This window comes from Collinsella aerofaciens ATCC 25986 (assembly GCF_964259375.1).
In the GTDB taxonomy this organism is placed as follows: domain Bacteria; phylum Actinomycetota; class Coriobacteriia; order Coriobacteriales; family Coriobacteriaceae; genus Collinsella; species Collinsella aerofaciens_BO.
In genome coordinates this window covers 1-44,226 of the sequence record NZ_CAXVJM010000004.1, presented here as the reverse complement: position 1 = coordinate 44,226, position 44,226 = coordinate 1, and the positions used below count along the sequence as shown (strand labels likewise).

Sequence of the window (44,226 nt, the reverse complement as noted above, 5' to 3'; positions counted from 1 at the left end):
TCCGCTTGCGGGTTATTAATTTACGCGAGTTGTCCTAAAGACGCAAGTACTTTTTTCAAAAAAGTTGCTCAAAGCAAGTTCATGCAGGTAAATAGCGCCAAGCCAAGACCCTAAGCACACGATTCCAATGCCGAGCTAAACAGCTTCACCATCCGAACACGTGTGCCGGCGCCATCTGTACGACGGGCAACTTCCACATTATCGACGAGCATACGCATAAGCTTGATACCGCGTCCGCGTTCCTCGGATGTTACCGGTTCGCTCGCCCCATCGATAGAATAGCCAGCGCCCCGATCAAGCACCTCGAGCACAACACGGTCCCCATAGGCCTGAACCGTCAGGATGCAGCCAACACCGCCCGCATGGTCATATGCGTTACCCAATGCCTCACCCAACGCCAATGCGACGTCATAGCGCTCATCACGCCTCAGGGGAAGCGATTCGAGAAGCTCGGCCACACGATGCCGATAATACGGGAGATTCTCGATGCCTCGCTGCACTTCGACGCTCTTGCTCCATCGCGGCAACTCCCCCACCGGAATGGCGGGAATCGACTCCCGCGCCGGGCCCGCGACATGAAGGATGTCAACAAGTCGGGCAATTTCCAAAAAGCGAACGACCTCATCGGAGGCGTTAACGAGCGAAAGCAGCCCCTCATGCCTCATAAGCTCTCTAGCACGTGTAAGCAAAAACGCCAAACCCGTCGAGTCGATAAAGCCCACGGTCTGGCAATTGATGACAACACGACGCACGCCCCGGTCGATCAAATTATCCAACCGTCGGCGCAGTGCGGGCACCGAGGCGATGTCGATATCGCCCGGTGGCGTCAAAACCGCTATGTCATTCCACTCATTCATACGACCATGGTTCCCCAAAAGAGCTCGCTCGATGCACACGTATCTGCAACCGCGCAGATTTCGCCCGTCAGGCGTCGTGACCTACGATCGACCCCGTAAAAACTCAAGGGAAACCAGCGCGATGTCATCGTCCAGCGCCGACTCGGTAAAGCGGTCAAGCTCGCCCAAGACCTTGCCGCAGATTCCCGATACGCCCTCACCCGAGACAGAGAGCAGAAGGTCGCGAAGGCGTTGTTCGCCAAAGAAAGCACCCGAGCGATCACGTGCTTCGATTGTTCCGTCGGTATACATAAATAGCATGTCACCAGGAGCGAATGTAAACACGCCCGTCTCGTAGACCATGCTCTCAAAGGCACCGATCACGCCCGATTGGCACCCAAGGAGCTCCACTTCTCCCCCGCAGGTCTCGCCGCCGCCACGCGGCGTCGACGACAGCCTAATGACCATAGTGGGAGGATGTCCCGCAGAGCAATAAGTAGCGCGGCCCGCTTTAAGATCGATCTTGGCGATAAACGCCGTCACAAACGTCTCGACCCTCGAAAAGCCCATGAGCATGCTATTGAGCGAGCGTGCCATACGGGCAGGCCCCGCACCCTCCCAGGCATAGGCCGTCAGCGCCGTCTTGACGAGTGCGGACATGGATGCCGCCTCGATGCCCTTGCCGGACACATCGCCCAGGATCATGACGGCGCAGTCGTCGGGAAGACGGATGAGCGTATAGAAGTCACCGCCGACCAACGCAGAATTCGTTGCCGATAGGTATACCGAATCGGTTGCAATGCCCGGAACGTCACCAAGCGAATTTCTCATGCCAATCTGAAGCGTCTGAGCGATATGACGCTCCTCGCGTTTTTGAGACTCGCCTTCATAGATCAGTTCAAAGTCATGCGCCAGATGCACCAGGTAGTCGTATTCAAGGTCGTCAATTGGTTCTTGGCTGCCATCGCGGAGTAGCAAAGCGCGCCTCGTCGGCCCCTTGGCGATATCAGCGGGAACAATCGCATCGTTGCTTCGTTTGCCATCCGCTTCCGAGTGGTAGCGCCCCGCTTCGATGCCGGAGTCGACATAAAGCCCCTGACACGGTAGGCCGTGGGCCCTCAACCATGAACCCATAGACGTGGATTCGTCCACACGTGTAAGGCGCACGTGCTTGAGGTCGTCAGCGCTCGTCCCGCCCAACACCGATGTCTCAAACCCGTCGGGGGCTGCCCCCAGGCGCGCTGCTGGCGCCGTGACAGAAAAGAAGAGTGACTCCGGATCGTCCGGCAGCGCCACACGACTGCCGCCCTCAAAATCGATGACATAGGTTTCGAGGCCCGCATCATACTCCACGGGGCAGAAATGACAATTGAGCACCGTGCAGATTTCCGTCGACACCGCTCGCGAGGCGGCAACGGGATCATCGAGATAGGTAAACAGTTCGTCGCGCAGCAAATTGAGCGAGCGGCCGAGCTCCGCCGTGCGGCGCGAACGTAAGCTCGACGCCATGCCGACCAGCTGAATAGACAGGTAATCGCAGATGACCTCGAGCACGTTCACGTCATAGGCAAGTGGCGCCTGGGGGCGTTTCCAGCCAACTTCCAACACGCCAAGGACCTGCGTGCCGTAAAACACGGGAAGACAGATCTCGCTGCGATACGGGGGCATATCCTGCACGCGCAGCAAGTGCTTGGAACGATTGTCCAAATCCATGAACATACCCGAAGCAACCCGGTCGCCCTCAAGGTCCTGCTGAATCGACAGGCGACAGGCACGCGACTCGCGAAGCACGTAGGTCGGAATGCCCGCGCCGTACGGCATAAACTCGGGCAGATAGCTATCCTCAAGCTCCCTAGAAACACCGCGGAGCTTAAAGCCGCCGCTCTCGGAAAAATAGATAGCCGCACCGGAGGCATCGAGCGTTCCAACGAGCTGATTCAAAACGGTATCGAGCAAGCTGGGGAGCTCATCGGAGCCCACGGTACTCATAATGACCGAAAGGGTACCCGAAAGGCGTTTATTCGCCACCCTAAGCTCCGATAGCGCACGTTTGAGCTGACGATCGTGGGAATACTGCTCTTCGATGCTGTGAAGCGCCACCAGGACACGCGGTGCACGACGTCCAAAGATACGCGGAGGCGTAACGGAACCCGCGCGAACCAAGACGGGAATAAAAGATCCGTCGCTCAGTTTGAGCATCAGCTCGCTCTCGGAGCCATCGGTCTCAAACGGCAGACGATGTTCGGTCGCGCGCTCAAAGGCAGACGAGTACAGAACGTCTTTGACATCACCGCCGATGACGTCAGCGCGATCCTCGCACATCAGGTCGAGCAAACGGTTATTCACATGCAGAATGGTTCCGTCGAGCTCACAGATGATGACAGCATCGCTCGTGATCTCGACCAGTTGGGCAACGTCTGCCCACTCGTTGCGCTCAAGCGTTTCCATCGTGGACCTCACCGTCTATCGGTAACAAAAAAGCCTCCGAAGAGGCTTCTCAAATGCGATGGTGTCGGAGGCGGGACTTGAACCCGCATGACCAAAAAGCGGTCACTAGCACCTCAAGCTAGCGCGTCTGCCAATTCCGCCACTCCGACATGCTATGTTGTTGATTCGCGGTTCGTTTTGTTGGACCCGCGCGTTCAACGAGGAAGATAATAACCTATGATTCGAGAACTGTGCAAGCACTTTTTTGAAAAAAGTTTACGAATTTGTAAATGAGCAGGTAGATCTATATGTCCGGTCCCGAATCGGTGTTGCCTCCCGGCGCGTCCTCGGGCATGAGCGATATTTTGCTACGCACTTCGTGCTGCAAAATATCGCTCCCCCTGCGGAATGCGCCGGGAGGCAACACCGATTCGGGACCTGCAAATACGTACTTCAGGCACAGTTCTCAAACATGTTCTGAGGGCTGATACAAATTTAGCGGCTCGGCTTTGCCGAGCCCTTATATAAGGAGGCCGGAGCTAAAGCTCCGGCCTCGCTATCTTTCCCATTAGATTAAGTGAGCGATCAAGGAATCGCCCCCCCCTGCAGCGGTAACGCAGGGCCCGTGCTGGACTTAGTTTTCAGAACATTCCGCAGACCAGGAAACCCCCTTATCCGCAGCTCCGAAGGAGCAGGATAAGGGGGTTTCCATGGTCGAGGACGTTCTGAAAACTAAGTCCAGCACGGGCCCGGACGAAAACAACCGACTACAGGTCGATGTGCGATTCCTTAATCGGGAACGGCTCGGCGAAGTGGCACGCGCAGCAGTGGCCCGGGGCAACTTCCTTAAACTCAGGAAGCTTCTCGGAGCAGATACCCTGAGCGATCGGGCAGCGCGTGTGGAAACGGCAGCCGGTCGGCGGATCCAGCGGTGACGGCGGATCGCCGGCGAGGATGATGCGCTTGCGGGTCTTCTGGATATCAGGATCGGGCACCGGCACGGCAGACAGCAGCGACTGCGTGTACGGGTGGTGCGGCTCACTGTAGAGCGTCTTCCAGTCCGAAACCTCGACCATCTTGCCCAGGTACATAACGGCAACGCGATCGGAGATGTGCTGCACGACGGACAGGTCGTGGGCGATAAACAGATATGCGGTACCGAACTTGTCCTGGAGCTCCTTAAGAAGGTTCAGAACCTGGGCCTGAATGGATACGTCAAGTGCAGAGACAGGCTCGTCGCAGATAATCAGCTTGGGCTTCAGAGCGAACGCGCGGGCGATGCCGACACGCTGGCGCTGGCCGCCCGAGAACTCGTGCGGATAACGGTTGATGTGCTCGGGATTCAGACCGACGACGTCCAGCAGCTCGCGGACGCGCTCGATACGCTCCTCCTTGGTACCCACGCCATGAATGGTCATGGGCTCGGAGACGATCTCGCCGATGGTCATACGGGGATTGAGCGAAGCATAGGGATCCTGGAAGATGAACTGCATCTCGCGACGCATGTCCTTGATCTCATGCTTGCTCATCTCGGCAACGTCTTTACCCTGGAAGAACACCTTACCGGCGGTCGGCTTGGTCAGGCGCATGATGGTGCGACCCGTCGTGGACTTACCGCAACCAGACTCACCAACCAGACCAAAGGTCTCGCCCGGATAAATCTCGAACGAAATGTCATTTACTGCAGAGACAACACGCTTGGAGAAGCGCTTGGCGAACATGCCGGACTCAGCGGGGAACTCCTTAGAGAGGTGCTCGACCTTCAGCAGCGGAGTACGCTCGTTGGTATCTGCCATTACGCCTCGCCTCCCTTCTTGGAATCCTTGCGCGTACGGGACGTCTCAGGAGCGTTCTTGAGGAACTCGGGGTCACCGGAGTAGTGGCACGCAGAGTAATGACCAGACTCGGTGACAACGCGCTCGGGGCGCTGCTTGCGGCACTTGTCCGTCGCATAGGGACAACGAGGAGAGAAGACGCAGCCCTCAGGCAGGTTCATGAGCGAAGGCGGGTTGCCGTGAATCGGCGTAAGCGGCTTCTTCTCTTCGATGGCCTGCTCCGGGATGGAGCGGATAAGGCCCCAGGTGTAGGGGTGGCGACTCTCGTAGAAGATTTCCTCAGCAGTACCGAACTCGACGGGACGGCCGGCGTACATAACCATGATCTTATCAGCCATATCGGCAACGACGCCCAGGTCATGGGTAATCATGATGATGGCGTTGCCGTTCTTCTCCTGCATTTCCTGCATGAGCTCGATAATCTGAGCCTGAATGGTAACGTCCAGAGCCGTCGTGGGCTCGTCGGCAATCAGGATATCGGGATCGCAGGCAAGAGCCATAGCGATCATGACGCGCTGACGCATACCGCCGGAGAACTGGTGCGGATACTCATTGACGCGCTTCTCGGGCTCGGGGATACCCACGAGGTCCAAAAGCTCGGTAGCGCGCTTGAGCGCCTCCTGCTTGGAGTAGCCACGGTGCAGACGAAGGCCCTCGCCCACCTGCTTGCCGATCTTATAGACCGGGTTCAAGGAGGTCATAGGATCCTGGAAGATCATCGCGATGTCGTTGCCGCGAATGTGCTGCATCTCCTCCTCGGTCATCTCGAGGATAGAACGACCGCGATAGCGAACGTCGCCGCCCTCGATCTTTCCCGGAGGCATCGAGATAAGACCCATGATGGTCATGGCGGTCACGGACTTACCGGAGCCGGACTCACCGACGACGCCCAGGGTCTCGCCGCGATCGAGCGTGTAGGAGACACCGTCGACAGCGCGAACAACGCCGTCCTCGGTGTGGAAATACATCTTAAGGTCATCGACCTCGAGCAGATGCTGGCCCTCGGGAACAGGCTGGTCCTTCAGGTCCACATAGTTCTTGTTCTTCTTCATCCTTATGCGTCCTTCATCTTGACGTCGAGGGCGTCGCGCAGACCGTCACCCAGCAGGGTGAAGGCGAGCACCGTCGAGAGAATTGCCAGACCGGGCATGATCATCATCCAGGGAGCGGTCAGAAGATACTGCTGACCGTCCTGAATCATGGAGCCCCACGAAGGCGTAGGCGGAATAACGCCCATGCCGAGGAAGGACAGAGCGGACTCGGTCAGAATGGCGCCACCAATGTTCATGGTCGCGTAGACCACGATGGAGGCGACGGAGTTCGGGAAGATGTGACGCACGACGATACGAGCATCAGATGCACCCATCGCGCGCGCGGCGTCAACATAGTCGTTTTCCTTGACCGTCAAGATTGCAGAGCGGAAGACGCGCGCAATCGAAGGCCAACCGAGAATACCGATGGCGATAAAGACGTTCTGAAGACCACGGCCGATAACGGCGATCATGGCGACAACGAACAGCACGTACGGGAACGCCAGGAAGATATCCGCACAGCGCATGATGATCGTATCCCAGATGCCGCCATAGAAACCGGCCAGAGCGCCCATGACCAGACCGATCAGCGTGGAGATGGCGGTGGCCATAATGCCGACGGACAGCGAAACGCGTGCGCCGTAGATAACGCGGACGAGAATGTCACGGCCAAGGGCGTCGGTGCCAAACGGGTGCTCTGCACACGGAGCCAGCAGCGACGTCTCGGCCATGGTGGTCGAGTCGGAAGCCGTCGGCGAACCGAGCCAGGGCTTCGCCCACAGATCGGCAGTCAGCGCAACCAAAACGACGATGATGATCCAGCAGACACCGATAACGGCGAGCTTGTTCTTACGAAGACGCTTAAAAGCGTCGCCCCACAGCGTGCGGGACTTGGCGGGAGCAGATGCGGCCTTGGTGGCGGTAGCCTGCTCCTGAGACTGAGAATCAGTTTCCTGCATGAGACGTACCTCCCTTAGGCCTTATCCGACGGACCGCCAAGGCGGATGCGCGGGTCGAGGAATGCATAGCTAATGTCGACGAGCAGGTTGATCACCATGACGACGACGACAATGAGCGTAACGCCGCCCATAACGATGGGCCAGTCACGCATGCTAATGGCGCGATAGACCTCATAGCCGATACCGGGCCAGTTAAAGACCGTCTCGGTCAGGATGGCGCCCGAAAGCATGCCACCAAAGTCGACACCAATATAGGTAACGACGGGGATGAGTGCATTCTTAAGCGCATGCTTGACGATGATCGCGCGATTGGAGAGACCCTTCGCCTTTGCCGTACGGATGTAATCCTGGTTCATGACGTCAAGCAGCTGCGAGCGCATAATGCGGGCAGCATAAGCGGTCGAAACCGAAGCCAGCGTAATGGTCGGAAGCACATAGTGCATCCAATCCTGATACTGAGAGCTGGAACCGCCGGCACCCGAGATCGGCATGGAGATTGCACCGCCCGTGGCGTCCTTGAGGATGACGCCAAAGAACAGCTGCAGCAACATACCGAGCCAGAAGGCCGGGACCGCAACGAGGATCGACGTGGTGAGCGTTACCAAAATATCCCAGAAGGAATAACGCTTTACCGCCGAAATGATACCCGCACCGATACCCATAATTGCCTCGAGCACGATGGCGCACGCGGCAAGTTTGACCGTATACGGATACTTCTGGGCAAAGATATCCGTAACCGGCAGCTTGCGCTGATACGAATTGCCCAGATCGCCATGAAGCAGGCCGTTCATGTAATACAAGTAACGGTCCACGAGCGACGTTTGAACGGGGTCGCCGTTCTCGTCAAGGATCGCGTTGCCGTCCTCGTCCGTCTGGACCAGGTGATAGCGAACGCGAAGCTGAAGCTCCACCTCGGGGGACAGAGCCTTGTCTCCACCGATCAGCTTGATCGGATCTCCCGGCACGATATTCTGGAGGGCGAACAGAATCAGCGTAACGCCCAAAAACACCGGGATGAACTGAAGCACACGTTTAACGATGTACTTACCCATACCACTCCCCTATCTAGGGATTAACCTAAATGGGATGCCGATCGCCAGACCGGCATCCCAAAATTACCATCAGCCAGTTTACCCCAGGTTAGGGAGAACTGTATGTTTCCCATGAGGTCTACGTAAATACTTGACCCTCACGGAAGCTGCAAACTCTTAGGCGAGCTCAGCGGTACCCAGATCGGCGTGCTTCTGCGGATCGACATAGAGGTGCTTGATGCGATCGGAGCCGGCGATGGTGTGCGTGTAGAACATAATCGGGATGACCGGGCAGTCGGCAGCGACCATTGCATCGGCCTCCTGCATCTTAGCGACGCGCTCCTCGTCGTCAACAATAGTACGAGCCTCGTCGACCTTGGCGTCGAACTCGGGGTTGTTGTAACCGGAGCGGTTGTCGCCACCGAGGGAGTCGGAGTGGAACAGCGGATACAGGAAGTTGTCCATGATCGGGTAGTCGGCAATCCAACCCAGACGACCGAACTGATAGTTAAAGTTCTGATACTGCTCGAGCAGGGCAGACCACTCAGGGGTATCGGAGACAGCGGTAACGCCAACCTTGGCGAGGTCGCCGATGATGGACTCCATGATCTCCTTGTGACCGCCGTCCTGGTTGTAGGACAGGGTCACGCTAATGCCACGATCCCCGTTAGCGCCAGCGGGAGCAACCTTGTCGAGGTACTCGTTAGCCTTGTCGACATCGTAGGCGCAGAACTCCCATGCGCCCTCCTTGTAGCCATCGATGCCCGGAGGAACAATGCCGTCGGCAGGGGTACGGGTACCCTTGAAGATGGTCTTGCAGATGGCCTCACGGTTAATGGCCAGGGAGATGCCCCTACGCAGGTCGGCGTTGTTGAACGGCTCGGCCGTGGTGTTGCAGGTCAGATAGTACGTGGAAGGCTCGGCGCCGAGCAGCATGCGCTCGCCGTCACCCATGGTGTAGCCGTCCTTGGACACGCCGCGATCCTTCTTGGCGGCATCGATCTGAGCGACGGGAACGTCGCAGACATCGAGGTTACCGGCCTGGAACTCCTTGTAAGCGGTCTCCATGTCCTTGATGACCTGGAAGTGGATGCCATCGATCTTGGCCTTGTCGCCATAGTAATCGTCGAACTTCTTGACGTTGATCTCCTGGCCATCCTCCCACTTGCCGTCCATCATGAACGGGCCGTTACCGACCGGGGCAAGATAGAAGCTCTTGACATCGGACTCGGCGCACTCGGGAACCGGGGCCAGAGCCGGATGAGAGGCGACGAAGGGGAAGTCAGCGTAAGCGGAAGACAGCTTGACGACGAGGGTCTCATCGTCGGGGCAAGTAACACCGCTGAGCTCGGTAGCGTTACCGGCAAGCAGGTCGTCATAACCCTCGACCATGGAAAGGTGATAGGAGACCTCGGAAGGACCGTACTCGGTAGCGATGGCCGACTTGGTGTTGACCAGACGCTCCCAACCGAGCTTGAAGGACTTGGAGGTAACGTCGTCACCGTTGTGGAACTTGGCCTTCTTGATCTTGAAGGTAAACTCGGTGGCGTCGTCGTTGGACTCAAAGGACTCGCAAGCCAGCGGAACGATCTCGCCCTTCTCGGCGTCGTAAGAGGTCAGAGCGTCAAAGAGCTGGTACTCGACCTGAGTGCCCTGGTCCTCCTGGACATTGTAGGGGTCGATGCAGACCGGGTTGTTGATGTAGAAGTTCAGCGTCGAACCGGACTCAGAACCGGAAGCGTCGCCACCCTTCTTGCCACATGCGGCAAGAAAAGCCATGGAGCTCGCAGCAAGGGTGCCGCCAACAAAGGCGCGACGACCCATAACGGGCTGGTGGAACATAGAATCAGCCATGCCATCCTCCTTATGAGATAGGACAAAGAAATGTTCAGTCGGACACATGTCGAAACAATCCGATCCGAACCATCAAAACGCCGCCCGCTGCTATGGCTGGTTATGCACAACGGACCAACGTTTTGCAATACAGTAGCGCATTTTATACACAATTTGGGGCTAATTCCGGTTAACGGTCGAGAATTTCTTTAGTTGGGCGAAGTATGTGGGGATATTTTGACTCTGTTACAAATATGTAAACAAAAAGGGTCCCGCACTTACGGGACCCTTTTTGAATATTTATGCGGCTCGTGCTTAGTAGCCGACGATGCCCTGCGGGAAGAAGAACATGCACAGCACGACGCACACGGCAAACACGACAGCCATGATGACGGTCAGGCGGTCGAGGTTCTGCTCCATGACGCCCGTGGCAGAGCTGGAGTTATACAGCGAGCTAGCGATCATATCCGAAACGCCGGTGCCCTTACCGGAATGCATCAGGACGAGAATCGTCAGCGCCACGGCAGAGACAGCCCAAACGACAAACAGAAGAATCTGGAACGGACCCATAGATAAGCTCCTTAATAGAACAATTCAAACTCCAGTACTGTACCACAACCCCCAACGCCCCCCCACCCGCCATTTGGGGACGGGGCAGAAATGGCAGAAACACCAAAAGGGGGTTGTCCGATTGTGGACAACCCCCTTACTAGAAAACGGTACTTGTTTTCTCTTATGCCTCGGTGGCGAGCACGCGGCCCGTCATCTCGGCGGAAGGCTCAATACCAGCCATGGTGAGCATGGTCGGAGCGATATCGGAAAGACGGCCGTCCTCGATACCGGTGAGCTGTGCCTTATCATCAACGATGATGAACGGCACGCGGTTGGTGGTGTGGGCCGTAAACGGATGCTTGGAACCGTCGGAAGCAACGTCAAACATGTGATCGGCGTTGCCATGGTCGGCGGTAATCAGCGCAAAGCCGCCCTTAGCGAGAATCGCCGGGACAACCTTGGACAGAGCATCGTCAACAGCCTCGACGGCCTTAACGGCGGCGTCGAAGACACCAGTGTGACCAACCATGTCGCAGTTCGCGAAGTTCACGATGTAGAAATCAGCGCGATCCTCGTTAATAGCGGCGACGAGCTTCTCGGTAACCTCGGGAGCGCTCATCTCGGGCTGCAGATCGTAGGTAGCGACCTTGGGGGAAGCGACGAGCACGCGCTCCTCGCCCTCCTTGGGCTCCTCGATGCCGCCGTTGAGGAAGAACGTCACGTGGGCGTACTTCTCGGTCTCGGCGGTGTGCAGCTGCTTCAGGCCATTGGCGGCGATAACGTCGGCCAGGACGTTCTCGGGGAACGTCTTGGGGAAGGCGACCTCGACGTCAAACGTCGGATCGTACTCGGTCATCGTCACAAAGTGCGAAAGCTTAATCTGCTCGCGCTCAAAGCCGTCGAACTCCTTGTCCGTGAACACGCGGGTCATCTGACGAGCGCGATCGGGACGGAAGTTGAAGAAGATGGCCGCGTCGCCCTCGTGGATGCCCTCGTTGTGGGCAGCGAAGGGCTCGACGAACTCGTCGCCGCGCGGATCCTTCTCGTAGTAGGCCTTGATACCGGCAACGGGGTCGGTATCGGCATCGGACGCGTTGACCATGACGTCGTAGGCGCGCTGGATGCGCTCCCAACGATTATCGCGGTCCATGGCCCAATAACGGCCCGAGACGGTGGCAACGCGAGCGTCGCAACCGGTCTCCTCGGAGATCTTGGCCAGGAAGGCGCAGAACTCACTCATGTAGCCGGCACCGGACTGCGGGTCAACGTCGCGGCCATCCATGAAGGCGTGGACGCGAACGGTCTTGACGCCATGCTCGGCAGCCATCTTGACCAGAGCCTCGACGTGGTTCATGTGAGAATGAACACCGCCAGGGCTCATAAGGCCCATGAGGTGGAGAGTCTTGCCGTCAGCCTTGACGTCGTCCATAGCCTTGACGAAGACCTCGTTCTTGGCGATGGAGCCATCCTTGATGGCGTTGTTGATGCGCGAAAGCTCCTGGAACACGATGCGGCCGGCACCGATGTTGAGGTGACCCACCTCGGAGTTGCCCATCTGGCCGTCGGGAAGGCCCACGTCCTCGCCCGAAGCACCGAGCGTGGTGTGAGGATACTTCTCGTACAGGCTATCAAGGAAGGGCGTCTTGGCAGCGGCGACGGCGTTCTCGCCATCGGCCGGAGCAAGGCCGCAGCCATCCATGATGATCAGGAGTGCAGGAAGATGACGCTGTGCCATATGTCCTACTCGCCTGCCTTGACGACCATAGAGGCGAAGTCGGCAGCCTTGAGCGAAGCGCCGCCCACGAGGGCGCCGTCAACGTCGGGCTTGGCGACGAGCTCGGCGATGTTGCCGGGCTTGGCAGAGCCACCATAGAGAACGCGGATGCCATTAGCGAGCTCCTCGCCGAACATCTCCTTGAGGGTCTCACGGATAGCGCCGCAGACCTCCTGAGCGTCCTCGGCGGTAGCGGTCTTGCCGGTGCCGATGGCCCAGATAGGCTCGTAGGCCACGACGACCTGCTTGGGGCAGGTGATCTCAAGACCAGCAAGGCCAGCCTTGACCTGGTTCACGACGTGCTCGACATAGGTGCCAGCCTCGCGGACCTCAAGGGACTCGCCGCAGCAGAAGACGGGAACAAGACCTGCGGCAACGAGGGCCTTGGCCTTCATGTTCTGATCCTCGTCGGTCTCGTGGAAGTAGTCGCGACGCTCAGAGTGACCGATGATGCAGTAGGTGCAGCCAGCGGACTTGAGCATGTCGCAAGAGGACTCACCGGTGAAGGCACCCTTGGCCTCCCAGTACACGTTCTGTGCACCGAGGGCGATGGGGGCAGCCTGAATGCGGTCATGAACCGTGGTGATGTCGATGGTCGGAGGGCAGACGAGCACCTCGACGCCAGCCGGAACCTCGGGCAGAGCCTGAGCCAGCTCGTCGGCGAGCTTGGCGGCCTCGGCGACGTCGTTGTTCATCTTCCAGTTACCAGCGATAAGAAGGGTGCGATTAGGCATCGAGAAGCGCCTCCACTCCGGGCAGGGCCTTACCCTCGACGAGCTCCATGGAAGCGCCACCACCGGTGGAGATCCAGCTCATCTTGTCGGCCAGGTTGAACTTGTTGACAGCTGCGACGGAGTCGCCACCGCCGATAATCGAGGTGCAATCGGCCTCGGCGACAGCCTCGGCGATAGCCTGGGTGCCGTGAGCGAAGTTGTCGAACTCGAAGACGCCCATGGGGCCATTCCAGAACACGGTCTTGGCGCCCTTGACAGCCTCGGCGTAGAGCTCCTCGGTCTTAGGACCGATGTCCATGCCCTCACGATCGTCGGGGATAGCGTCGGAAGCGACAACCTCGGGGACAGCGTCCTCGCCAAAGTGATCGGCAACGCGGTTGTCGATGGGGAGCAGGATCTTGACGCCCTTCTCCTCGGCCTTCTTAAGCATCTCGCCGGCGCGCTCGACCCAGTCCTCTTCCTTGAGGGACTGACCGACGGACAGGCCCTGAGCCAGGAAGAAGGTGTAGGCCATGCCGCCACCGATGATCAGGGTGTCAGCGGAGTCGATGAGGTGATCGAGAACGCCGATCTTGGAGGAAACCTTGGAACCGCCGACGATGGCGACGAAGGGGCGCTCGGGCTCGGCGAAGATGCCGGTCAGCGTGTCGACCTCCTTCTCGAGCAGGAAGCCAGCGACGGCAGGCAGGTAAGCGGCGGGGCCCACGACGGAACCCTGGGCGCGGTGAGCGGTGCCGAAGGCATCGAGAACGAAGACGTCACCATAGGAAGCGAGCTTCTTGGCGATCTCGGGATCGTTCTTCTTCTCACGCTTATCGAAGCGGACGTTCTCGAGAACGAGAACCTTGCCCGGCTCGACGGCGGCGACAGCCTCGGCAGCCTTCTCGCCGTAAGTGTCGGCGACAAAGGCAACGTCGAGACCAGAGAGCTCGGCGAGCTTCTTGGCGACAGGCTCAAGGGAGAGCTCAGGCTGGAAGCCAGTGCCCTCGGGACGGCCGAGGTGGCTCATGAGGATGACGCGAGCGTTGTGCTCAACGAGATAGTTGATGGTGGGCAGGGCAGCCTTGATACGGGTGGTGTCGCCAACGACGCCATCCTTGATAGGCACGTTGAAGTCAACGCGGACGAGAACGCGCTTGCCGTCGACATCGATGTCGCGGACGGTCTTCTTGGTAAAGGCCATGTTTGCTTCTACCTTTCGTACGTGTCTGCCTCCCATTACGGCAGACGATTTCCTATAAAAAGGGCGCGACCCTAGGGTGTAAGCCCTATAAGGCCGCGCCCTTCTTTAGACGCTCAACGAGCTATTCGCTAAAAGCTAAATTAAGCAACGAACTTCTCGAAGTACTTGATGGTGCGGACCATCTGAGAGGTGTAAGAGTTCTCGTTGTCGTACCAAGAGGTGACCTGAACGAGGGTCTGGCCGTTGCCGAGGTCAGAGCACATGGTCTGAGTGGCGTCGAAGATGGAGCCGTGGGTCTCGCCGATGATGTCGGTGGAGACGATGTCGTCCTCGTTGTAACCGAAGGTCTCGGAGATGGTGGCAGCGTAGGCCTTCATAGCGGCGTTAACCTCGTCGACGGTGACCTTCTTGTCAACGACAGCGTAGAGGTTGGTGATGGAGCCGGTCGGCGTCGGGACGCGCTGGGCGGCACCGATGAGCTTACCGTTGAGCTCGGGGAGAACCAGGCCGATAGCCTTGGCAGCACCGGTGGTGTTGGGGACGATGTTGACGGCGCAGGCGCGGCTACGACGCTTGTTGCCCTTGCGCTGCGGGCCGTCGAGCGGCATCTGGTCGCCAGTCCAGGCGTGAATGGTGGTCATGATGCCGGACACGATGGGAGCGAAGTCGTTCAGACCCTTGGCCATCGGGGCGAGGCAGTTGGTGGTGCAGGAAGCAGCGGAGATGATGTTGTCCTCAGCGGTCAGCGTCTCATGGTTGACGTTGTACACGATGGTGGGCAGATCGCTGCCGGCCGGAGCGGAGATGACGACCTTCTTGGCGCCAGCGTTGATGTGGGCCTGAGCCTTAGCCTTGCTGGTGTAGAAGCCGGTGCACTCGAGAACGACGTCGACGTCGAGGTCGCCCCAAGGCAGGTTGTTGGCGTCGGCCTCCTTGTAGATCTTGATCTCCTTGCCGTCAACGGTGATGGAATCCTCGCCAGCAACGACCTCGTGATCGCGAGCGTAGTTGCCCTGCGTGGAGTCGTACTTCAGCAGGTAAGCGAGCATATCGGGAGAGGTGAGGTCGTTGATAGCGACGATCTCGGAGCCCTCATGACCGAACATCTGACGGAAAGCCAGACGACCGATGCGACCGAAGCCGTTAATAGCAACCTTTACTGCCATTGTGTCTCCTTTCGTAAGGCCCCCGCGAGCTACAGCGCCCGCCGTTGAGGCCCACAAACTAACCACTCGCCTAATATACCTTTTTTTTGACTTGAATTTCACGAGAATGCTCGAAATTGAAAATCAAATTTACGTTAAAACGTTTTAAAGAGTAAAACAGCAGTTCAATCCCTATATAAGCAGTTTCGCTCAACTACCTGTTTGCTTCAATGAGCTTTTCAAGCCTCAAAACTCGATGGTAGAGGGCCGACTTCGACAAGGGAGGGTCAGCCATCTCCCCCAGATCGCGCAGCGACAGATCGGGATAGCGCTCGCGCAGGTCGCAAAAGACTGCCAAGGCGTCCGGAAGCGTGTCGCGCAAACCCCGCTGTTCGAGCTCATCGATCAACGCAAGCTGATGCTGGGCGGCACCCGCACTTCTGGTCTGATTGGCCAGTTCGGCATTCACGCGACGGTTTACGTCGTTCTTAACCAATTTGACCGCGCGCGCTTCCTCGATCTCGGCAACGCTGCGCTTGGCGCCAATCAGCTTTAGGAGCTGCTCGATCTCCTCGGCGCTCTTAATGTAGACAGCAAAGGATCCGCGCCGCGCGTTAACGCGCGCATGGACCCCAATCTGCTCCAATAAATCGCAAAGTCCCCGGGCATACTGCTCGCCCTGCACCGCGATCTCCAAATGAAAGTCGCCGCGGGGATCGGCCACGAAACCGCCGGCGATGAGCGCGCCGCGGATGTAGGCAAGCCTGCAGCAGGGACGGGCAACGATGTGCCGGGGAACACCGGCGACGAGCCCTCCCCTGCGGTCGAGAATGCCCAGCAGCACCAGAGCCTTGTCCAGGTCGGGTTGATCGGGCAGGGTAATGAGATAGTTACGGACCTTATGCAAGACCGATTTACGAACGGTGAATTCCGTTTTGAGCTTAAGGATGCGATGCGTCAGCGTGATCATCGTGCGCGCGACGGCACCCGTCTCGGTCGCGACCGTCAAACGATACCGCCCGGAGCCGGCCAGCGAAAGTGTACCGCTCACACGCGTCAGGGCGGCAAGCGTCGACAAATCGCAGTATTCACATTCGGGTTCGCAGCGCGCGAGCTCGTCACGCACCTCGGCGGTAAACGACATGCAGGCCTATGCTTTCGTGTTGGCGCGCGACAGGTCGCGATGGGAAATGCTCACATGATATTGGGCACCTTCTAAATAACGTGCCGTGGCCTCGGCGATGGCAACGCTGCGGTGTTGACCGCCCGTGCAGCCGATGGCAATAGAAAGCTGTGGCTTGCCCTCCGCGATATAGCCAGGCATGACCGTATCGAGCAGCTGCGTCCAGGCCTTCCAGAACTCCTGGGTCTTGGGATGGTCCAGAACAAAGTCGGAGACTTTCTTATCGAGACCGGTCATGGTGCGCATCTCGGGATCGTAGAACGGATTGGGCAGGAAGCGGACGTCGATCATAATGTCCGCCTCGACGGGCATGCCGTGCTTAAAGCCAAACGAGAACACGTGAACGTCCATGAGCTGCTGGTCGGACAGCTCGGAGAACGCCATGCGCAATTTGTTGCGCAGGGCAGAGGTGCGCAGGCGGCTCGTGTCGATGATCATATCGGCTCGATCGCGCACGCCCTGCAGCTGCAGGCGCTCGCGCTGAATCGCATCGGCCGTAGTCTCCCCCGGCTTGGCAATGGGGTGGCGGCGGCGGTTTTCGCTATAACGACGGATCAGCACCTCGTCAGAGGCCTCGAGAAACACGATGTCACAGCTCATCTCGCGCTCCTCGAGCGCGGCAACGGCATCGAGCAGCTCATCGAACAAGCCCTGGCTGCGCAGGTCGCAGGTGACGGCAAGATGCCTGCCCACGCCCGTATTGATGCCGACGAGTTCGGCAAGCTGGGCGATCAGACGCGGAGGCAAGTTGTCGATGCAAAAGTAGCCCATGTCCTCGAACACATGCATGGCCTGCGTTCGGCCCGATCCGGACATTCCGGTGATGATGACGATATCGGGGATGCGCTCCGAGCGCTCCGCCGCATCCATGGCATCTCCCTTTTGCATGTGTGCCTCCTAAAACAAGCGCGGGACCCGGCCAGCGGATCCCGCGCGATCAATTGCCTTTATTGAGTATACCGCCCCAAGCGGATACGAGGCCTGTCTTACGCCTCAAGCGCAGCCTTGAACCAACTTGTAATACTCGTGGGGTGCGTGATGGCGGTGCCGACGACAACGGCCCAGGCGCCCGCATCAATCGCGGCGCGGGCCTCCTCGGGCGTGTGCACGCGGCCCTCGCAGATGATGGGAAGACCGGGGAATTCCTCGGTCGCCTGACGCAGGAGCGGCAGATCGGGGCCATCGGCCATGGTGCAGTCGATGGCGGCGACACCATGAGAAAGCGTAGTGGATACCAGGTCAAAGCCCATATCAACCGCACGGCGAATGTCCTCGATGGTGGCACAGTCGGCCATCAGGAGCACGCCCTCCTCGTGCAGCGGACGGAAGGTGTCCTCGACGGTCTTGCCATCGGGACGTGGGCGATCAGTGGCATCAATTGCCACGATGTCGGCACCGGCGGCAACGCAGGCGCGAGCGTGACGCAGCGTCGGCGTGATGTAGACGCCCTCGTGACCATCCTTCCACAAGCCGATGACGGGGACCTCGCAGCGGCCCTTAATGGCGGCAATGTCGGCAAGGCCCTGGCAGCGAATGGCGGCGGCGCCGCCGAGCTCGCAAGCGCGAGACATTTGAGCCATGGTCTCGGGCGTGCGAAGCGGCTCGCCCATATACGCCTGAACGCTCACGACGAGCTTGCCCTTCAGGGATTGAATCAAAGGATCGACGGTCATGTTCGACTCAACCTTTCTAAAAACAGCCTTCTGAGACACCGCACCTTGACGTTCAAACCGTCGCTCACGTACCGAAGTACGCTTCGCTCCTCTTTCACGTCAATCCGCGGCACCTCAGAAGGCGCACTTGGTAGTTATGTTTACTTCAAAGATGCAAGAAGGTGTTCGGCGGCACCGATGAGCGGAGCATCGCCCTCCAGAGAACCGATGAGGATCGGCGTGTCCTGAAGCGGATCGAGCGCCTGGCTGGCATAGCCCTCGTGCACCGAATCCTTCCACGTCTGTGAACGCCAATCGGGACCTTGGTGAATCACGCCGCCCGAGAGCACGATGACCTCAGGGTCCAGGATGTTAGCGAGCGAGCCCAAGCTGGCACCCAGCGCAAAGCCGGCGTCATGGATGACCTCGGTCGCCTTTGCGTCGCCCGCACGGCACAGGTCGTTCACATCGCGACCGACCGAAGGACGGCTGGGGTCGACGCGACCAAAGCGCTCATCGTACATACGACCAATGGAAGTGCCCGAAGCAACCGACTCTAGATGGCCGGAACGCCCGCAGGCGCAAGGAATGCCGGCGGCAGCCGAGCACTCGATGTGGCCCATATGGCCGGCAGCACCATGGAAGCCCTGCATCACGCGGCCGTTCTCGACATATGCGCCGCCGATGCCCGTGCCGATGCCCAAACACAAGACGGAGAACTTGCCCTTGCCGACGCCCCAGTGGGCCTCGCCCAGAGCATGAGCCTGCACGTCGCCCACAACGGCAACGGGAAGACCAAGGTCCTCGCGCAGACGCGGCCCCAACTGAACGCCGGACCAGCCGGGCATGATCTCGTTGGCATACGCGATAGCGCCCGTCTTGGGATCGACGACGCCGGCGGCACCGATACCGACACCGAGGACCTCGACATCGGGATTCGCCTCAAGAGCGGCCTTGATGGACGCCTCGATACGCTGGAAGACGGCCTCGCCGCCCTCCTGGGCCTCGGTAGGAACCTCGGCCTCAAAAACGGGATGGGGCACGCTGCCGTCAGCCGGGTACTCCATAATGGCGGTCGCGATCTTAGTTCCGCCGATATCGACAGAGCAGACGTACTTGTTCTCCATGTCGTTCTCCTTAGGAGATAAAAACAACTACAGGAAATGAAGGCGGTGTTATCGCCGCAGCATGATAAAGGTTTCCCAGGTGCCCGAGGTTGGGGTGAAAGTGGTGGGGCGTTGACCTAATGGGTCACGCCCGACCACTTGAGCCCCAAGATCGGGTGCCTGGGGAAGCTTTACAGGAGACCGTTGTCCTGGAGGACCTTCTTAATCGCCTCGACGTTCTCGCCGGTCATGGCCTTCACCGGGCGCGGCATGGTCGGGCTGTCGAAGATACCCATGAGGTTCATAGCGGTCTTGAAGGCGCCGACGCCACCGGCATAGCCCTGGACGCCCGAGGTGACATCCCAGATGTGCGAAATCTCATTGAGGCGATCCTGCTCGGCCTTGACGGTAGCCCAGTCGCCGGCCTGAGCGGCCTTCCACTGACGCACGTAGCCCTCGGGCTCAACGTTGGCGAGACCCGGGACGGAACCGTCGGCGCCGCCGAGGTAAGCACCGTCGACGACGACCTCGTGACCGGTGAGGATGCTCATCGGGTGGCCGTTCTTCTCGTTCTCCTGAACGAGGTAGCGGAACGAGATGTCATCGCCCGAGGAATCCTTGACGCCGGCCAGGACGCCCTCGGCGCCGAGCTTAGCAAGGAGCTTCCAGGGGAGCTTGGTGTGGACGCACACGGGGATGTCGTAGGCGAAGATGGGCAGGTCGAGTTCCTCGTGCAGGATGCGGAAGTGCTCCTCGACCTCGGTCATGCCCTGCAGGGCATAGAACGGGCAGGTGGCGACAAGCGCATCGGCGCCCAGCTCCTGAGCGACCTTACCATGCTCGATCATGCGCTCGGTCTCGGTATCGATGATGCCGACCAGAACGGGAACGCGGTGGTCGACGATGCGCACGGCCTCGGCGACAATCTGGCGGCGGCGCTCGTCGGTGGAGAAGACGACCTCGCCCGAGGAGCCCAGGAAGAACAGGCCATCGACGCCGGCATCGATCATGCGGTTGATGCTGCGCTCAAAGGAGGCAACATCAAGCTGGTGGTCTTCGGTATCGGGAACAACGACGGGAGGGATAACGCCGGTGAATTTCTGAGTTGCCACAAGAATCTCCTTAGTTGTCTGGCGGGCGGCCCTATGCCACCCACTCTTGTTGGCAGTGTCCAGGCCGTCTAGGCCAAAGAACACGGGTAGAACGTTTGGTTCAAGAAGTCGACGACTTCGTTTTCGAACGCATTGATGCGCTCGTGAGCGTATTTGGCATAGATGATATGCCTCCGGTCACACTCAAGACCGTTGAATACGGCGAACTGGCCCTTGGGATCGCTCACGGCATCCATGAGCGATGTGCCCATGAGCGCCGATCCGCGCACCCGAGACGACAGAGCCTCGAGGCCACCGGGGATTGGATTGGCAACCGCCGTGCAGGCAAGGCCCCGCTCGTCCAGAGCGGAAACCGCCAGCGCGACGCCGCCGCCAAGGCCCTCGCCCCACGCAAAAATGCGATCGGAGTCCACGCCGTCAAGATTGCGCGCGACCTTCGCCAACGCGCAGCCCCAACGGACGCGCTCGACAAAAGCGGGCGAAGCAATCCCCCGCTGCAGGTCGTCCGTACCAGCAACACCGTCGTCCAGTGCAAGCACGGCATATCCCATGGCGGCAAATCTCGTCATGTGATGCCAGCCGCGCACAGGCCGATCGATGTCGTGGAACATCAGGCACAGCGGCACGCGCTCAGATACTCGGGCACGACCAACAGGCTCAATCAAACGAGCGTGGACCGCATGGTCACCGAGCTCAAAGGAAACCTCCGAGTAACGGGCGCAGGGGTTAACAAAGTCAATCGCCGTAATGGCCAGGCCTTGAATCTCAAGATTCGATGCGCATGTCTCTAAATCAGAAATATCTGCTTGGACATCACCGTGCCAGTCCCGATATTCTGCGAGCCTTGACGAAACCGTTCCAGGAATTCCCACGAGCCCGGGGACTATCAGCTCGTCAACATTGCTCTCGCACTTAGACATGAGCCTCCCCTCCCTCGCAGAAAAACGAAATGATCAGATCATCAAAGTCCTGAATCTCCTCGTGGCCAAAACCTTCAAAGAACTCATGACGCTTTTCACAGGTCAGGTTGTTGTAGACCGCAAACTGCGTCGCCGGCGGACAGACGATATCGGCTGTGCCCGTGCCAAACAGAACGGGGCATTTGACCATGGGGGCAAAGTTCTTGGAATCGAAGTACGCCAGTTTGGCATAGGCTTCCTCGATACGAGTCGAGTCCTCGTCAAACCAACGCGACCAATAGCGCAGACCCTCGTAGGCAATATCGTCGGCGTCCAGATCCCAAACCAGGCGGAAGTCCGATAAGAAGGGATAGAGGATGGCCGCGCGATTGATAAGCTCGCTGTTAAGCGCGCAGGTCGCAATACCCAAACCGCCACCCTGCGATGCGCCGTTCACATACACGCGGGTAAGATCGATGCCCTCGAGCTCGCGAACGATACGGCACAGAATGCGGATATCCTGGTGCAAGCGGATATAGTAGAGGTTGGCCGGGTCGCCGTCGATACCGGCGACGATATGGCCCGCGACCGTCGTGCCCTCAAATCCACCAATATCCTCGGAGGGGCCACCCTGGCCGGGGCAGTCGAGGGCGATGAGCGCCATGCCCATGCCCGCAAACGACGCCTGCTCAAACCAGCTGCGGCTCGCACCCGGATATCCATGGAACTGAAGCACCAGCGGCATGGGCTCCTCCGAGACCGGCTTGAGGTACTTGGCATGCAGGCGTGCACCACACATGCCGGTATACCAGAGGTCGAAAAACCGACAGGTCGCGGAATCCGCAACCGAAGCCGCCTCGATCGCGTAGTCGAGCTCGACGGCGTCCGCCTCGGCCATGCGGTCCTTCCAAAAGAGATCGAAATCCGATGGACGGGGCATAGCGCCTCGATATTCACCAAATTGCTGTTGTAGCTCTTGAGCACTTGGCATGGCTCGTGAACCCAACCTTTCGAAATCGCAACGGAGGTGGGCCCGGCAAGGGAACCGGGCGCACGGGAGGGAAAGCGAGACTACTCGCCGAGCTTGGGATGCAGCAGCGACGGCGCAGCGCCGAGCAGCATCTTGGTGTAGGGGTCCTGAGGGTGCTGGAAGACCTGCTTGGCCTCGCCCTGCTCGACGATCTTGCCGCCATTCATAACGATGATGTCGTCAGAGATATAGCGGACCGTCTGGATGTCATGGCTGATGAACACCATGGCCAGGCCGAGCTCCTTCTTAAGGTCGGTCAGCAGGTTCAGAATCTGCGCGCGGACCGAAACGTCCAGAGCCGAGGTGGGCTCGTCGGCGATGATGGCATCGGGGTTCAGCGACAGGGCACGGGCAATTGCGACGCGCTGGCGCTGGCCGCCCGAAAGCTGGCCGGGAAGAACCTCGGCGGCGGAGCTGGGCAGACCGGTGAGCTCCAAGAGCTCCTTGACGCGCTTCTCCTGCTCGGCCTCGGTACCCAGGTTGTGGACGCGCATGGGGTCGAGCAGTTGCTCGCGAACGACCATGCGGGGGTTGAGCGCCGTGGCCGGGTTCTGGAACACGACCGAGATGACGCGACCCATGTGGCGACGGTCCTCGGCGGTACGTTTAGTAACGTCCTTGCCCTTAAAGTAGACCTTGCCACTCGTGGGGGCCTGCAGACCGCACATGACGTTGGCGGTGGTGGACTTTCCGCAACCGGACTCGCCGACGATGCCGATGGTCTGTCCGGGCATGAGCTTAATCGTTACACCCTGGACGGCGTGAACCAGGTTGGGGTGCAGAATCGAGCCGGTACGGGTCCTAAAGGTGACGTGGACGTCATCAAGGAAGATGATCGGCTCGACGCCGTTGACTGCGGTCTCGCTCATCTACATCACCTCCGCGTGAGGGGTCAAACCATTTGCCTTGAGCACCTCATCGGGGAGCTCGGAATAGAAGTGCTCGGTGCCGGGCACGCGCTTGAAGACCGGACGGGTGTCCAGGCCAATGCGCGGATGGCTCGAGCGAGGTGCGAAGCGATCGCCCTTGGGGAAATCGCGCGGGCTCGGAACGGCGCCAGGCACCTGGTGCAGGCGGCCCGAACCGCTCTCGATGGACAGGACGGAACCCAGAAGACCGCGAGTGTACTCGTGGATCGGGTTGGTGAGCAGCTCCTTGGTGGGCGCCTGCTCGATAACCTGGCCGGCGTACATAACCGTGATGTTATGAGCGACCTCGGCGACCAGTGCCAGGTCGTGCGAAACGAAGATCATGGCAAAGCCGAGCTTGGCCTGAAGGTCGTTAAGCAGCTTGATGACCTGCTTCTGGACGGTAACGTCCAGAGCGGTCGTGGGCTCGTCGCAGATGACCAGCTTGGGGTCGCGGGTAAGGGCCATAGCGATCAGAACGCGCTGACGCTGACCACCGGAAAGCTCATGCGGATAGCTCTCGAGCGTACGCTTGGGGTCGAGGCCCACGAGCTCCAGGAGCTCCTCGGCGCTTCGGGTGCCGCCGCGCTTGGTGAGCTGCTTCATCTGGGCGGAAATGAGCATGGAGGGGTTGAGCGAGGACAGGGCGTCCTGATAGACCATGGCGATATCGGTACCGCGCAGGCCGAACCACTCCTTCTTGCTCATCTTGAGCAGGTCGCGGCCCTCCCAGAGAACCTCGCCGGAGAGATGCTCGTCATCGTCGGTCAGGCCCATGATGGCCAGCGTGGTGATGGACTTACCGCAGCCGGACTCACCGACCAGGCCCATGGTCTGGCCGGGACGGACATCAAAGTTGACGTGGTCGACGACGTTGATATCACCGTGGTGCTCAAACTGGATGCAGAAATCGCGGACCGAAAGGATCGGCTCAACGGACTCATCGGGCACATGGCGGTCGTTACGCTTGAGCTCGACATCGCGCAGGGCGCCAAGACGGGCGGACAGGGACTGAGCCTGCTCCTTGTAAGCGCGAACGGGGTCGGAGACCAGCAGGTCGGCCTCGCGGCGCTTGGAGGAGTCGGTCGGATCCAGGGCGGCGGAGGGAGCAGCGGCCATGGCGTCGGTAATGCCCTCGGAGAGGATGTTGAGCGCCAGGCAGGTGATCATGATGGCCAGGCCCGGGAACAGTGCCTGCCACCAACGGCCAGCGAGCACGCCGCCGCGGGCGTCGGCGAGGATGTTGCCCCAGGTAGCGGTGGGCTCCTGGATACCAGCGCCGATAAAGGTCAGCGAGGCCTCGAAGATGATGGCGTCGGCGACCAGGGTAACGGTGAAGACCATGATCGGGGCGATGCAGTTACGCAGAACATGCTTGATCAAAATCCACGGAGCCTTGGCGCCGGAAACGATGACCGCGCGGACATAGTCCTCGCCGTACTCGGACACGATGTTGGCGCGCACGATACGGGCAATCTGCGGAGTGTACATAAAGCCGATGGCGAAGATGATCGACGGCACGGAATTGCCCAGGATGGAGACGAAGACGGCAGCGAGGGCGATGCCCGGGATGGACATGATGATGTCCAGGATGCGCATGATCGCCTCGGAAACGGACTTGCGCGAAACCGCCGCGAGGGCGCCCACGACCGAGCCGCAGACCAGAGCCATGGCAGTAGCACCGAAGCCGATGATCAGCGAGTAACGGCCACCGTAAAGCATACGCGACAGGATGTCGCGGCCCTTATCGTCGGTACCGAAGATAAATCCATTGCCGGGAGCCTGGCGAGCAGTGAAAATCTCGACCGGGCTATAGGGGGCAAGAAGGGGCGCCAGAATCGCGGTCAGGGCGACCAGTGCCAGCACGACGGCGGCAATCTTAGAAGACAGCGTCATCTTCTTCCAGCCACCGAGCTTGAGCCCCTTGGAGGCAGCTTTCTCGAGCTGCTCGGTTTGCTTCTCTCGAATCTTTACCATAATCTACACCGTCCTGATGCGCGGGTTGATGAGCAGGTAGAGCATGTCAACCACGATGTTGATGATGATGAAGGCAAGAGCAACGACGATGACGACGCCCTGAACCAGGTTCGCCTCGTTGCCCTGAACGCCCTGCAGAATCGCAGTACCCATGCCGGGGAGGTTGAAGATGACCTCGATGACGACGGCGCCGCCCATAAGGTAACCGATCTTAAGACCGAGGGTGGTGACCGGGGTGATCAGCGCGTTGCGCAAAACGTTGATGCCGACGACGACCTTCTCGGGAACGCCGGCGCCACGGGCCATGCGGACATAGTCCTTATCGAGCTCCTCGACCATGGCCGTACGCACGATACGAGTCATCTGACCCGTCAGCGGGAATGCCAGAGCGATAGCGGGCATGATCATACGTCCCAGATAGCCAGCCGGGTTGGTGGTGAAGTGAGGCAGAGCACCGGACGCCGGGAGCACCTTAAGGTAGGAAGAGAACAGCAGAATCAACAGAACGGCAAGCCAGAACGACGGGGTTGCCAAGCCGGCGATGGAAAAGACGCGGATCACTTGGTCCGGCCATTTATCGCGATACAGTGCCGCGATGACGCCGAGCAAAAACGAGACGACCGCGCCGATGGCAAGACCGATGAAGGTCAGCTGCATCGTGACGGGCAGGGCCGTGGAGATGCGCTTGGCAACGGAGTTGCGAGCAGCACCATAGGTGCCCATGTCACCATGGATCAAATCGCCCATGTAGCGCACGTAGCGCACGGGCCAGGGGTCGTCCAGACCATACTTCTCATGGTACTCGGCAACCGCCTCGGGCGAGGCACCGTCACCCAACGCCGTATAGGCGGGGTCGGTCTTGGAGAACGACATAAGGAAGAACACCAGGACGGTGACGCCCAATGCCATAATCGGCAGCGCCACGAGACGCCTTCCAATCAAACGTAGAAAGTTGTTCACGTTCTCTCCCCTTTCTTTTGTCGGTAGGACCAACTGGTATATGAGTATGGATACTCATTACAAGACCCGAGCGACATCGAGGCCGCCCGGGTCTTTGTTTCAACTATGAGGACGTTGCCTTACGACCGACGCCCTACATATGACTCAAGCGAGTCTTAGGCCTTGACGGTCGCGACGCCCCTGAAGGACATGCTCGTCGTGCCGATGCCCTTGAAGCCATCGAGGGCCTCGCCGTTGGGCGCGGTGGACGGATCGTCCCAGGAAGCGGAAACGGTCTTGACGTGGACAACGGGGTACAGAACAGCGTTGTCGGCGATGATGTCGAAGCACTCGTTCCACTTCTTCTGCTGCTCGTCGCCCTCGGCGGCAAGAGCCTCGTCCATGAGACCGTGGAGCTTCGCCCACTCAGCGGAATCCTTCCACGGGCAACGGGTCTGCATCCAGACGTTGTCGCCATACCACCAGTTGAGCAGCAGGTCGGGATCGGCGCCGAAGCAGGACGGATCGCCAGGAGCGAGAAGGATATCGTAGGCCTCGCCGCCGTCGATGGCAGCGTAGGTGGCCGGCGAGGTATCGGTCTGGATGGTCACATCGAAGCCGAGAGCGTCGAGGTCGTTCTTGACCTGGGCGGCCATGCCCTTGATCTGCTCGTTGTCGGTGGTGCGCAGGGTGATGGCGCCCGGGGTGATGCCAGACTCTTCGATGAGCTTCTTGGCCTTCTTGGCGTCAGTCTTGTACACCGTGGAAGCCTCATGATAGTTGGTGAAGCTCTTGGGCAGGTAGCAGCTGGCAGCGGTGGCAAGGCCGGCGAAGGTGTTGGTGATCATCTTCTCGGTGTCGAGCGCATACATGACGGCCTGACGGACCTTGACGTTGTTCCAAGGCTCCTTGGCGACGTTGAACATGATGAAGCGGGTGCCGAAACCCTGAACGTTATCGATCTTGCAGCCAGCGCTCTCGAGCTGGTCGACGGCGTCAGCGGTGACGAGCTCCATAACGAGCGTGGAGCCCTCCTGCTGGGCGGTAACGCGAGCGGTGGGGTCGGTCAGGATGCTGTACTGGATCTTCTTATCCTCGGCAGCATACTCACCGTTGTACTCGGGGTTGGGAACCAGGGTGATCTCGGTATCGGAGATAGAGTCGTACATCCAGGGGCCGGAACCGATCGGCTGCTTGGCGCGATCCTCCTCGGCCTGGGTGGCCGGGGTAACACGGATGATGGCCAGACGATCCTTGAGCAGGGAGAAGTTGGGGACCTTGGTCTTGACCGTTACGGTGCTGGCGTCCTTGGCCTCGATGGACTCGAAGGGCTGGAAGAACGGAGCATAGGTAGCGGAAGCAGCGCAAGCGGTGTAGGAGGCAACGACGTCGTCAGCAGTGACCTCGGTGCCATCGGAGAACTTGGCACCCTTGCGGATGGTGACCTCGAAGGTAGTGTCGTCCACGGACTTGGGATCGTCGGTGGCGAGCTCGTTGAAGGTGCTGTAGTCGTGGTAATCGATGCCGTAGAGGCCCTCGATGACGTGCCAGTTAGCACCCAGGCCCACAGCAGAGCCGGTGCTGGCGGGGTCGAAGCTGGACGGAGCGTAAGCGGAACCAGCGGTGATCACGCCGCCGCCACGGTTGGCGGAATCGGTGGAACCGGAAGCGGAACCTTCGTCGCTAGAGCTGCCACCGCAGCCAGTGAGACCAAGCCCTGCGACAGCAGCGACGCTGCCGGTGAGGCCGAGGAACGAACGCCTGGACATACCCTTGTTGATGATGGCCATGTCTTCTCCTATCAATAGAGAATCTTACCCGGGAGCACCTAGACTTGCCCCCGCGCAACTTGCGGACGATATATACCTTACCTACCGACGAACCCAACTGAGGTGCCGCGCTCGGCGACCGATACATACATACGCTTGAACGGTATTTACTACCGTTCACCGAATTCATTGACAAATGATTCGACAGACAGTATGTATCGACGAGGTGAGATATCAGTCTTCGTCAACCCGCAGGATAGCAGTGTTGTTCACCATGGCTAGTCAAACGTTTTAGCGTTAATAAAACCCGAAATCGGCAGGTAATCACCGCGAAACAAATGATTGAAAATTGACCAATCATGTATATCAGTTGTTTAGAAGCGCGTTTAGTTTTTCGGATTGGTTGGCCGATGCCTGGGCGCGCTCGGCATTCCATGCAACAAGTGCCTCGTGGACCGCTTTGGCGACATCGGCCGGAACGCCTCGAACTTCTGCAATCTCCTGCTCGCTTGCCGCGCGCAAACGCTTCATCGAACCAAAATGGCGCATAATGGCACGTTTTCTGGTGGGTCCCACACCCGGAACGTCGTCAAGCACCGAAACCGTCATAGCCTTATCGCGCAACTCGCGGTGGAACGTAATCGCAAATCGGTGGGATTCATCGCGAACCTGCTTGATCAGATAAAGCGAAGCGGAGCCGGTCGGCAGCACGACGGGAGTCTCGTCCCACGGCACGAAAACCTCCTCATCGGCCTTTGCCAAGCCACAAACTGGTATATCGAGGCCGAGTGCCTCGAGTTGCTTAATTGCAGCGGTCAATTGCGGCTTGCCGCCATCGACTACGAGCAAATCGGGGCGCGAGCCAAAGCGCTCGTCCGCCATGCGCTCGGGAGCATAGCGACGCCCCAGAACCTCGGACATCGATACGAAGTCGTTCGCCTCGTCCAATTCGGCCTGAATTTTAAAGCGACGATACTGGCCCTTGTCGGCACGGCCGTTGGTAAATACCACCATCGAAGCGACGGTAAAGGTGCCGTGCAACGTCGAGATATCGAAGCACTCGATGCGCAACGGCGGCGCAGGCAGCGCCAGCGCGCTTTCGAGCTCCAGGAGCGCCTGATTGGTGCGATCGTCAGCATACCCCGTGCGCATCATGTAGCGCATGAGGGCATGGCGCGCATTTTTGGAAGCCATATCGAGCAGGCGGTGCTTTTCGCCGCGCTGTGGCCTATGGAGATGGCAAGAGCGTTCTCGCTTGCCCGCAAGCCACTCCCCCAACGCTTCGGCATCCTCAAGCTCGACAGAGAGATTGATCTCGGCTGGAATATCAGCCGTCTCGTCGTAATAGCGCTTAAGAAAGCCAGATTGAAGCTCTTCCTCATCGACATCCAGGCCTTTATCGAGGATGAACTCACAAGTTCGAACCGTTCGGCCCTCGCGAACGACAAAGACACAGGCGGCAGAGATAGTCTCTTCGCGATAGAAGCCGATGACGTCGATATCGACGCTTGATGGAAAAACGACCTGTTGGCGATCGTCCAGGCCCCTAATGACTTCCAGGCGACGCTTGACGCGAGCCGCACGCTCAAAATCGAGTGTCTCGGCTGCCTCTGTCATCTCGGACGTAAGCTCGTCGACGACATCCTTGCGATGGCCCGACAAGAAACGTTCGACACGCTTGACGTTCTTGGCATAGTCGGCAGGGGAAATCGCACCGACGCATGCGCCCGGCCCGCGCCCGACATGGTAGTCAAAGCAGGGACGCCCGTTTTGCGCGCAAATCATATTGACGATGTCTTCTTCGCCCTTATGAGATTCGACGATGCGGCGGCAGCGGCGCCATTCCGCACAGGATGCCGAGCAAATAGGAATAACCTTGCGTAGCGTATCGATGGTCTCACGCGCCGCGCGGCTATCGGTATAGGGGCCAAAATAGCGCGTTCCCGGTTTATGACGCTCTCGCGTGTATTTAATAGCCGGAAACAAGTCGCTCTTGGTAATGGCGATAAAGGGATAGCTTTTATCGTCTTTGAGATCGACGTTAAAGTACGGATGGTACTGGCCAATCAGATTGCGCTCGAGCACCAATGCCTCGTGCTCGGTCTCCACCACGATATAGTCGAAGCTCGCCACCAGCTGCATCATGAGCGGGATCTTTTGACGCTCGTCCTGCAGCGTCACGTATTGACGCATACGGGCACGCAAGTTTTTTGCCTTGCCCACATAGATGACATCGCCCTTGGCATCTTTCCAAAGGTAGCAGCCGGGTTGCGTGGGAACGCGCGAAACCTGCTCGGCAAGTGATGGAATGTTGTCGTGACCTGCCACGCGCACCTACTTGCGACGAAGCAGCGCCGAGACCTCGGGCATCTTAAAGACGAAGGCAAGACCAAAAGTTACAGCGAGCGAGACGACGCCTGCAACACAAACGTAGCCCAGGGTAATGAGGATCGAGCTGCCAAGCATTCCGACAAAGTGCTCAAGTGCCCACATGACGCCGGCGCCCGCGGCAGCGCCCAAGCCACCGAACAACAGGCCGAAGAAACCGCCGTGCAGGATAGACTTGACCTGAAGGCCATGCAGACGACGGCGCAGCCACCACAGTGAGCATCCGACCAAGACCACGTAGTCAACGACGTACGAAAGCGCAATTGCCGGCATACCGTAGCCCAATACCACGCCAAACAGCAGCACCGAACCGGCCTGACCGATAGCGGAGTACAGGCAATAGCGGCTATAAGGTTTCATATCGAGCAGGGCCGAGAAGCTCTTCTGCATCAGCACGACCACGCCGTAGAGCGGCAGGGAAAGTGCCAGATAGATAAGGAACTCCGACACCAGCGCCACACCGGATTCATCGAACTTGCCGGCGCAGTAGATCATGTTGAGCGGACGGGCGAAGACGATCAGGTACATCGCAAACGGAATCAGGAAGAAGAGCATCTGGGCGACACCGCGCGAAATGCCCGTGCGGACGCTGTCGTAATCCTTCTCCTGCGCATCGTGAGAGAGTTCGGTATAGAGTGCCGTCGAAAGCGAGGCGGCGATCAGCGCATAGGGCAGCGTGTACCACAGGCGCGCATATGCGATGACGGAAGGGCCGGTCTCGGGCTGCACCACCAGCGCGGCGGCATTGGTAATGGAGGTCGAGACAAACATGCACACCGTGGCGAGCAGCGTCGGGATACCAAGCGCAATCGTCTGTCGCAGCGCGGGGTCCTTAAAGTCGATATGGATATGAGGATGCACGCCATGCTTGCCGAGCGCGGGAATCTGGCAGGCCATCTGGACAAAGACGCCGAGGGTCGTACCGGCTGCGATCAAGATAATGCCGACCCGCTCGCCAAATTGTGCAGACACGGGAGCAAAGCCCATAAAGCTGGCGATGACGATGACATTGTTGAGAACCGGGGCAAACGTCGACCAGAAGTAGTCGCGGTGTGCGTTGAGAACACCCGAGAACACCGAGCCCAAACCATAAAACAGAATTTGGATAGCAAAGAAGCGGAACATGAACGCAGCGGTATCCATGCTGTCGCCATTACCCGAAAGGAACGACTGCGTCCAAATAAAGCCGGGAGCAAACACGGTGCCCAGCAGCGAGATGCCGCCCAGCACCAGAAGCAGAATACCGAGCAGGTTGCCGACATACTCGTTCGATGCCTCGCGGCCCTGCTCACGCCTCACGCCCATATACACCGGCAAAAACGCCGTAACGAGCATGCCGCCCATCACGAGCTCGTAGAGCATGTTGGGCAGGTTGTTGGCAACCTGATAGGAGGACGAGAGCAGCGACATGCCGATGGCGGCCGCCATGGCCCACGTGCGGATAAACCCGGTGACGCGCGACACGATGGTCAGCACGGTCATGAGGCCAGCAGAACGACCAACCGTGGAGTAGTCCGACGAACCCATATCGTCTACGTCGTCCTGAGAGCCCTCATGAACCTCATCTTGTGGCGGCAAATCGTCCACGACGGTAAAGGAGCCAGTCATCGCAAAGGGATCGTCGACCAAAACGGCGTCATCAGCAGGCGCGGCGTCATCGCTGGTCAGCATGTTGTTACCAGATACGGCATCATCATCGAATATGGCATGGTCGCCAAACACCGTGTCAACTTCTTTGGCGGCGACGGTTCGGGCAGAAAACGACAGAGGGTCCCAGTCGTCATCACCGTCGATGGCCACGCCCTCGACGGGATCGGTCGAACCAAGCGGCGACCATTCGTCATCCGAAAGAAGCGGTTCGCCATCATCATGAGCCGCGGGCTTGGCGGAACGAGCGGCAGGAGCGCTCTTCGGCGTGCTCTTTCCCTGGGCTGCCATCAAAAACACCGCCGTCTCATCGGGACGCGGCACACGAGGAGCCTCGGAGGCGATCGGCATCACGCTGGCGCTAGATTGAGCGGCAGCCAAAAAGACAGCTGTCTCATCGGGACGAGCCGAAGAAAGAACCGTGCGGGGAAGCGCCGTGCCGACACCGGCGGCACGCAAGTACACGGCCGTCTCGCCCGGGTCAGCGGCAGCGGACCAAGCGTTTCGAATCTCGTTATCGAACGAAGCGGCCTCGGGCGCGGGCACCTGAGGAGCCGACCCTTTTGCAAAGTGAGCTCCGGACTTTGATTCTTCCTGCGGCATCGCTCAGTCCTCTCTCGTGATCGGGGCAACCGTCGCCCCGCAAAATGCAACTAAGTCATCGGGAGCAAGCTCAAGCTGATAGCCGCGCTTGCCACCCGAGATAAAAATGGTATCCCAAAGGACGCATGTCTCATCAATCAGCGTCCGGAAGCGTTTTTTCATACCGACCGGGCTGCAACCGCCGCGGACATACCCCGTCGAGGCAAGCAAATCTTTGACATGCATCATGGTCAGCGACTTTTCGCCTGCGGCGCGCGCGGCGGCCTTGAGGTCGAGCTCGTCGGCAACGGGAATGCAGCACACGACATGGTCGTTGGACGGCGTCGTGCAGACCAGGGTCTTAAATCCCTGACCGGGCTCCTCGCCAAGCTGCTCGGAAATCGCGACGCCCAGACCTGACGATTCATCGCCATCGTCTTCGTACGTATGGAGAACATAGGAGATGCCGGCGCTTTCCAGCTCGCGCATCGCATTGGTTTTTGGCGTCTTAACAGCCTTTGCCATGGCACATCCTTTCCCTCGCAGAGCGACGCAAGGATTAAGTATAGGGCCAATTCCGCCGCATATGCCATCTCGACACACAGAAGCGCCACCGAATCAGAAGGAATCGGTGGCGCGTCGGTACTACAACGTCTCTTTACCGTGCGTCGAGCTGCGCCTGACGCTCACGGTCACGCTTGAGCAGCGGCGCCAAGAACTTGCCCGTGTAGCTCTGCGAACATGCCGCGACTTCCTCCGGCGTGCCTGAGACCACGACGGTTCCGCCGCCATTGCCGCCTTCGGGGCCCATATCGATCAGGCGGTCGGCAACCTTGATGACATCAAGGTTGTGCTCGATCACCAGAACCGTGTTGCCCGCATCGACCAGGCGCTGCAAAACGTCGAGCAGCTGGCGAACATCCTCAAAATGAAGGCCGGTTGTAGGCTCGTCCAAAATGTAGAACGTCTTACCTGTCTGACGACGATGAAGCTCCTTGGCGAGCTTCACGCGCTGCGCCTCGCCGCCCGAAAGCGTCGTAGCGGGCTGGCCCAAGCTCACGTAGCCCAGACCCACGTCATATAGGGTCTGCAGTTTGCGCTTAATCTGCGGGATATTCCCAAAGAAAGCCAGTGCCTCGGTGACACTCATGTCGAGCACATCCGAGATTGTCTTGCCGCGGTAGGTAACCTCGAGTGTCTCGCGGTTATAACGCTTGCCGCCACATACCTCACAGGGGACATAGATATCGGGAAGGAAGTGCATCTCGATCTTAATCTGTCCATCGCCCTTGCACGCCTCGCAGCGACCGCCGCTTACGTTAAAGGAGAAACGTCCCGGCGAGTAGCCGCGCGCCTTCGACTCCGGCGTGCTTGCAAATAGCGCACGCAGATCATCCCACAGGCCAATATAGGTCGCAGGGTTCGAACGCGGCGTGCGGCCGATCGGCGACTGGTCGATATCGATTACCTTATCGATGCACTCGATGCCCTCAATCTTCTTGTACGGCCCCACGGGACGCGTCGAACGGTGGATGGCATTCGTAAGCGCGGGCGCAATCGTATCGGTGACCAGGGAGCTCTTGCCCGATCCCGAAACACCGGTAACGACTGTGAGCGTACCGAACTCAATCTTGGCGGTAACGTTTTTGAGGTTGTTAGCGCGGGCGCCCGTAATCTTAAGACAGCCGCGGCCGGGCTTGCGGCGCTCATCGGGCACGCGGATCATCCGCTTGCCGGTCAAATAGGCACCCGTCATGGAATCGGGGCACGCCATAATATCGGCAGGCGTTCCCGCGGCGACCACGTGTCCGCCGTTAACGCCCGCACCGGGACCCATATCGATCACGTAGTCGGCAGCGCGAATGGTATCTTCGTCGTGCTCGACGACGATAACGGTATTACCGATATCGCGCAAGCGCTCGAGCGTCTTGATCAGGCGCTCGTTATCGCGTTGGTGAAGGCCGATCGACGGCTCGTCCAGAATGTACAGAACGCCCATGAGGCCGGCACCGATCTGCGTTGCCAGGCGAATACGCTGGGCCTCGCCGCCGGAAAGCGTCGCCGAGGCGCGATCAAGCGTCAGATAGTCGAGTCCGACATCGACCAGAAAACGCAGGCGCTCCAGGATTTCCTTGACGATGCGCCCGCCGATGAACTGCTGACGCTCGGTAAGCTCCAGGCCCTCAAAAAACTCGAGCGACTCGCGACACGACAGGCAGCAGACATCGTAAATGGACTTGCCGCCCACGGTGACGGCAAGCATCTCGGGACGCAGGCGAGCACCATGACAGCTCGAGCATGGCTCTTCGCGAATGTATTTCTCCAAGCGAGCCCTGGTGTTCTCGTTCGTCGTCTCGTTGTAGCGCTCGTACAGGATGTTGCGCACGCCCGAGAACTTAGTGTCCCACTGGCTGCGACGCCCATCGAGCTTTTGATAGTCGACCGAAATCTTCGTGTCGCCCATGCCATCCAAAAACGCACGACGCACCCGCGGGGGCAGGTCCTCCCATGGCGTATCGGCACTCACCTTAAAGTGTTTGCAGACCGCAGCAAAAATCTGCGGATAATAGTTTGAATTGCCGAACAGGCTGCCAAAGACTCCGTCGGCAATCGACTTTGAGGGGTCTTCAATCAGCGCCTCGGCATCGACTGTCTTTTTAAAGCCCAGGCCATCGCACTCGGGACATGCACCATAGGGCGCGTTGAACGAGAAATCGCGCGGCTGCAGGTCGTCGATGGAATGCCCGTGCTCCGGGCACGCCAGTGCCAGCGAATACTCCAGCAACTCGCCCTCGGTTCCCTCGGGAGCGTCGCGGTCGGGCAGCATGTACACGTTCACGTTACCGTGCGCCAGTGCCGTCGCCTGCTCGACGGACTCGGCAATGCGACCCAGGGAATTCTCTCGAATCACGATACGGTCGACCACGACCTCAATGTCGTGTTTGAATTTCTTGTCCAGGTCGATAGGGTCGTCAAGCGAGCGCACCTCGCCGTCGACGCGCACACGGCTAAAGCCCTCCGCACGCAGGTCCTCAAACAGCTTGGCATATTCGCCCTTGCGTCCACGAACCACCGGCGCCAACACAAACGCGCGACGGCCCTCCCCTGCCGCCAGCACCTTATCGGCGACCTGATCGGTCGTCTGACGTTCAATGACACGACCGCACTCAGGACAGTGCGGCGTTCCCACGCGAGCAAACAGCAGACGCAGATAGTCGTAAATCTCGGTTACGGTGCCCACCGTCGAGCGTGGGTTTTTGGACGTCGTCTTCTGGTCGATCGACACGGCCGGCGACAGGCCGTCAATCGAGTCCAGATCGGGCTTGTCCATCTGGCCCAAAAACTGACGCGCATAGCTCGAAAGGCTCTCGACATAACGACGCTGGCCCTCGGCATAGATGGTATCGAACGCCAGTGAGCTCTTGCCCGATCCGGAAAGACCGGTTATGACCACGAGCTGGTCACGCGGAATGGAAACATCGATATCGCGCAGGTTATGCTCGCGCGCGCCGCGAATAACGATAGAAGAATCAGACATGGAAGCTCCTTGCCTCCTACAGCTTCAAATCACACTGACGATGAGTTTAGCGCACTCGACGCGCACAGATGTTCGTGATACAAGATTCGCAGACCTTTTGCGCTGTCTGACGCCGCAGACCGCACGCTCGGTCCGTACTTTCGAATACCGCCGATCGCCTGCCACGCATCATGAATGACTCCCGCTCGCAAACGAGGGTACAATGACGCTCGTGTCACACCGCGGGGCTCCGGCCCCAACATATACAAAGGAGTCAAACATGGGTTGCGAGCACGCACAGGCAGCCGGCGGGCAAACGTCGCCGTCGCAATTTGAGGAGAATACGCTGTCCGAGGTCAAGCGCGTTATCGCCGTGCTTTCCGGTAAGGGCGGCGTCGGCAAGTCATTCGTCACCGGCGCCATCGCCACGGAGCTTTCCCGCCACGGTCACAAGGTCGGCGTCCTCGATGCCGATATTACCGGCCCCTCTATCCCTAAGATGTTCGGCATGAGCGGACGTCACGTCCATGCCCTCGGCAATCTTATGCTGCCCGAAATCTCCGAGCACGGCGTCAAGGTTATGAGCTCTAACCTGCTGCTCCAAAACGAAACCGACCCCGTGCTCTGGCGCGGCCCGGTTATCGCGGGTGCCATCAGGCAGTTCTGGAGCGAAACCTCATGGGGCCCCATCGACTACCTGCTGGTCGACATGCCTCCGGGAACGGGCGACGTCGCCCTCACGGTCTTCCAGTCGCTGCCCGTCGATGGCATCGTCATCGTCACGAGCCCGCAGGATCTGGTCTCGATGATCGTCGCCAAGGCGGTCAACATGGCCGAGAAGATGAACGTGCCCATTCTGGGAATCGTCGAAAACATGAGCTATATCGAGTGCCCCGATTGCGGCAAGAAGATCGAAGTCTTTGGCAAGAGCAAGCTCCCCGAGGTCGCCGAGCGTTACAACCTCGAGATTCTAGGGCAGCTTCCCATCAATCCGGCACTCGCCGAGGCTTGCGACAAGGGCGAGGTTGAGACCGCACTGCCCGACGGTATGCTGCCCCAAGCCGTCTCTGCTGTCGAGGCCATTGCCCCGCACGAGACCGCCGAGGCCTAAGTGAACACAAACGCCTCCTATGACGTCTTGGTAATCGGCGGCGGGGCCTCGGGTCTCGCCGCCGCCATTACGGCCGCACGCGCAGGCAAAAGCGTCTGCATCGTTGAGCGAGATGTTGCCTGCGGCCTTAAACTCCTTGCGACCGGCAACGGCCGCTGCAACCTTTCCAACGAATCAATTGATTTCCAGCGGTACAACCACCCCGCATTCGTCGAATCCGTCATGGGTCCCCGGCCCGAGCAAGAGCTCGGCAGTTTCTTCTCCTCGCTGGGCATCATGACGACCTCCGAGGAGGGCCGCCTGTATCCGCGCTCCCTTCGTGCCGAATCGGTGCGCGATGCGCTTCTCAACGCTTGCAATCACCTGGGTATCACCTTGATCTGTGGAGCAAACGTTGCCTCGGCATTCAAAGCCCCCGAGGGCTGGACACTCCAAATAGACCGTCCCGCGCGAGCACTCAAGGCAAAAAAGCACGACGACCGAAAATCGGAGGTCCGCTCACTTCGGAAGGCGCTCGCCGACACCCCTCGCAAGAACGAGACGCTGCAGGCAAAGGCCGTAATTATCGCTACGGGCGGCAGCCCCGCCGACATCGCGAAGACGTTCAATCTTTCCCTCACACCGCAGCGCCCCGTCCTCTGCCCCGTGTCGGCATCGGTCTTCGGCGACCAGACTGCGCTCAAGACGCTGGATGGCCTGCGCGTCCGCGCCCGCTTGACGCTCACCCGCAATCACGAGGAGCTCTGGCGCGAAGACGGCGAAGTGCTCTTCCGAACCTTTGGCATCTCGGGCGTTGCCGCCTTTAACCTCTCCCGTCGCGTCCAGCGCGGAGACACGATTCTGCTCGACGTTTTCCCCGACCTCTCCAAAGACGAGTTGCTCGATATGCTCAACCAGCGAGTTGAGTTGCTCGGCGGCTTTTCACCCCGCGACCCCCGCTGGCTCGACGGCATGCTCGCCCCGCAGTTCTCTCGCGTTGTCTGCACCGCATTCGAACAGTGCCACCCCGGGTCGCACGACGTCATCCATCTGGTCTCAATCCTCAAGCACTTTAAGCTGCTCGTCGAGGGAACGACAGAGGAGCGTTCGGCCCAGGTCACGCGCGGCGGCGTGCCCATCGAGAGCGTCTCAGCTCCCAACCTCTGCGTGAGCAACGCGGCAGGCGCCCCACTTTACATCTGTGGCGAGGCACTCGACATCGATGCCGATTGCGGCGGTTTCAACCTTGCGTGGGCTTGGATCTCGGGTATTCGCGCTGCAAGCAGCCTATAGCCGCGCAGTCTATAATCAAAACGCATTCGGGCCGTCTGGGACACCGGGCGGCCTCTTTCTTGCATCTAAGGAGACCTCGATGATCGAAATCACCCAAGTCCACGCGTCACTCGATGAGGCCGGCGACGAAACCGCCTGCCTTGCTATTGGTAGACGCGCCGTCAAACGAGCCCTGCGATGCGAGGATTCCCAGATTAAAGCCATTGAGCTCCATCGCAAGTCAATCGACGCCCGTAAAAAGCGAGATGTCCATTTTATTTTGAGCTTTCGAGTTGAACTGACAAGCTCCCGACTCGAGCAGGAGGTGGTCGACCGCGTCGCCGAGCGCGACCGCTCGCGCATCCGCATGGTAGACGGCGAGGCGCCTTCATTCCCCAACCCTGTCCCGAATGCACCCAAGGAGCGTCCCGTCGTTGTCGGCGCCGGTTGCGCCGGTCTCTTCGCCGCCCTGACCCTTGCCGAAGCGGGCCTTAAACCCCTGCTCATCGAGCGCGGCGACCCCGCACTTCGCCGCTCGGAAGCGATTGATCTCTTTCTTAAGGAGCGTATCCTCGACCCCGAAAGCAATATCCAATTTGGCCTGGGCGGCGCAGGGACCTTCTCGGACGGCAAGCTCAACACGGGAACCAAGAATCCTGCCCATCGACTGATTCTTGAGACCTTCGTCGAAGCGGGCTCACCTCGCGATATCCTGTGGGACGCCAAGCCGCACATTGGCTCCGACATCCTCCCCATCGTCGTCACCAACATTTCTCAGCGCATCGAGCAGCTCGGTGGAACCGTCCGTTATCGAACAAAGCTCGTCAATATTCGAACCGATGGTTCTGGCGCCATCACCGGCATCGATGTTCAGCCACCCCAAGAAACCACAAGCGAGACAATCGCCACAAAGCACCTCATTCTCGCCTGCGGCCATTCCGCCCGCGACGTATTCGAGCTTCTCAAAGAACATAACGTTGCCCTCGCGCAAAAGACCTTTGCCATGGGTGTGCGCATCGAGCATCCTCAGCGCGACATCGACCGTGCCCAATATGGCCCTTCGGCAGGGCACCCGGCACTCGGAGCAGCCCCCTACAAGCTTGTCGCCCATCTCCCCAACGACCGCAGCGTGTTCTCGTTTTGCATGTGCCCCGGCGGGCAGGTTGTCGCGGCTTCTTCCGAGCAGGGCCATCTGTGCGTCAACGGTGCCAGCCTCAATGCCCGCGACGGGCGCAACGCAAATGCCGCCCTACTCGTCAACGTCACACCTGACGACCTTCCCGGCGATGATCCGCTCGCAGGCATTGAGCTCCAGCGCGCCTGCGAGCGAGCCGCCTATCGTCTGGGTGGCTCCAACTGGAACGCGCCGGCACAGCTCGTCGGGGATTTCCTTACGGGGCGCGCCAGCACGGCACCCGGAAAGATAAAACCAACCTATCCACTTGGCGTGACCTGGACGGCGATCGACGATGCCCTCCCGCAGCATATCGTCGAATCGCTTCGTTTGGGAATCCCCCTGCTCGGTAAGAAGCTGCGTGGCTATGACCGCCCCGATGCTGTCCTCACTGGCGTGGAGACGCGTTCGAGCTCCCCGGTTACGGTCATCCGCGATCGAACATGCCACGCCGTGTCGACCCCGGGCCTTTACCCTTGCGGCGAGGGTGCCGGATATGCCGGCGGCATCATGAGTGCCGCCACCGACGGCATCCGTTGCGCTGAGGCGCTGATAGCAGACCTCTAGTGCACGAACTCTCGCGTCCGAACGACACAGGCCCCGAGCTCCACAGGGAACTCGGGGCCTGTTCACTACTTCCTGAATCGTGCACCCTGGCGTTTTCTGCCCGAAGCAAAGGTAGAGCCCTTGCGAGCCTGCGAACGCAAACGCTCAATCGTTTCGTCCTCAGATGCGCCCTCAAGCATCGCCCGAATCTGAACGACGGCATCGCGCAGACGCGCCGCCTCCTCAAAGTCCATGGCGGCGGAAGCGTTACGCATGTCTTCCTCCATGGTCTCGACGATCCGCACGAGCTCGTCATGCGGTAGCCCTTCCAGCTGCTCGGCAAGCGTTTGCTCGGGCGCCACCGTCTCCGGCGCGGCGCCCTCGCCGTTTTCATCGGGCGTATAGAACGCACCATGGCCCAGAGAGTCGCCCTTCGAGCGTCCCTTCGAGCCCACAGTCTTTTCGGCCTCGGCAATAAAACTCGAGATGTCGTTAATGGCCTTGCGGACCGTCTTGGGCACAATGCCATGCTCTTCGTTATATGCCATCTGAATCTCACGACGGCGCTGCGTCTCCTCGATGGCTTCTTTCATCGAATCGGTCACAACGTCTGCATACATGATGACCTCGCCGTCGGCATTACGGGCCGCACGGCCAATCGTCTGAATCAACGAACGGCGATTGCGCAAGAAACCTTCCTTGTCGGCGTCGAGAATTGCCACCAGCGAGACCTCGGGAAGGTCAAGACCCTCGCGAAGCAGGTTAATGCCAACGAGAACATCGATCTTTCCCTCGCGCAGCGTTCGCAAGATCTCGACACGGTCCATCGTCGCCGTATCGGAATGCATGTAGTTGACCTTAATGCCGGCATCAAGCAGATGGTCGGTCAGGTCCTCGGCCATGCGCTTGGTGAGCGTGGTCACCAGCACGCGCTCCTTGCGGGCAACGCGCTCGCGAATCTCGTCCTCAAGATCGTCAATCTGCCCACGAACCGGACGCACATCGATCTTGGGGTCGAGCAGACCGGTCGGACGAATAATCTGCTCAACGTCGTTCTGGCTAACCCGCAGCTCATAGTCGCCCGGCGTGGCCGAAACGTAGATGAACTGGGGAATCCTCGCCTCAAACTCATCGAAACGAAGCGGGCGGTTATCGAGTGCCGAAGGCAGACGAAAACCATGCTCAACCAGCGTCACCTTACGCGAGCGGTCGCCTTCGTGCATGCCGCGGATCTGCGGCACCGTTACATGGCTCTCGTCGATGATGCAGAGCATATCCTTAGGAAAGTAATCGATCAGGGTAAACGGCGGCTCGCCCGGTTTTCGGCCGTCCAGATGACGCGAGTAGTTCTCGATACCGTTACAGAAACCCATGGTCTCGAGCATCTCGAGATCATAGTCGGTGCGCTGCTGCAGACGCTGCGCCTCGAGCAGCTTATCAGTCGCCTTGAGCTCGGCCACACGCTTCTCGCACTCTTCGCTGATTGATTTCAGAGCCGCTTTGACCTTAGGCTTCTCAGTCACGTAGTGCGAGGCCGGCCACACGGGAATGGCCTCGTACTCACGCAGCATCTCGCCGGTGACCTCGTCGATCTCGGCAATCAGCTCGACCTCGTCGCCAAAGAACTCAAACCGCAACGGATGCTCGGCATAGGGCGGATACACGTCGACGACATCGCCGCGCACGCGGAAGGTGCCACGTGCCAAATCATAGTCATTGCGATCGTACTGAATATCGATAAGCGCATGGATAAAGTCATCGCGCTCGAGCGGCACCTTCTTGTCGACGTTCGGAGCTAGGCCCGCATAGTCCTCGGGGGAGCCAATGCCATAGATACACGAGACCGATGCGACGACGATCACATCGCGTCGAGATAGCAGCGATGCCGTCGCCTGATGGCGCAGCATCTCGACCTCTTCGTTAATCGAGGAGTCTTTCTCGATATACGTATCACTCTGCGGTACATATGCCTCGGGCTGATAGTAATCGTAGTACGACACAAAATAGACCACGGCGTTGTTAGGGAAGAATTCCTTGAGCTCGCTCGCGAGCTGAGCGGCAAGCGTTTTATTGGGAGCCATGACCAGCGTCGGCTTCCCCAGGGCCTCAATAGTCTTAGCCATCGTGAAAGTCTTGCCCGAACCAGTCACGCCCAGCAAAACCTGATAGCGATCTCCGTCCCTCACACCCTGCACAAGCGACTCAATGGCCTTAGGCTGGGAACCAGCGGGCTCGTATGGAGACACGACCTTAAACGGCACCTCAGAGCCCTCAACGCCAAAACGTTTAAGCTCTCCTCCAACACGCTCAACTTCAAATTCCGCCATGGATACTCCTAACTAATATATCTGCAGTATACGCAGGCGGCAGGCATAGTCCTATACGAACCGATCGGGATAGAGAGTCTTGTAGCGAACCCAGGCATTATTGACACGAATCAGATACGCCTGCGTCTCGGGAAAGGTGATTGCATTATGAAGTGACGTGCTCTGCTGCGCCCATCCGTCGACATTGCCCATGCCGGCGTTATAGGCGGCAATGGCACTGTCAGTCGACCCGTTAAAATACGTCAGAAGATACGAAAGATACGCACAGCCAAACTCGATGTTCGTAGCGGGATCGTTAAGGTCGTCGGCTGAATACTCGCTGCCATCGACAAGACCCTTGGCAATCATATCCTGGGCAGTCTCGGGCATCAGCTGCATCAAGCCCTGTGCGCCTTGATTCGACTCGGCCTCGGGATCCCAATTCGATTCCGACTTTATGACGGCACACACCAGATACGGATCAAGATTGTGCGAAATGCTCGATTGCTTTACGTACGCCTCGTAGTCAATTGGATACAAAGGCTTAAAGAAGGCGGCGGGAGCATACGAGTAGACGAGCGAAATAAGGCCGAAGACGAACATAACGGCAAGTGGCGCCACGCGATACCACGTAAAGAAATGTGTCTTAGGCATCGGTCTCCTCCCTATCCACTACATCCCCGAAGCCATGACGCGCAAGCAATGCGTCCAGTTGTTCAAAGAGCGAGTTATCGCCTGCCTCATTATCGATTACCGTCGTAGCGAGATTGCAAAGCGAAGCCTCATCAGGTTGGCATGCTGAGCGCGCATCAAAATCAGAGGACTCCATACCACGATGAATGGCACGCTCGCGACGAACTGCTAAAGGAGCGCTGATAACCAGAATTTCATCAGCCAGGCCAAAAGCATCCTCAAAACCAGTCGGGGCAGAAACTTCGACAACCGCAAAGGGATAACGGGGGGACGAAACCGTGCAGCAAACCGGATCGAGAATCCTCAGTGACAGCTGTTCGATGAGAACCGGATGAACGATGTCGTTGAGCCGCGCAACTGTATCAGGAGAGGCGAAAGCTCGAGCAGCGAGGACATTGCGGCGAATGCCGCCCTCCCCGTCCAGAATGTCCCAACCGAATTCTTCAGCGAGGGCATTGACGATATCGGAGCCCTGCACATACAGCGATTTGGCAAGCTCATCAAGATCGATAAGCATGGCGCCATGAGATTCGAGGTAGCGGCAGGCAGTCGACTTACCCGAAGCAATATTGCCCAAGACAAAAACGGTAAACATCAAGTCCTCCCTAACGCCAATGGGAGTTATTATCGCGCAAATACAAAAGAAGGACTCAAAATACAGCCAAACAGTAAGACAAGCTAAACGAAGGCGAGTTCTTGTATTACAACTCTCTATCAAACGCAAAAAGGGGGAGGCCGCGAGGCCTCCCCCTTCTTCAATCCGTTGCGACGGCTCGGTGCCGTCCACCGGTCAGCGGCGCCCTGGCCTCCCACGGGCTGACCCCGCAGTACTCTCGGCGCGATGGGGCTTAGCTTCCGGGTTCGGAACGGGACCGGGCGTGCCCCCCATGCTCTGGCCGCTGACCGGTGGGCGGCGCCCACCGTTACGGTGTCCTGGGTCTCATCTACGTGCCCTGGGGGCCGCATGGCGCATAGGAAAGGGAACTGACTCGGGGGCATCCTCGTGCCCGGACCGCGCGTGAGCGCTGGGTCCCGCGGGCCGCGAGGTGCGGTTCCGGAAGAGCTCGGGCGATTAGTGCGGCTCGGCTGAGGACGT

At 59.2% G+C, this 44,226-nt stretch carries 33 protein-coding genes, 1 tRNA gene and 1 rRNA gene; 3 read left to right on the top strand and 32 right to left on the bottom strand.

Annotated elements, in window-relative coordinates:
* Positions 1-110 precede the first annotated feature (110 nt).
* From ACEXKH_RS02580 to uvrA, 28 genes are all read right to left on the bottom strand, one after another.
* On the bottom strand, positions 111-857 hold the full coding sequence (locus ACEXKH_RS02580) for an anti-sigma factor antagonist (RefSeq protein WP_022094395.1): 747 nt from the start codon (positions 855-857) through the stop codon (positions 111-113).
* Positions 858-938: 81 nt separating this feature from the next.
* On the bottom strand, positions 939-3,284 hold the full coding sequence (locus ACEXKH_RS02575; RefSeq protein ID WP_373572969.1) for a SpoIIE family protein phosphatase: 2,346 nt from the start codon (positions 3,282-3,284) through the stop codon (positions 939-941).
* Between the two features lie 59 nt (positions 3,285-3,343).
* Positions 3,344-3,433: transfer RNA gene (locus ACEXKH_RS02570), tRNA-Leu, on the bottom strand.
* Between the two features lie 597 nt (positions 3,434-4,030).
* On the bottom strand, positions 4,031-5,059 hold the full coding sequence (locus ACEXKH_RS02565) for an ABC transporter ATP-binding protein (RefSeq protein WP_022094888.1): 1,029 nt from the start codon (positions 5,057-5,059) through the stop codon (positions 4,031-4,033).
* The gene (locus ACEXKH_RS02560) at positions 5,059-6,150 is read right to left on the bottom strand and encodes an ABC transporter ATP-binding protein (RefSeq protein WP_022094887.1); all 1,092 of its coding nucleotides are present in this window, start codon (positions 6,148-6,150) and stop codon (positions 5,059-5,061) included. The genes ACEXKH_RS02565 and ACEXKH_RS02560 overlap by 1 nt, the downstream gene beginning before the upstream one ends.
* A 2-nt stretch (positions 6,151-6,152) precedes the next feature.
* Entirely contained in the window at positions 6,153-7,088 is a 936-nt protein-coding gene (locus ACEXKH_RS02555) for an ABC transporter permease (protein WP_117770484.1), read from the bottom strand.
* A 14-nt stretch (positions 7,089-7,102) separates the two neighbouring features.
* A complete protein-coding gene (locus tag ACEXKH_RS02550) occupies positions 7,103-8,140 on the bottom strand; it encodes an ABC transporter permease (RefSeq protein WP_161144843.1) in 1,038 nt (345 codons plus the stop codon).
* Positions 8,141-8,296: 156 nt separating this feature from the next.
* Positions 8,297-9,973 carry a peptide ABC transporter substrate-binding protein gene (locus ACEXKH_RS02545; RefSeq protein ID WP_225093366.1) on the bottom strand — a complete coding sequence of 559 codons (1,677 nt, stop codon included), beginning with the start codon at positions 9,971-9,973 and terminating at the stop codon, positions 8,297-8,299.
* Positions 9,974-10,267: 294 nt separating this feature from the next.
* Positions 10,268-10,522: a preprotein translocase subunit SecG gene (secG, locus tag ACEXKH_RS02540; RefSeq protein WP_006236144.1), complete on the bottom strand. Its 255-nt coding sequence runs from the start codon at positions 10,520-10,522 to the stop codon at positions 10,268-10,270.
* A 163-nt stretch (positions 10,523-10,685) separates the two neighbouring features.
* Positions 10,686-12,239: a 2,3-bisphosphoglycerate-independent phosphoglycerate mutase gene (gpmI, locus tag ACEXKH_RS02535; RefSeq protein ID WP_373572968.1), complete on the bottom strand. Its 1,554-nt coding sequence runs from the start codon at positions 12,237-12,239 to the stop codon at positions 10,686-10,688.
* A gap of 5 nt (positions 12,240-12,244) precedes the next feature.
* Entirely contained in the window at positions 12,245-13,012 is a 768-nt protein-coding gene (tpiA, locus tag ACEXKH_RS02530) for a triose-phosphate isomerase (RefSeq protein WP_161144841.1), read from the bottom strand.
* Positions 13,005-14,195: a phosphoglycerate kinase gene (locus tag ACEXKH_RS02525; protein ID WP_006236149.1), complete on the bottom strand. Its 1,191-nt coding sequence runs from the start codon at positions 14,193-14,195 to the stop codon at positions 13,005-13,007. Before ACEXKH_RS02525 ends, tpiA begins: the two co-directional genes overlap by 8 nt.
* Before the next feature lie 140 nt (positions 14,196-14,335).
* Positions 14,336-15,361 (bottom strand): type I glyceraldehyde-3-phosphate dehydrogenase, encoded by a 1,026-nt coding sequence (gap, locus tag ACEXKH_RS02520; RefSeq protein WP_022094880.1) that lies wholly within the window; start codon positions 15,359-15,361, stop codon positions 14,336-14,338.
* Between the two features lie 193 nt (positions 15,362-15,554).
* Positions 15,555-16,484, bottom strand: coding sequence for a DNA-binding protein WhiA (gene whiA, locus ACEXKH_RS02515; RefSeq protein WP_138375021.1), 930 nt, complete (start codon positions 16,482-16,484; stop codon positions 15,555-15,557).
* Positions 16,485-16,490: 6 nt separating this feature from the next.
* Positions 16,491-17,411, bottom strand: coding sequence for an RNase adapter RapZ (gene rapZ / locus ACEXKH_RS02510; RefSeq protein ID WP_022094878.1), 921 nt, complete (start codon positions 17,409-17,411; stop codon positions 16,491-16,493).
* Between the two features lie 98 nt (positions 17,412-17,509).
* Positions 17,510-18,196, bottom strand: coding sequence for an N-acetylmannosamine-6-phosphate 2-epimerase (locus tag ACEXKH_RS02505; RefSeq protein WP_022094877.1), 687 nt, complete (start codon positions 18,194-18,196; stop codon positions 17,510-17,512).
* 140 nt (positions 18,197-18,336) lie between these two features.
* A complete protein-coding gene (locus tag ACEXKH_RS02500) occupies positions 18,337-19,302 on the bottom strand; it encodes an ROK family protein (RefSeq protein WP_022094876.1) in 966 nt (321 codons plus the stop codon).
* A gap of 170 nt (positions 19,303-19,472) precedes the next feature.
* Entirely contained in the window at positions 19,473-20,393 is a 921-nt protein-coding gene (locus ACEXKH_RS02495; RefSeq protein ID WP_138375023.1) for a dihydrodipicolinate synthase family protein, read from the bottom strand.
* A gap of 68 nt (positions 20,394-20,461) precedes the next feature.
* A complete protein-coding gene (locus ACEXKH_RS02490) occupies positions 20,462-21,313 on the bottom strand; it encodes an acetylxylan esterase (protein WP_373572967.1) in 852 nt (283 codons plus the stop codon).
* Entirely contained in the window at positions 21,306-22,283 is a 978-nt protein-coding gene (locus ACEXKH_RS02485; RefSeq protein ID WP_373572966.1) for an acetylxylan esterase, read from the bottom strand. The genes ACEXKH_RS02490 and ACEXKH_RS02485 overlap by 8 nt, the downstream gene beginning before the upstream one ends.
* Before the next feature lie 80 nt (positions 22,284-22,363).
* Positions 22,364-23,191, bottom strand: a complete 828-nt coding sequence (locus ACEXKH_RS02480) for an ABC transporter ATP-binding protein (RefSeq protein WP_006236159.1) — start codon at positions 23,189-23,191, stop codon at positions 22,364-22,366.
* Entirely contained in the window at positions 23,192-25,207 is a 2,016-nt protein-coding gene (locus tag ACEXKH_RS02475; protein WP_117848733.1) for a dipeptide/oligopeptide/nickel ABC transporter permease/ATP-binding protein, read from the bottom strand.
* A gap of 3 nt (positions 25,208-25,210) precedes the next feature.
* A complete protein-coding gene (locus tag ACEXKH_RS02470) occupies positions 25,211-26,167 on the bottom strand; it encodes an ABC transporter permease (RefSeq protein WP_022094871.1) in 957 nt (318 codons plus the stop codon).
* Between the two features lie 155 nt (positions 26,168-26,322).
* Positions 26,323-27,936, bottom strand: a complete 1,614-nt coding sequence (locus tag ACEXKH_RS02465) for an ABC transporter substrate-binding protein (protein WP_117848731.1) — start codon at positions 27,934-27,936, stop codon at positions 26,323-26,325.
* A gap of 345 nt (positions 27,937-28,281) precedes the next feature.
* Entirely contained in the window at positions 28,282-30,243 is a 1,962-nt protein-coding gene (gene uvrC, locus ACEXKH_RS02460; protein ID WP_373572965.1) for an excinuclease ABC subunit UvrC, read from the bottom strand.
* Between the two features lie 6 nt (positions 30,244-30,249).
* Positions 30,250-32,553 carry a murein biosynthesis integral membrane protein MurJ gene (gene murJ, locus ACEXKH_RS02455; RefSeq protein WP_373572964.1) on the bottom strand — a complete coding sequence of 768 codons (2,304 nt, stop codon included), beginning with the start codon at positions 32,551-32,553 and terminating at the stop codon, positions 30,250-30,252.
* 3 nt (positions 32,554-32,556) lie between these two features.
* Positions 32,557-33,057: a Cys-tRNA(Pro) deacylase gene (ybaK, locus tag ACEXKH_RS02450; protein WP_373572963.1), complete on the bottom strand. Its 501-nt coding sequence runs from the start codon at positions 33,055-33,057 to the stop codon at positions 32,557-32,559.
* Positions 33,058-33,190: 133 nt separating this feature from the next.
* The gene (gene uvrA, locus ACEXKH_RS02445) at positions 33,191-36,070 is read right to left on the bottom strand and encodes an excinuclease ABC subunit UvrA (protein WP_373572962.1); all 2,880 of its coding nucleotides are present in this window, start codon (positions 36,068-36,070) and stop codon (positions 33,191-33,193) included.
* Positions 36,071-36,329: 259 nt separating this feature from the next.
* Here uvrA and ACEXKH_RS02440 point away from each other — a divergent pair, with 259 nt between their 5' ends.
* The 3 genes from ACEXKH_RS02440 to ACEXKH_RS02430 all read left to right on the top strand — a co-directional run bounded on the left by ACEXKH_RS02440 (position 36,330) and on the right by ACEXKH_RS02430 (position 40,152).
* Positions 36,330-37,160 carry an Mrp/NBP35 family ATP-binding protein gene (locus tag ACEXKH_RS02440; protein WP_196022673.1) on the top strand — a complete coding sequence of 277 codons (831 nt, stop codon included), beginning with the start codon at positions 36,330-36,332 and terminating at the stop codon, positions 37,158-37,160.
* Entirely contained in the window at positions 37,161-38,432 is a 1,272-nt protein-coding gene (locus ACEXKH_RS02435; RefSeq protein WP_373572961.1) for an NAD(P)/FAD-dependent oxidoreductase, read from the top strand.
* A gap of 79 nt (positions 38,433-38,511) precedes the next feature.
* Positions 38,512-40,152: an NAD(P)/FAD-dependent oxidoreductase gene (locus tag ACEXKH_RS02430; protein WP_373572960.1), complete on the top strand. Its 1,641-nt coding sequence runs from the start codon at positions 38,512-38,514 to the stop codon at positions 40,150-40,152.
* A 65-nt stretch (positions 40,153-40,217) separates the two neighbouring features.
* On the opposite strand, the gene uvrB is transcribed toward ACEXKH_RS02430, so the two are convergent.
* The 4 genes from uvrB to rrf all read right to left on the bottom strand — a co-directional run bounded on the left by uvrB (position 40,218) and on the right by rrf (position 44,034).
* Positions 40,218-42,458, bottom strand: a complete 2,241-nt coding sequence (uvrB, locus tag ACEXKH_RS02425; RefSeq protein ID WP_373572959.1) for an excinuclease ABC subunit UvrB — start codon at positions 42,456-42,458, stop codon at positions 40,218-40,220.
* A gap of 51 nt (positions 42,459-42,509) precedes the next feature.
* Positions 42,510-43,091: a lytic transglycosylase domain-containing protein gene (locus ACEXKH_RS02420; protein ID WP_373572958.1), complete on the bottom strand. Its 582-nt coding sequence runs from the start codon at positions 43,089-43,091 to the stop codon at positions 42,510-42,512.
* Positions 43,084-43,725 carry a dephospho-CoA kinase gene (gene coaE, locus ACEXKH_RS02415; RefSeq protein ID WP_373572957.1) on the bottom strand — a complete coding sequence of 214 codons (642 nt, stop codon included), beginning with the start codon at positions 43,723-43,725 and terminating at the stop codon, positions 43,084-43,086. Before coaE ends, ACEXKH_RS02420 begins: the two co-directional genes overlap by 8 nt.
* Before the next feature lie 193 nt (positions 43,726-43,918).
* Positions 43,919-44,034: ribosomal RNA gene (gene rrf, locus ACEXKH_RS02410) — 5S ribosomal RNA — on the bottom strand.
* Between the last annotated feature and the right edge of the window lie 192 nt (positions 44,035-44,226).

What these genes read in the sequence shown, in the direction of transcription:
- ACEXKH_RS02580 (WP_022094395.1), bottom strand. Translation starts at nt 857, where the DNA reads ATGAATGAGTGGAATGACATAGCGGTTTTGACGCCACCGGGCGATATC.
- ACEXKH_RS02575 (WP_373572969.1), bottom strand. Translation starts at nt 3,284, where the DNA reads ATGGAAACGCTTGAGCGCAACGAGTGGGCAGACGTTGCCCAACTGGTC.
- ACEXKH_RS02565 (WP_022094888.1), bottom strand. Translation starts at nt 5,059, where the DNA reads ATGGCAGATACCAACGAGCGTACTCCGCTGCTGAAGGTCGAGCACCTC.
- ACEXKH_RS02560 (WP_022094887.1), bottom strand. Translation starts at nt 6,150, where the DNA reads ATGAAGAAGAACAAGAACTATGTGGACCTGAAGGACCAGCCTGTTCCC.
- ACEXKH_RS02555 (WP_117770484.1), bottom strand. Translation starts at nt 7,088, where the DNA reads ATGCAGGAAACTGATTCTCAGTCTCAGGAGCAGGCTACCGCCACCAAG.
- ACEXKH_RS02550 (WP_161144843.1), bottom strand. Translation starts at nt 8,140, where the DNA reads ATGGGTAAGTACATCGTTAAACGTGTGCTTCAGTTCATCCCGGTGTTT.
- ACEXKH_RS02545 (WP_225093366.1), bottom strand. Translation starts at nt 9,973, where the DNA reads ATGGCTGATTCTATGTTCCACCAGCCCGTTATGGGTCGTCGCGCCTTT.
- secG (WP_006236144.1), bottom strand. Translation starts at nt 10,522, where the DNA reads ATGGGTCCGTTCCAGATTCTTCTGTTTGTCGTTTGGGCTGTCTCTGCC.
- gpmI (WP_373572968.1), bottom strand. Translation starts at nt 12,239, where the DNA reads ATGGCACAGCGTCATCTTCCTGCACTCCTGATCATCATGGATGGCTGC.
- tpiA (WP_161144841.1), bottom strand. Translation starts at nt 13,012, where the DNA reads ATGCCTAATCGCACCCTTCTTATCGCTGGTAACTGGAAGATGAACAAC.
- ACEXKH_RS02525 (WP_006236149.1), bottom strand. Translation starts at nt 14,195, where the DNA reads ATGGCCTTTACCAAGAAGACCGTCCGCGACATCGATGTCGACGGCAAG.
- gap (WP_022094880.1), bottom strand. Translation starts at nt 15,361, where the DNA reads ATGGCAGTAAAGGTTGCTATTAACGGCTTCGGTCGCATCGGTCGTCTG.
- whiA (WP_138375021.1), bottom strand. Translation starts at nt 16,484, where the DNA reads ATGTCGTTTACCGCCGAGGTGCGTGACGAGCTCGCGCGCTGCGAACCC.
- rapZ (WP_022094878.1), bottom strand. Translation starts at nt 17,411, where the DNA reads ATGCAAAAGGGAGATGCCATGGATGCGGCGGAGCGCTCGGAGCGCATC.
- ACEXKH_RS02505 (WP_022094877.1), bottom strand. Translation starts at nt 18,196, where the DNA reads ATGACCGTCGATCCTTTGATTCAATCCCTGAAGGGCAAGCTCGTCGTG.
- ACEXKH_RS02500 (WP_022094876.1), bottom strand. Translation starts at nt 19,302, where the DNA reads ATGGAGAACAAGTACGTCTGCTCTGTCGATATCGGCGGAACTAAGATC.
- ACEXKH_RS02490 (WP_373572967.1), bottom strand. Translation starts at nt 21,313, where the DNA reads ATGTCTAAGTGCGAGAGCAATGTTGACGAGCTGATAGTCCCCGGGCTC.
- ACEXKH_RS02485 (WP_373572966.1), bottom strand. Translation starts at nt 22,283, where the DNA reads ATGCCAAGTGCTCAAGAGCTACAACAGCAATTTGGTGAATATCGAGGC.
- ACEXKH_RS02480 (WP_006236159.1), bottom strand. Translation starts at nt 23,191, where the DNA reads ATGAGCGAGACCGCAGTCAACGGCGTCGAGCCGATCATCTTCCTTGAT.
- ACEXKH_RS02475 (WP_117848733.1), bottom strand. Translation starts at nt 25,207, where the DNA reads ATGGTAAAGATTCGAGAGAAGCAAACCGAGCAGCTCGAGAAAGCTGCC.
- ACEXKH_RS02465 (WP_117848731.1), bottom strand. Translation starts at nt 27,936, where the DNA reads ATGGCCATCATCAACAAGGGTATGTCCAGGCGTTCGTTCCTCGGCCTC.
- murJ (WP_373572964.1), bottom strand. Translation starts at nt 32,553, where the DNA reads ATGCCGCAGGAAGAATCAAAGTCCGGAGCTCACTTTGCAAAAGGGTCG.
- ybaK (WP_373572963.1), bottom strand. Translation starts at nt 33,057, where the DNA reads ATGGCAAAGGCTGTTAAGACGCCAAAAACCAATGCGATGCGCGAGCTG.
- uvrA (WP_373572962.1), bottom strand. Translation starts at nt 36,070, where the DNA reads ATGTCTGATTCTTCTATCGTTATTCGCGGCGCGCGCGAGCATAACCTG.
- ACEXKH_RS02440 (WP_196022673.1), top strand. Translation starts at nt 36,330, where the DNA reads ATGGGTTGCGAGCACGCACAGGCAGCCGGCGGGCAAACGTCGCCGTCG.
- ACEXKH_RS02430 (WP_373572960.1), top strand. Translation starts at nt 38,512, where the DNA reads ATGATCGAAATCACCCAAGTCCACGCGTCACTCGATGAGGCCGGCGAC.
- uvrB (WP_373572959.1), bottom strand. Translation starts at nt 42,458, where the DNA reads ATGGCGGAATTTGAAGTTGAGCGTGTTGGAGGAGAGCTTAAACGTTTT.
- ACEXKH_RS02420 (WP_373572958.1), bottom strand. Translation starts at nt 43,091, where the DNA reads ATGCCTAAGACACATTTCTTTACGTGGTATCGCGTGGCGCCACTTGCC.
- coaE (WP_373572957.1), bottom strand. Translation starts at nt 43,725, where the DNA reads ATGTTTACCGTTTTTGTCTTGGGCAATATTGCTTCGGGTAAGTCGACT.